A 56,613-nucleotide genomic window follows, 5' to 3' on the forward strand; every position below is an offset into this window, starting at 1 on the left:
TTTTTGACCTTTCTAATATCATGATACAACTGCGCGGCCCGAAAATCAAAAGATCTGCATTTGTCATTTGCGCTATCGGCCAATGGCACCATCTTATAATTGACTATCTTTGACCTTTGCCTATAGTATACGACAACTTTTTTTGTTTGTAAAGGGTTTTTTTGACTTTTTTTGACCAATTTTTTAGCGGCGGAAATGAACCGGCCGGGCTATTTTAAGAAAGCGGGACATAGGATAGTAACGGAGACGGCAGGTTGTCTTATTTTTTCTTAAAGGGGTGCAGGCGTTGAATAAGTGGGGCTTTGCTGTCCAAATCGCAGCCGTATATATTGGAACGGTGATCGGGGCAGGGTTTGCAACAGGGAAAGAAATTACCGTTTTTTTTACACAGTTTGGGCTGTATGGATTGCTTGCCATCTGCCTTTCAGGGTTTTTATTTATTTTCTTTGGCACAAAAATGATGGAAAAAGCGATCGATTTACATGCGGATTCCTATGAAACCTTAAACCGGTATTTATTTGGCAAAAAAGCGGCCGGTTTCGTGAATGTGATGATGATGGCCATGCTATTCGGGGTCTGTGGCGTCATGCTGTCCGGTGCGGGTGCTGTTTTCGAGGAACAGCTCCGTGTTGGCAGGGGGACAGGGATTTTATTGACGGTGCTGCTCGCCTTTTTTGTCATGTGCTTTGGCATCAAGGGGCTGCTTGGCGTCAACACGTTTGTCGTGCCTTTGATGCTTTTGTTTAATTTTCTCCTTTTGTCGCAGTCCGTCCAGTCACCCGGATTTATTCAGGCGCTTATGGCCCGGCCGGAAAGTGTTGATATGCCCCGTGCCCTTCTCCGTGCCCTTTCCTATGCGGCTTTGAATTTGGCGCTCGCGCAGGCGGTGCTTGTCCCGGTTGCGGCGGAAGTGAAAGATAAGGAAGTCGTCCGTGCAGGCGGGATACTGGGCGGGGTGTTTTTAACGCTCATCCTGATTTCCAGCCATTTGTCACTGGTTACGCTGCCAGACGTTGCCAAAGTGGAGATTCCGATGGCGCATATTGTGAAAGCGAGTTTTCCGGGCATTTACTTTATTTATGTTCTGCTGATTTTCGGGGAAATTTTCACTTCTATTATCGGCGATGCCTACGGGCTTGAGCGGCAAATGCAAAAATATATGCCGATGAAAAGCGGTTTGCTGTACGGGTTGATTTTTTCCGCCATTCTGCTGATCAGCAGCTTGCATTACGGCCCGCTATTATCGGTTTTATATCCCCTGTTCGGCTATTTCAGCCTTGTTTTTATGATGGCACTCGGAATAAAGACGATCCGGGGGTGACCGGTAAGGCATTCAAAACAGCTTTGCGCGGTTGTTATGCATTTGTGGCGGGCAAATGCCGAAAAAAAGCCGTCCCCATGCTTAAAAAATCGGCAGGAAGACGACAAGCAGCAAATCAAAGGTAAGGTGCGACAAAATTTGCGCGGGCAGGCTCCGTTTCTTTGCATACAGCAGCCCCCAGAAAATCGAACCGGCAAAAGCGGCAATGATCATGATTTTTAATCCGCAGTAAAAATAAACGGATGCGTTCAATACGGCGGAAATCAAAATGGCATATTTTGCTTCCATCCTTTTCATGAGCCGGGCCTGAACAAACGAACGCCAAAAAATTTCTTCCCCGGGAATGAGGATCAGGACAAGTGCTAAGTAATGCCAGAAAGTTTCGGGCGAAAAGCGCCTGTATGCGCGGGCGACTTCATTGTCAAGCCCGCCCGGCAAAAAACCGAGTACTGTATTGCCAATTCTGAAAATAATATAGAGGAGAAAACCCGAAAAGATGCCATACAACAGCAATTGAAGGTACGGAAGCTTTTCGTGTTTTTCTGATTTTCCAAGAAAAACCGTGTAACTGATCAAAAACAGCATTGCGCCGGAATATAAATACCAAAAAACGGAGGTATCCCGAAACGTAATATATAGCAGAAGGTGGGCGATTAAGATACTTCCGAGAAGCTTTGTATCCACCATGTTTTTTGCCACCGCCAATGCGCTCCTTTCTTAAGTTCGCAAACCGCCGGCAAAAAAACCGGGAAGGGCCAAAAAAAGAGATCCGGCCCCGCAGTCCGGCCTTCGCGGCATTGGGTCAAACAAAAATACATTGAATATTTTAGCAGAGAAATAGGGAAAAAGGGATCCGGGAAAATAATGTTAAAAAATTCACAATCATAGAAACGGCAGTAAAAAACCGGCATGTGCCGGTTTTTTACTGCGCGGTAAGCGTTTGAATTAATGTAAAGCCGAATGGATAACCTGATAGTTTTTATGATTGACCACTGTTTTTTCATCAAGCTCCAGTTCCTGATAGTTTTCCATATAGGTTAAATCCACGATGACCGAGTTCTCGTTCACCTTTTCGACAATTCCTTGAAGCCCGTCTTTAAATTCAATAATGTCACCAATTTGTGCTTTTTTCATTGCGGTCCTCCCGTAAGAAAGTATTGTAACCAGTTTGCACTATTTTTATGAAAAATTCAAGGCGAAAGGAACAGAAAAATACAAATCGGGCCGGTTTTAAAAAATCGCGAAAGCAAACAAGTAGGCGGCAGGAAGAATGTGGTACAATACCGGGTGGGGTGGTCGTATGTCGGAAGAAGAAATCAGACAGGAAATCAACCGGCTTCGCAACAGGGAAATCGAAGAATTATTCGTCAGCCGTGAAGATTTTATGGACTTCCGGAAAGTGCTTATTGCCGAGGAAGACTTTAAACATTTTAAGGGCATTGCCTTGCGCGGCGGGAATGTCCGCTATATTTATTTGGACGAGCCGGAAATCTGACCGGGGCATGCATAATTTTGTGCATTTTTAAGCAAAATGAAGTCAACTCTGATGATTGTTTTATTTGGAAAGGCATGTTATTCTATTACGGGGATTTTGTTTTTCCCGCACTGTGCAATATTTGTCATTTTTTGCTCCGGCCGGGGACATGCGTGTTCCCGGTTTCGGGCGAGGCGTGTTTTTGGCACGGATGGGCCGCGCGGACTTTGAGGGAGCAGCCTGCTGAATAACCGGGGATGAACGGTGTTTGCAGGTACCCGGCATCGCTGCGGTTTTTTTCAACCCCCGTTTGCAAAATTTGTCATTTGTATGAAGATGGTTGATAAATATTGACGAAAAATGTACAGTGCATTATTTTTAGAACTATATTATAGAAAAGGAGTCGTTCTACCCATGGCTGAAAAACAATTTAAAGTAACAGCAGATACAGGAATCCACGCACGTCCTGCTACATTGCTCGTACAAACGGCAAGCAAATTCGATTCAGATATCCAATTGCAGTATAAGGATAAGAAAGTGAACCTGAAATCGATCATGGGGGTTATGTCCCTTGGAATCGGCAAAGGCGCCGACATTACCATTTCTGCAGAAGGCAACGATGCACAAGATGCATTGAACGCTTTAGCTGAATTAATGAAAAAAGAGGGTCTGGGCGAATAATGTCAACCATTTTAAAAGGTATAGCAGCATCCAACGGGATTGCCATCGCAAAAGCATATCGTCTGGTAGAACCGGATTTGTCTTTTGAAAAAAGGCCTGTCCAGAATGTTTCAGATGAAATGAAACGCTTTAATGCTGCTGTGTCTGAATCCAAGTCTGAACTGCAGGCGATCAGGGAGCATGCAATGAAGGCGCTGGGGGCGGACAAAGCAGCGATCTTTGATGCCCATTTGCTCGTTTTGGAAGATCCGGAACTGTTGATGCCGGTCCAGGATAAAATCAGGGATGACCAGGTCAATGCGGAATACGCATTGAAAGAAGTTGCTGATATGTTCGTGACCATGTTCGAACAAATGGATAACGAATATATGCGCGAACGTGCGGCGGATATCCGCGACGTGACAAAACGGATTCTGGCCCATCTGCTGAAGGTGGAAATTCCGAATCCGAGCATGATCTCGGAAGAAGTCATTGTCATTGCTGAAGACTTGACCCCTTCTGATACGGCGCAGTTGAACCGCCAGTATGTAAAAGGGTTTGCAACAAATGTCGGTGGGCGTACGTCCCACTCTGCGATTATGGCGCGTTCTTTGGAAATTCCGGCAGTCGTCGGGACGAAAACGGCGATCCAGGATATCCAAAATGGCGACCTTGTCATCGTGGACGGCAACAGCGGCGATGTCTATGTCAATCCGACACCTGAAATTGTCGATGAATACAAACAAAAGCAGGAACAGTTTGAACGGCAAAAAGCCGAATGGGCGAAGCTGGTCAATGAAAAATCCGTTTCGAAAGACGGCCATACGGTTGAACTGGTTGCCAATATCGGCACCCCGAACGATCTCGACGGCGTGATCCGGAACGGCGGGGAAGGCGTCGGCCTGTACCGTACAGAGTTCCTCTATATGGGCAGGGACGAGCTTCCGTCAGAAGAAGTGCAGTTTGAAGCCTATAAAGCGGTGCTTGAAGGCTTAAAAGGCAAGCCGGTTGTGGTCCGTACGCTTGATATCGGCGGCGACAAAAAACTGCCTTACTTGCCGCTTCCGGAAGAAATGAACCCGTTCCTCGGCTTCCGTGCGATCCGCTTGTGCCTGGACAGACAGGATATTTTCCGCACCCAGCTGCGTGCGTTGCTCCGCGCGAGCGCATACGGCAACCTGAAAATTATGTTCCCGATGATTTCCAATCTGGATGAATTCCGAAAAGCAAAAGCGATTCTTTTGGAAGAAAAAGAAAAGCTTATCCAGGAAGGCGTGCAGGTTGCAGATCATATCGAAGTCGGCATTATGGTTGAAATTCCTTCCACTGCCGTAATGGCTGATTTGTTTGCAAAAGAAGTCGATTTCTTCAGTGTCGGCACAAACGATCTGATCCAGTACACGATGGCTGCAGACCGTATGAACGAACATATTTCGTATTTGTACCAGCCGTATAACCCGGCCATATTGCGCCTTGTGAAACGCGTCATTGATGCGGCGCACAAAGAAGGCAAATGGGCCGGCATGTGCGGCGAAATGGCCGGAGACGAAATCGCCATTCCGATTCTGCTCGGCCTCGGCCTCGATGAATTTTCAATGAGCGCTTCTTCGATTTTAAGGGCCCGTTCTCAAATCAGGAACCTGAATAAGGTGGATATGGAAAAACTTGCAGAAGACGTTTTGAACTTCACAACGAATGAAGAAGTAAAGGAACACGTGAAAAAAGTTCTTTCAAAAGCATAAAAAATTTTTTCGAAAACAGGTTTAGGTGCGAAGGAAGCGGGTATATATAAACCATCCCAGCATTAAGGGTAGTATTGGTATCCAGTATTGTTACAATACCGGATGTATATCGTTTCTTTCTCATTTTTCCCCCTATTTTTGCCGAGTGGCTTTTGCCATTCGGCTTTTTTTGAATTGGGCTTTGGCGGACCGCACATCAAAATGCCGGATATCCATTTTTAACGGAAAAATGGTGGGGAAGCCGGTTTGAAGCTTTATCGTGTATGGATGGGGAAAAATCGTTTATAATGAAGACAGGATTTTGTGAACATAAGATTTCGGGGAGGGATTTTGAATGGATTTAGGGTTGAAAGGAAAAGCCGCCCTTGTTGCCGCTTCCAGCCAGGGGCTCGGGAAAGCGGTGGCCAAACAACTTGTAATGGAAGGCGCAGATGTCCTCATTACAAGCCGGAATGAAGAAAAACTGCAGGCGGCAAAAGAAGAATTATCCGCTTGCGGCACCGGGAAAGTGGCGTATATCCGGGCAGATATTACCCATCCGGAAGATATCCGCGCCATGGTGCAAAAAGCACGGGATACATTCGGCAGGCTGGATATACTGGTCAACAATGCAGGGGGACCGCCGGCCGGAAGTTTTGAAGATATGGCGGATGAAGACTGGCAAAAATCATTCGAACTGAATCTGCTTTCGTACATACGCATCATCAGGGAAGCATTGCCGCTTTTAAAGAAAAACGGCGGCCGGATTATCAACATTGCCTCTTCATCCATTAAGGAGCCGATCCCGGGGCTGATTTTGTCGAATACGTTCCGGACGGGCATTGTGGGACTTTCGAAAACGCTGGCGGAAGAATTTGCCCCGTACCAAATCCTTGTGAATACGGTCGGCCCGGGCAGAATTGCAACGGACCGGATCGTCCATCTTGACAAAGTAACAGCGGAGAAAACCGGAAAATCGATGGAAGAAGTCCAGGCAAAGGAACTGGAGTCGATTCCGCTCGGCAGATACGGCGAACCGGACGAATTCGGGAGGTTTGTTGCGTTTCTGGCTTCAGAAGCCAATTCCTACGTTACCGGAAGCAGCTTCCTGATCGACGGCGGAAAAGTCAAATCGATTTAATTTGCCAGGTTTAAAGCAGATCATGCGGGGTATAAAATAGAGGAAAGATTGTTTTCATCCTTGTACCCCCATGTTTGCTTTTGGCCTGCTGTGATGCAGGCTTTTTTGTTTATTTGCGAAAAAGGGGGACCCAGGATGAAAAAGATCGGATTTATCGGGCTAGGCGTAATGGGCCGGAGCATGGCGCAAAATTTGCGGAATGCAGGATATCCGCTTTTTGTCTATAACCGGACAAAAGAAAAAGCGGAGCCACTTCTCAAAACAGGAGCCGAATGGTGCAGCACGCCGGCGGAAACGGCTGCAAAATCAGATATCGTCATTACGATGGTCGGCTATCCGCACGATGTGGAAGAAGTGTATTTCGGGGAAAACGGGCTGCTTGGCGCGGCGAAAGAAGGAACGATCCTGATCGATATGACCACTTCCACGCCGACCCTTGCCAAAAAGATTGATGAAGCGGCTAAAGCGAAACAAGTGAAGGCGCTTGATGCACCGGTTTCCGGCGGCGATATCGGGGCGCAAAAAGGCAATTTGACGATTATGGTAGGCGGCGACGAATCGGTATTTGAAGAAGTAAAACCGGTTTTTTCCGTACTCGGGGAAAATATCGTACTGCAGGGCGGCCCGGGATCCGGCCAGCATACCAAAATGTGCAACCAGATCGCCATTGCCTCCAATATGATCGGCGTGACAGAGTCGGTTGTGTATGCGAAAAAAGCAGGACTCGATCCGGAAAAAGTGCTCAAATCTATCAGCGCCGGGGCAGCCGGGAGCTGGTCAATGTCCAATCTTGTTCCGCGCATGCTTGCGGGCGATTATTCCCCGGGCTTTTTTATCAAGCATTTTATTAAAGACATGAAAATCGCCCTTCATGAAGCGGAAAAAATGGGGCTCGACCTGCCGGGGCTTGCACTCAGTAAAAAATTATATGAAGAACTGGCCGCAAAGGGTGAAGAAAACAGCGGCACGCAAGCATTGATTAAATATTGGTCCAAGTAAAGTTTGCCCGCCGGCATATGCCGGCGGGCTGTTTTAGTTTTATGCGGGCGGGAAGCCAGTATGGTTTAACGCAGGCTTCTATTCCTTAGGCGAACGCGGCGCCAGCAAAGGAATGAAAATATATTTCATTTTTAGTATGATGCCCATTGCGCTTGAATGCGGCACCAGCGGGAAAAATGAGAATCAGCCGGCGCATCGTTTCAGGATAGGTTTGCAACAAACTTTTCCATGCGCGCAAGCCCTTTTTCGAGCTGATCCATGCTGCATGCGTAGGACATCCGGAACCAGCCTTCGCCGTACTTTGAAAAAGCGCTGCCTGGGACAACCGCGACTTTTTGCTGTTTTGCCAGATCGACCGCAAAATCGAAAGAGGACCGCTTCAACGCTTCCGGCACCTTCGCGAATACGTAAAAAGCCCCGTCCGGTTTCACATACCCGATGCCGATCTCATCCAGCCTCTTGCATACATAGTCTCTCCGTTTTTCATATTCCTTTTTCATGGCGTGTGCGTCATCGATGCCGGCTGTCAGCGCTTCAAGCGCCGCCATCTGGGAAATGGAAGGTGCGCACGACACATTATACTGGTGGACTTTTAAAACATGCTTTGTGAGCCATTCCGGCGCAAACACGAAGCCGATCCGCCAGCCGGTCATCGAGTGGGACTTTGAGACGCCGTTAATGACAATGGTCTGCTCCGGCAAAAACGAAGCGATCGAGGCGTGCTGCAGATTGTACGTTAACTCGCTGTAAATTTCATCGGCAAGAATAAAAATATCACGGCCGCGGATCAGGTCTGCGATTTCCTGCAATTCCGCCTTTTCGAGCGTCACCCCGGTCGGATTGGAAGGGTACGGCAAAATGATGCATTTCGTGTTGGCTGTAATAGCCTGGCGGATGAGATCTGCGGTTAGCTTAAACCGGTTTGCCCTTGTGTCTACATGCACCGGAACGGCTCCGCACAGGCGGATGGCTGGTTCATACCCCGGGTAAACAGGCCCGGGGAGGATAACTTCGGAACCGGGCGTCAATACGGTTCTGAGCGTAATATCGATCGCCTCGCTGGCGCCGATTGTGACTATGACTTCCGTTTCCGGTTTATAAGACAGGTTGTATTTCGTTTTGACAAATTGTGCTGCAGCCTTGCGCAAAGCAAGGTCGCCGGCATTGTGGGTATAGGTTGTCCTGTTTTCTTCAATGGCACGGATCCCTGCTTGCTTGACATGTTCCGGCGTTTTAAAATCGGGCTGGCCGATTGTAAATGAGACCATGTCTTCGATTCCGGCAACCATGTTTGAAAACTTGCGGATGCCGGATATTTCAATCTCCTGTACATGCGGGTTCAGTAAATGTTCCAAAACCGGTTTCCTCCCCTTTAACGGATTGCTTTTCATCAAATATGTATGTCCTGTTCTTCTTAATCTTACCACGCTTGCACATTTGTGAAAAAGCAATCTTTTCCGTTTGCCCTTTTTCAGGTGAAAAATTCCGGTCCATCTGCCGATATAATTCATGTGGGCAAATATTGAAAACCGGGCAGTCTGCAAAAATGCTCCGCGCCGGATTTTCATATGTTTTAGAACGAGGGGGCAAAAAATGATGAGTCTGGAGCACGATATTTTACTGGAAAGCGGCACAAATGAAGTTGAGATTGTAGAATTTTCTGTCGCACAAAATCATTACGGCATCAATGTCATTAAAGTGAAGGAAATTATCATGCCGGCTGCGGTCACCACCATTCCGCACGCCCATCCAAATATTGAAGGGATTATCCAGCTGCGCGGGGAAATACTGCCGGTTGTCAATTTGCGCAAAGTACTTGGGCATCCGCCGGAAACGGGCGAGGATGACAAATTTATCGTGACGGAGTTCAACCAGCAAAAAATTGTCTTTCATGTGGACAATGTTTCAAAAATCCACCGGTTTTCCTGGGATCAAATTGAAAAACCGTCCGGGATGTATGCAGGCACCGATACACAGGTGATCGGCGTAGTAAAGAAAGAAGACACGATGATTTTACTGCTTGATTTTGAAAAAATGATTGCGGAAATCAACCCGGAAGCAACGATCCGGGTGGAAGAAGTCAAAAAGCTTGGAAAGCGGGAGCGGAACAATAAACGGATTGTGATTGCGGAAGATTCCGGCCTGCTCAGGGAATTGCTCCGCGATACGCTGCTTGAAGCCGGGTATGAACAAATTGCGTTTTTTGAAAACGGGAAAGATGCATACGAATATTTATCCGGGATTGCAGAAAGCGGAAAAGAGATAAAGGATGAAGTCCAGCTTGTGATTACGGATATTGAAATGCCGCAAATGGACGGGCACCATTTAACGAAAAAAATAAAAGAAGACCCTGCCTTAAAAGTGCTACCGGTGATCATTTTCTCATCGCTGATCACGGATGCCTTGAGGCATAAAGGGGAAATGGTCGGCGCCGATGCCCAAATCAGCAAGCCTGAAATCAACCAGCTGATCCTTGCGATGGACGAAAAAGTGCTGTAACGCAGAAAAGCCCCCGGCCAATCGCGGAGGGCTTTCCTGTTTGGTTGCGTATCATTATTCATCTCGGGCGGGGTTTTTACCCGGTTTGGGGCTTTTCCATTATTTGGCTTGCACTTGTTGCGGCCATCCTTTAGAAAAAGGAGTCGCCCAGTTTTTTGAAAACCGGTTTGCAATTTTTCCTGCCGGTGCGGGGCTGCACCGGATGCTGCTGTTTTTCCGTGAGCCCGGTATACCGTTCAAGCAGTTGCTTTGCCTGGCTTAAAGGCATGCGGCATTTCGGGTTCCTTGTTTTATGGTCCAGGTAGCCGAGATGGGGGAGGTTTTTAAAATCGTCTTTTGACGGCGGAATATGAAACGTATAATCACCGCACTTTACAAGCACATCAGACTGCTGCTGGCTGTACTTCGGATGCTCGGAAAAGTGGAGCCCGACTTTCAGCGCTTTCCCTTCCCGGATCATTTTTTCGAGCGCTTTTTTCTTTAACAGGTAAAGAAATTTTGGGTTGGTTGCGGTTTTCGCATGGCGATTGACCGTGAATACAGCATAAGAGAGGTTTTCGATTGTAGGTTGTAATGGAGCAGGTTTATGCGAATTCAAATAGAGAACTCCTTTCGTTTTTAATCATGTTACTTTTTAGTCAATTATACTACTTTTCGTTTATTTTGGAAAGAAAGCAACATAAAAATGCCCATTTTTTTACATACTTCTGCGGCCGTTTGTTTTATAATGGTCCAAGAGTTATGCGATCACAAGCTTGGGAGGAAACCAGTTCATGAAGCGATTGGTGCAGTTGAAATGGATTGTTGTTTTAGTATGGGCAATGATCAGCATTTTATTGGCATGGAAAGCGCCGGCAATGGAACCATTAGTCAGGGAAAAAGGCCAGATTAAGGTTCCGGAAGGCTATGCCTCGCAACGGGCGGCTGAAATCAAAAGCCGGCACCAGCAGACAGAAAACCACGGTACAAGCGTCATCATCGTGTTCCATGACCGGGTGAAAATATCCGGCCATGAGATGGGGCGTATCCGGGGCACGCTTGAACGGCTTGAAAAAAATAAAAAACAATATGCGATTATGGGGCTGACAACTCATTTTCACGAGCCGGCCCTTAAAAGTGAGCTTGTCTCCAAAGACGGAAAAACGGTGATGGCCATTGCCAGCGTGGATCCGGGCGGAAAGTCTTTTAAAACAGTGCGCGCGGCTTTGCAGAAAGCGGTAAAAACGCCGGGCGTCGAGGTGATGATGACCGGCAACAGGCTGATCAATGAGGATGTCACGGACAGCTCGCAGGCGGGCTTGAAAAGAACAGAAGCGATTACGATTGTATTCATCCTGGCCGTCCTTGTGCTGGTGTACCGTTCAATCGTCGCGCCGCTCATTCCGCTTTTAACGGTCGGGCTTTCTTATCTTGTCAGCCAGTTTATCGTTGCGATACTCGTCGACAAGCTGGATTTTCCGGTTTCAAATTTTACGCAAATTTTTCTCGTTGCCGTTTTGTTCGGGATTGGCACGGATTATTGTATTTTGCTGCTCAGCCGCTTTAAGGAAGAACTGGCGGATGGCAAAGAAACAGTTGCGGCCATTCTTGCGACTTACCGTTCGGCCGGGAAAACGGTGCTGTTCAGCGGTATTGCCGTTCTGATCGGTTTTGCCTCGATCGGGCTTGCCAGTTTTAAACTGTACCAATCCGCTTCCGCCGTTGCGGTCGGGGTAGCCGTTTTGCTGCTTGCCTTGTTTTCAATTGTGCCGTTTTTTATGGCTGTGTTAAAGAAAGGGCTGTTCTGGCCTGTGCGCGGGGACATTTCCCACCATGAAAGCAAAATTTGGGAACGGGCCGGCCTTTTTGCGCTGGCAAGGCCGTTTCTTTCCCTTGCGATTGTGGCGGTGATCATGGTTCCGCTATTGATCAGCTATAACGGCAAGCTGTCTTTCAATACACTTGATGAACTCGGGGACAACTACGATTCCGTAAAAGCGTTCAACATCATTGCCGAAAGTTTCGGCGCCGGGAAAGCGATGCCGACCGAAGTCGTCCTCGAAAATGACGAGTCTGTCAAATCAAAAGACTATCTCGCTTTAATCGAGAAAATCAGCGCGGATCTGGATAAAGTCCCGCATGTTGCACAAGTTCAAAGCGCGACAAGGCCGGACGGTTCGGTGATGAAAGAAATTTATGTCAAAAACCAAGCCAAAACATTGGGCGAAGGGCTGGAAAAAAGCCATAACGGCATTCAGAAAATCAAATCAGGATTAACGGGAGCATCCGGTTCTCTGGAAAACGCCAAATCAAAGTTTAAAGAAGCAACCGACGGGATCGGGGAGCTGGAGGCCGGTTCCGAAAAAATCTCAGCCGGCATGGGGAATTTGTCAAACTCGCTCAGCCGGATTGAAGAAGGCATCCGGAACGGTTCCGCGGGCGCGGACGAACTGAAAAGCGGGGTAAAAAACGCCCAGCAGCAGGCAAGGGAACTGCAGTCCGGCTTTAACCAGCTGTATGAAAAATACCAGCTCGTCCAGTCCGGCATCCGCCAGTTTATCAGCCAAACGGACCAGTTGCCAGCTGATGTTCCGGAGCAGATTGGCTCCCTGCAAGCGGCTTACCGGGCGTTTTTAAAAGACAATCCGGAAGCGGCGCACGACCCGCAATTCCAAAAAGTGCAGCAGGCGATGAATGAGCTCGGGCTCGGCACCGGCAATGGCAATGATACAATTGCTAGCCTGTACCGCCAGATTGACACCGTCACAGCAACTTTGGAAAGCGTGGACGCAAAACTTTCAGCTATTTCCGCCGGGCTTGGCCGCTTTGCTGACGGGTTTACGCCGATCATCAACGGGCTTGATCAGCTTGAAACCGGTTTGAACCAGACTGCAGCAGGCCAGAACGAAGTGATCCGGAAAATCCCGGCGCTGCAAAAAGGGATTCAGGGGATCACGGACGGCCAGGCACAGCTGAAAACCGGCCTCAGTACGTTCGGAACCCATATGAATGAGCTTTCCGCCGGCCTTGATAAAAGCGCGGCAGGACTCGGGAAAATCGAATCCGGGTTGTACGATGCCGGTTCTTATCTGAATGATTTGGCGGATGAAACAAGTATGGAACAGTCCGGCATTTATATTCCGGATGCCCTGCTTTCAAATGCGGATTATCAGAAAGCGCTGGGCCATTATATTTCGAAAGACGGAAAAATGGTGACTTTTCATCTGATATTAACTGAAAACCCGTATTCCAACAGGGCAATGGCGGATATTGGCCATATCAACCGGGCGTTAAAAGACGCTGTAAAGGGGACAAAATTGGAAAATGCCCATATCGGGATCGGCGGCGTGTCAAGCATCAATCGCGATTTGGATAAGATGTCAAAAGCGGATTACGCGCGTACTGTCACTTTTATGCTGATCGGGGTGGCTGCCGTGCTGATGATTTTCTTACGGTCAATCGTCATGTCGCTCTATCTGCTGGCATCCCTTCTTATCACTTATTTTGCATCCGCCGGTTTGACGGAGGCCATTTTTGTCCATCTGCTTGGCTACCCGGGTATCAGCTGGGCGGTGCCGTTCTTCGGTTTTGTCATTTTAATCGCGCTTGGCACCGACTACTCCATCTTTTTAATGGAAAGGTTCAATGAATACCAGCATTTGCCTGCAAAAGAAGCAATTTTGCTTGCGATGAAAAAGATGGGAACCGTTATTCTTTCCGCAGAAGTCATTCTTTCCGGCACTTTTGCGGCAATGATGCCGTCCGGCGTTTTATCGTTGCTGCAAATTGCCACCCTTACACTTACTGGTCTTCTGTTTTATGCTTTGATCATGCTGCCTTTGTTTGTGCCAGTGCTTGTAAAAATGCTTGGCAAAGCAAATTGGTGGCCCTTTATCGCAAATCAGAAGTAAAAAAGAGGCAACAAGGAGCGACGGGCGGATCGCTTCCGACGGAAAAAAACAAAAACCGGGATTGGCGGGACCCGGCAAATGGATGGCCGGCCAGGCGGAAAGGAACGGGCCCGGATTTCCCGCCCGCACTTTCCGCCCCGTTTTTTTGTATTTCAACTATGCTTTTCGTACATTTCCCTGTAAAATAGAAATATACTTTTTACCTGAATTTTCAGCATCAGCAAGCATTTTCTTGATGAGAAAAAGGATGATATTATGGACAATTCGAAAGCTGAAGGACAAACAAAGAAACTCCAGGAACTGCCAATTGATATTTTTTTCAGCCGGGATTTTCTTTCCAAGCTTTCCGAGACGGTCAGTGTTTTGAAAGTGGAAAATGGGCCGGCGTTTAAAAATTGACCAGTCTTTTGTCCGGGAACTGGAAAACAGCCAAAAAGACGCGGCCATTACAAGAACGATCATCCATCTCGCCCACCAGCTCGGGCTTGAAGTCGTCGCGGAAGGGGTGGAGGAACAAGGGCAGGTGAAGTTTTTGCAATCGGCCTGCTGCCAGAAAGCGCAAGGATATTTCTTCAGCCGGCCTGTCCCCGCCGAAGAAGTGGAAATGCAGCTGTTTGTGTAAAATCCGTCCGGTTAAATTGTCAAAACGTATTTTCTTTTCCCCTGACTAATGGTACATTGTATGGTATGGTATAGTATAGAAAAAAGTACTTCACCAAGACGGCTCTTTCTATCGTTTTCGGTGCCAGCCGGAATCCGGGCCGCATTTTTGGACACGGAAGGAGCGTTCAAAATGAGCGAAAGAATGGACATGATTTTTATCCCGGCTGAGGCTGGATATATTAAAATTTACGTTTTCGGATTTTTGCGTGACAGTGCCTGGGGGCAGGCGTTTGCGGAATATAACGGCCTGACGGTTGTGGTAAAAGGCTATAACCGCAAGAAAACGATCATCCGGGCATTAACGAAGCTGCATGAGTCCTTATTAAAATTAAAAAAAGATTCTTAGGTTCATACGCCATGGAAGCACCTTGGCCGGGGCGCCGGGATAGTTTGCGACGGTATCCGGCAGTTTGCCGAAGCCGTTGAATTTTTTTATATAAAATGAATGGCTGATCATTCATGAAAGGGGAGAAGGTTAATGAAAGAAAAAGTTGTCATCGTAACAGGCGGTTCAAGCGGAATGGGGAAGGCAATGGCGGCTAAATTTGCGCAGTCGGAAGCAAAAGTTGTCATTACAGGAAGAGATGAAGAAAAATTAAGGGCTACAAAAGCGGAATTGCTCCGTTACCATTCCGATATCTTCACGGTGCAAATGGACGTCCGGAAGCCGGAAGATGTAGAGAGAATGGTGGAAGAGACAGACAAAAAATTCGGGCACATTGATTTTCTTGTCAACAATGCCGCAGGAAACTTTATCTGCCCGGCGGAAAAATTATCGGTAAACGGCTGGAATGCGGTCATCAATATTGTTTTAAACGGGACATTCTATTGTTCCCGCGCAGTTGGAAACTACTGGATAGAAAAAAAGATCAAAGGGAGCATCCTCAATATGGTCGCGACTTATGCCTGGGGGGCAGGAGCTGGCGTTGCCCATTCAGCAGCGGCAAAAGCGGGTGTGTTATCCTTAACACGTACGCTTGCGGTGGAATGGGGCAAAAAATACGGCATCCGCGTGAATGCGATCGCGCCCGGCCCGATTGAAAGAACAGGCGGTGCGGGCAAGCTGTGGGAGTCGGAAGAAGCGGCAAAAAGGACATTAGACAGTGTCCCGCTCGGACGGCTCGGAACGCCGGAAGAAATTGCCGAACTTGCTTTTTTCCTGTTCTCGTCCCATGCTGCCTATATCAATGGAGAAGTGATTACAATGGACGGCGGCCAGTGGCTGAATCAGCATCCTTTTTAAACGGCCGCGAAAGGAGCGGATTATGCAGCAACTAAAAAAAGAACATTTTATTACCCATTTTTCAGCGGAAAACAAGCCGGCTTACAAAGTCCGGCTGGACGAAACGTTTGCCGTGGAGACGTTTGATTGCTACGGCGGAAAAATCACCTCGGAAAGCCAGCTCAGGACGGAAGTGGACATTCCATTTATAAACCCGGCGACCGGCCCGATTGAGATCGAAGGCGTGAAAAAAGGCGACATCCTTTGTGTCGGCATTCAAAATATTGAGCTGGATGAAGCCGGTGTCATGGTGCTTTACCCCGGGATGGGGGCACTCGGCGAAGAGGTAAAAGAAACCGATACGCGCATCATCCGCGTAAAGGACGGTAACATCCAGTTTAACAGCCGCCTTCAATTTCCGGCTGCCCCGATGATCGGCGTCATCGGCGTTGCCCCAGAAAAAGGCGCGGTGCTTTGTGAAATACCCGGAGACCATGGCGGCAATATGGATACGAGATGGATCACGGCGGGGTCGAAATTATACCTCCCCGTTTTCCATGACGGCGCCCTGCTTGCGCTCGGCGATCTTCACGCCGCAATGGGGGACGGGGAACTGGATGGTTCAGGCGTGGAAATTGGCGGTAAAGTCACCCTGCAATGCACGAAACTGGCCGGCGCTCCCGCCATCGGCATGCCGGCCGTTGAAACCAGCCAGACATGGTTTTTGATTTCATCGGCAGAAACCCTGGAAGCGGCGGCGAAAAAAGGGATGCGGGCGGCTGCAAACAGGTTCCGGGCTGCATTCGGGCTCGGGTTTAATGATGCCTACAGGCTTTTGAGCGCCACATGCTCCCTTGAAATCAGCCAGATTGTAAATCCGCTTGTGACGGTCAGAATAGCCGTGCCGAAAGCTGTTTTGCCCGATTTGTTCGCGCCGGGCCCGCTGCTTTAAATGCAGGGCACTGGAAAAGTATTCAAGAAACGGTGAGGCACTAAATGGCGGTGTCTCGCCGTTTTTATGTTTTCTTTTGGCCTTTTCAGCGGCTTCTTTTAAAGCAGGGGGTTTTTCTGCGGGACAAATCGAAAAAATGGTACAAGGTCTTCCCCGATTTCGGATAAAATAAGGACAGAAACGGCACAAAATGAAAAAATTTGCCGCCGCTCCCTTTTCTAAGCGAAGGTTTTACTGTAAAATTCGAATGGGACAGGTTATCATTTGTGTGAATAAAAGGGTGAATGCCGTCATTCAAAACCGGCACTCACGTTCGTCGAAAGGAGTCCATTATGTCTCAATTATTAGGTATTATCCAAAGGCTGCAGGCGATGCAGGAAGCAAAAGATACAGGGGAAGTCCAGCAACGGCGTTTTGAAGTGAACGGCAAGGCGCTCTGCCAGGTGAAATTTTTTCCACAAACCGGAACGTTTGAACTGGAAGTATTCGACGGGCAGAAACACGCCAGCAAGTACCAGTTTGACGACCTGGATATTGCCGCCATCGAAATTTTTGATATCGTCCAGGAAGGCTCTGACAGTTAAAAAATTTTTTCGCCCGGCATAAAGCCGGGCGTTTTTCTTTCGTCAATCAAGCCCTGTTTATGATAAAATAGTAGTGATCCATCATGCATCAACGGCAAACGAAATAAGCATCTCCTCTTGAAGGTTTTGTACCTGAAAATACGGAAGAAAAGGAGATTTTTGCAAGATGATTTCATTGCAGAGCCAGGAATTTCTTGAACCGAAAATCATGGATTTTATGATCCCGTCTGAAAAAGTGGCCCATGTGCAGGTTGGGAACAGCCTGGAACATGCTTTGCTCGTGCTGACGAAAAGCGGGTATGCCGCTGTTCCGGTTTTGGACGCCAGCTACCGGCTGCACGGCCTGATCAGTTCCGCGATGATCACCGATTCCATTTTGGGGCTGGAACGGATTGAATTTGAAAAACTGGGCGAGATTAAGGTGGAACAGGTCATGAAGGCGGACATTCCGCGGCTAAATGTGCATGACAATTTTGAAAAAGCGTTGCGCTGGCTTGTTGACCACAATTTTTTATGTGTCGAAGACGATGAAGGATTTTTTGCTGGCATTTTTACAAGGCGCTCGCTTCTGAAGGAATTGAACCATCATATTCATAAATTGAATCATTTTTAGCGGCGGCACCGCGCAAATGGCTGCGCGGTCCGTTTTTCCATAAACCAAAGAAAACGGATTGGGGTTAACATGAATTTTTCGGAGTGCCAGTTACTGTCTGTTTTAGCACAGGAGTTAAATATGCGGAAGGCAGCTGAACGCCTGTTTGTATCGCAGCCCGCCTTGTCGCAAAGGCTGCAGTCGGTTGAAAGGCAGTGGGGGGCGCAATTGTTTCTCCGCACGCAAAAAGGGCTGATCATAACGCCTGAGGGGGAACTGGTCATCCAGCTCGCCAATGAAATGCTCGAAAAGGAAGAAAATGTGCGGGAAGCCATCCGCACGCTCGACTCAAAAGTGCACGGGACATTAAAAATCGCCTGCGCCACGATCGTCGGCCAAAACTGGCTGCCGAAAGTGCTGAAAACATTCGTTGAAAAATATCCGGATGCAAAAATCTCGCTTGTCACGGGCTGGAGCAGTGAAATTTTGCGGTCCATTTACGAAGATGAAGTCCATATCGGCATTGTCCGCGGTTTGAATGAATGGAAAAGCACGAAAATCCATTTGTTTGAAGACCCGCTCTTTCTCGTGGACCAGGAAATTGACACCCTTGAAAAGCTGCCGGCTGCCGACCGGCCGTTTATCCAGTTTAAAAGCGATTCAAATTATTATCAGGAAATGATGGACTGGTGGCACCGCGAGTTTCAAACTTCCCCGAAACAAACAATCGTAGTAGACCAGATCGAAACGTGCAAGCAAATGGTTTTTAATGGTATTGGCTATGCGATTTTGCCTGCAATCACGCTGGACGGGGCGGAAATCCGCCATCTCCACAAAATTCCGCTCGAAGGGGAAGGCGGGGAGCCGCTGAAACGCGACACATGGCTCCTCGGTTATGACGCCGCGTTTCAATTGAAGCAGGTCCGCGCTTTTGTAAAAGTGGTGCGTGAATTTATTGCGGCACAGCCCCATATCCTTTAAAATGAACATATGCGCAAACTATCACATTTATCGGCGAATCAGCTGTCAGGAGGCATACATATGGACATGATGGATGCAAATGAGATCATTTCATTCATAGCAAACAGCAAAAAATCAACACCTGTAAAAGTATATGTGAAGGGAAATGTCGATGGCCTTGATTTCGGTGAGTCAGCCCGCGTTTTCGCAGGCGGCGGCATGGCTGTCATCTTTGGCGAATGGGAAGAGATTTCGGCCGTGCTGGAAGCAAACCGTGGCAAAATCGCGGATTATGTCGTGGAAAATGACCGCCGCAACTCGGCCATTCCGCTTCTCGATTTAAAAGGAATCAACGCCCGTATTGAACCTGGCGTCACGATCCGTGACCGTGTTGAAATCGGCAATAATGCCGTCATTATGATGGGGGCCGTGATCAATATTGGTGCCGTTATTGGAGAAGGCACGATGATCGATATGAACGCCGTTTTAGGCGGCCGGGCAACAGTCGGGAAGAACTGCCATATCGGAGCCGGCGCCGTGCTTGCCGGGGTCATTGAACCGCCTTCTGCAAATCCGGTTGTCATTGAGGATGATGTATTAATCGGAGCGAATGCTGTGATCCTGGAAGGCGTACGCGTCGGAAAAGGGGCGGTTGTGGCAGCCGGTGCGGTCGTCACGCAAGATGTGCCGCCGCATACCGTTGTTGCAGGCATTCCGGCAAAAGTGATCAAAGAAATTGACGAAAAAACAAAATCCAAAACCGAAATCATGAAAGATCTTAGAAATTTGTAAGCCGGAAGGACGGGTGCCAAAAAAACGGTGCCCGGCCTTTTTTGCCATACCGGAAAGGAAGGGCTGGATATGGAAACGAATTTGATTGCCATCAGGCGGGATCTGCATCGGATTCCCGAGCTCGGATATCAGGAGCATAAAACACAGCGGTACATCCTTGATTTTATTTCGCGTTTGCCGAAAGGCCATCTTGAAGTGAAAACATGGAAAACCGGGGTGCTTGTAAAAGTAAAGGGGACCCGCCCCAAAAAAAAGATCGGTTACCGGACGGATATAGACGGCCTGCCGATCAAAGAAGAGACAGGGTTCCCGTTTCAATCGGAACACGAAGGAAACATGCATGCGTGCGGTCACGATTTTCATATGACGATTGCACTCGGGATTTTATCGCATTTTGCAAGCCGGCCCGTTAAGGATGATCTGATCTTTATTTTTCAGCCGGCAGAAGAAGGGCCTGGCGGGGCGAAAGCGATGCTGGAAGAAGTGCTGCACGATGAATGGCGGCCGGACCTTGTGATGGCGCTCCACGTTGCGCCGGAATACCCGGCCGGTACGGTGGCGGTAAAAAAGGGGCTGCTGTTTGCAAATACATCTGAACTGTATATTGACCTGGAAGGAAAGGGCGGGCATGCGGCCTATCCGCAGCATACAAAGGATATGGTGGTGGCGGCGGCCCATCTGGTGACCCAGCTCCAGTCCATTATCTCACGCAATATCGACCCGCTCGACAGCGCAGTGGTGACCATCGGGAAAATCACTGGCGGCACGGTTCAAAATGCAATCGCGGAACATGCGCGCCTTGAAGGGACGATCCGCACGTTATCAAGCGAAGCCATGGAAAAAGTGAAGCACAGGATTGAAGCAATCACAAGCGGGCTTTCGGCTGGTTTTGAGTGCCGGGCGGAAATTGATTACGGCTGCAATTATTACCAGGTGTTCAATCATCCGGAAGAGACCGCCCGCTTTATGGATTTTGTCCGAAGCTACGGCGGAGCGCACCTGCATGAATGCAAGGAAGCTTTGACAGGGGAGGATTTCGGCTATATGCTGAAAGAAATCCCCGGCTTTATGTTCTGGCTCGGGGTCGGGTCGCCATACGGGCTGCATCATGCCAAATTTGCGCCGGATGAACGTGCGCTCAGGACCGCTGCCGATTTGATGGTATCCTATATTTTATCGTTGCAGTAAAAAAGAAGGGGGGCACCCCTTCTTTTTTTTTTTTTTGCGGCACTATTCCTCTTTTTTGGAAAGGCAATGGTCGCATTCCAGCATGTACGATTCTGCTTGTTCTTCAATCGGCTGGCCGCATTCAGGGCATTGTTTCGCAGGCAATGTTTTGAAAAATTCAACTGGGCTCATCATCATTTTTCATCCATCTCCTTTTTCGTGTTTGGAATCATATCGGCTGTTATAAAACCATCGGTGATGCCGCAACGCCGGGCCCGGGCTGTCGCGGCAAAAAGTATGTTTTATAACAACAAATCATTTATCCTTCTGTTATAATACAGTATATACCCTGAAATTTGTTTTGTACAGTACTTTTTGCAAAAAAATAAAAAATTCTTTTCAGGCGGGAGGAAAAAATTCGGGAAGCATTTTCCCCTGCAAAATGCCGGGCCTTTCAAACAGGCATACAAAAAAGCACCCCGATAACGGAGGCGCTGAAAAAGTGTGTTTTAAAGATGCAAAAAAACAGCAGGACACGCTGAATGGTGGTGCCCCGCCGTTTTTTGTTTTCTTTTGGACTTTCTGGCGGCTTCCTAGCAGAATGCCCCTTTTTTAAACTTCCATAATAATCGGCATAATCATCGGCCGGCGTTTCGTTTTTTCGTATAAAAACGGCGCCAGCGTATCCGTAATTTCATTTTTGATTTCGGCCCATTGCGTCGTTTTCCGTTCCATCACTTTATTCAAGTGCTTTGTGATGATCGTTTGCGCTTCGTTAATCAAATCGCCGGATTCACGCATGTACACAAAACCCCTTGAAATGATGTCAGGGCCGGATGCAATTTTAAACTCGTTCATATTGATGGCCACAACGACAATGACGAGCCCTTCTTCAGAAAGGATGCGGCGGTCGCGCAAAACAATATTGCCGATATCGCCAATGCCGCTCCCGTCAATATAGACAGAGCCGGATGGGATTTTGCCAGCAACTTCTGCGGTGTCATGACCGAGCGCCAGCACTTCCCCGTTATCCATGATAAAGCAGTTTTCTTCCGGGACGCCACAGTCGTTGGCAAGCTTGGCATGCATCCTGAGCATCCGGTATTCACCGTGGATTGGCATAAAATACTTCGGTTTGATCAGCCGCAGCATCAGCTTCTGTTCTTCCTGCCCGCCATGGCCTGATGTGTGCACATTGTTCAGCGAGCCGCTGATAACGTCGGCGCCGGCGCGGTACAGCAAATTAATCGTCCGGTTGATGCTCGTCGTATTGCCCGGAATCGGGGAGGAAGAAAAGACGACGGTATCGCCGGGCTGGATCTGGATCTGCCGGTGCGTCCCGTTTGCAATTCTGGACAGCGCCGCCATCGGTTCGCCCTGGGTGCCGGTGCAAAGAATGGTCACCCGGTTGGCCGGCAGGCGGTTCAATTGCTGTGTGTCAATAAACGTATCTTTCGGGGCGCGAATATAGCCCAGCTCATGGCCAATTTCAATCGCCGCTTCCATGCTGCGCCCGAACACGGCAATTTTTCGCCCTGTCAGAACAGCCGCTTCCGTCACCTGCTGAAGGCGGTGAATATTGGAGGCAAACGTGGCAAAAATAATCCGCCCGTCCACTTTTCGGAAAATATCCTGGATGCTTTCCCCAACACGCCGTTCTGACATCGTAAAATGCGGCACTTCGCTGTTCGTGCTGTCGGACAAAAGGCAAAGCACGCCTTCTTTTCCGATTTCGGCCATTTTCGTTAAGTTAGCCGGCTCGCCCACCGGTGTAAAGTCAAACTTGAAGTCGCCAGTGTGCACGATATTACCCGGCGGCGTTTTGACGACAATGCCGTAAGAATCCGGGATGCTGTGTGTCGTCCGGAAAAATGCGACAGATGTTTTCCGGAATTTAATCACATCGTCTTCTTTGATTTCAATCAGCTTTGTCTGCCGGAGAAGGCCGTGCTCTTCCAGCTTGTTCCGAATAAGGCCGAGTGCAAGCTTACCGCCGTAAATCGGGACATTGATCTGGCGCAGCAAATACGGAATGCCGCCGATATGGTCTTCATGCCCGTGCGTAATAAACAGGCCCTTGATTTTGTCCGCGTTTTTCACGAGGTAGGTGTAATCCGGGATGACATAGTCGATTCCGAGCAGTTCATCTTCGGGAAATTTGATGCCTGCATCAATTAAAATCATTTCATCTTGAAATTGTACGCCATAAGTGTTTTTTCCGATTTCGCCCAATCCGCCTAGAGCGAAAACCGCTGTCTGGTCATTTTTAACAAATTTCATACAGTTACTCCGTTAATTTAAAATTATCCTGCTGCTTTTCGTATTCAAGATATTTTCCCTCAAGCAGCTGGATGTATTCAATGTTGATTCGGCGGTCTTTCAACTTTTGGCGTACTTCCCTTTCCGATCCGGCTTCAATATAGAACGTCTTCGTGTTTTCCCGGACAGGAATTTCTTCAGGATTTTCCTGGTAATACACTTTGTAAATCATGATTAATCTCTCCTTGCTCCGTTTTCAATTGTAACTTTTTCTATTATATATAAATCATGGCGCATATCACAACTTTTTCATGGCCTTTTTTCATAAAGAAAAGAATAATCCCTCCTGGAAAAGAGGGATTCAAAAGTTCAGGCGATTAACTTTTTGCGCAGCATATCTTTCCACTGTTTTAAAAGCTTCTTCCTCAGCTTTTTTAACATTGTGGATCAACTCCCTACTTCTATTGTAATATTTATTTGGATATTGTAAAGGCGTGCGGCTCATCTTGTCCTTTATTATATGTAGGGAAAAGGCGGAAGCGTCACGCCAAAATATGACAATTTCCGGCAGGCCGGGAAAAATTGCCGCAAAAAGTGGAATCGTTTGCAACAACGCCCGGGCCCGGCGGAACCGGTTTTCCTGAAAACCTTCTCCAGCAACGTTTCCGCTTTTATAGTACAGATTTAAATACACATTGATACAGTTTTTCCAAACAGAATGATTCGGTATATTAGAAAAATATTGGATAGAAAAAGCGTTTATAATTGACGCTTTTTTATTTTTCATGTACGCTATATATGTTGAATATAGTGTTGTATTAGTCACATCCGCTTTTTTATTGATACAGCGCTTTTTTGGCAGGCCAAAAATGATTGCGGTTACTTGAAAGAATTGTCGGTTTCTGCAGTAAACACACATTTTTTAAAATCGGCGAAATTGTATATCCATATATGCGGATAAAGAAAGGATTGGTGAACGGGATGGCTTCACGCACAAACCTTGATGAAGTAAAGACGCTTCATGATATTGAAGAAAAGTTTGAAACAGTCCAAATCTTAAATGAAGAAGGGAAAATTGTAAACGATTCCCTCATGCCGGATTTAACGGATGAACAGCTTCAGGAAATGATGCGGAGAATGGTGTATACGCGCATTCTTGATCAGCGGTCCATTTCCTTGAACCGCCAAGGCCGCCTCGGGTTTTACGCGCCGACTGCCGGCCAGGAAGCTTCCCAAATTGCTTCCCATTTTGCACTTGAAAAAGAGGACTTCATTCTCCCGGGATACCGCGATGTGCCGCAGCTGATCTGGCATGGCCTTCCGCTTGAACAGGCATTTTTATGGTCGCGTGGACATGTGGACGGGATGAAGGGCATTGAAAAATTGAACATTCTCCCGCCGCAAATCATTATCGGCGCTCAGTATGTGCAGACTGCCGGCGTTGCGCTCGGCATTAAAAAACGCGGCAAAAAGGCCGTTGCCGTGACATATACAGGGGACGGCGGCAGTTCACAAGGGGACTTTTACGAAGGCATCAACTTTGCGGGTGCTTTTAAAGCCCCAGCTGTTTTTATTGTTCAAAACAACCAGTTCGCGATTTCAACGCCGCGTTCCGTGCAAACTGCGGCCAAAACACTGGCGCAAAAAGCGGTGGCTGCAGGCATCCCGGGCATTGTAGTGGACGGCATGGACCCGTTTAGTGTATATGCGGCGGTAAAACGCGCGCGCGAACGGGCGCTCGCCGGAGAAGGTCCTTCTCTGATTGAAACGATCTGCTACCGTTTCGGCCCGCATACGATGAGCGGGGACGACCCGACGCGTTATCGTACGGAAGACCTTGACAATGAATGGGCGAAAAAAGATCCGCTCGTCCGTTTCCGCAAGTTCCTCGAACAGAAAAACCTGTGGAGCGAAGAGCAGGAAAATGAAACGATCGAACAGGCGAAAGAAGATATTAAAGCTGCCATTAAGAAAGCGGACAGCGCACCTAAACAGAAAGTGACGGATCTGATCTCCGTGATGTACGAAGAACTTCCGCAAACTTTAAAGGAACAATACGAATTTTACCAAGCAAAGGAGTCGAAATAAGCCATGGCCCAACTAACGATGATACAGGCAATTACGGATGCGCTCAGGACCGAGTTGAAAAATGATGAAAATGTTTTGGTATTCGGTGAAGATGTCGGCGTAAACGGCGGCGTCTTCCGGGCAACGGAAGGGCTGCAAAAAGAGTTCGGCAAAGACCGCGTCATTGATACGCCGCTCGCCGAATCCGGCATCAACGGGCTTGCCATCGGGCTTGCGCTCCAGGGTTTCCGGCCGGTTCCTGAAATCCAGTTTTTCGGTTTTGTTTTTGAAACCATGGATTCAATCCACGGCCAGATGGCGAGATACCGGTTCCGCACCGGCGGGGATTTGAAAATGCCGATTACAATACGCGCTCCTTTCGGCGGGGGCGTGCATACGCCGGAAATGCATGCGGACAGCCTCGAAGGACTCATGGCGCAAACACCGGGCATCAAAGTTGTGATTCCGTCCACGCCTTATGATGCGAAAGGGCTGCTGATCTCCGCGATCCGGGACAATGACCCGGTCGTTTTCCTCGAACATATGAAACTGTACCGTTCTTTCCGGGAAGAAGTGCCGGAAGAAGAATATACGATTCCGCTCGGAAAAGCAGATGTAAAACGGGAAGGAAAAGATATTTCGATTATCGCTTACGGCGCAATGGTCCATGAATCATTGAAAGCAGCGGATGAACTTGGAAAAGAAGGATACTCCGCAGAAGTGGTTGATCTCCGCACAGTCAGCCCGCTTGATGTGGAAACGATTGTGGCGTCTGTGGAAAAAACAAACCGCGCCATTGTCGTCCAGGAAGCACAGCGCCAGGCCGGCGTTGCGGCAAACGTCGTTGCGGAAATCAACGAACGCGCGATTTTGAGCCTGGAAGCGCCGGTATTGCGTGTAACGGCCCCGGATACCGTTTATCCGTTCTCGCAGGCGGAAGGCGTTTGGATTCCGACCTATAAAGATATTTTGGAAAAAGCAAAAGAGACATTGACATTCTAAACCGGTTTTTGCCGTAAGAGGGTTATGGCGGCGCGCTGAACCGGGATACATTCCAATCGAGTTTTTGCTGCACCTTGAATGGGGCGCATTTTGAAAAAAAGGAGCGTGAACACCTTGTCATTTGAATTCAGGCTGCCGGATATCGGCGAAGGGATCCATGAAGGCGAAATTGTAAAATGGTTTATTAAACCGGGCGATAAAGTTTCGGAAGACGACGTGCTCTGTGAAGTGCAAAATGACAAATCGGTTGTCGAAATTCCGTCCCCTGTGGAAGGGACCGTTGAAGAAATTCTTGTTGACGAAGGAAGCGTCGCAGTTGTCGGTGATGTCCTTGTAAAATTCGATGCGCCCGGATATGAAAATCTTCAATTTAAAGGGGACCATGGGCACGATCAGAAAGAAGAAGCAGCAGAAAGTGCAAAACCGGAACCGGCAAAACAGGAAACAGCTGAAACTGCCAAGCCTGCTGAAAAAGAAGCAGAACACGGATCCGAATCCGCGGATCGCCGCGTGATCGCGATGCCATCCGTACGGAAATATGCCCGTGAAAAAGGCGTCGATATCCGGCTTGTGTCCGGAACCGGAAAAAACGGCCGCGTGCTCCGCGAAGATATCGATGCGTATGTGAACGGGCCGCAGCAGACGGAAACGGAAGCCGGCAAAACCGAAGCACAGGCGCCTGATTCCCAAGATGCTGTGCCTGAAGGGGAATTCCCTGAAACACGCGAACCGATGAGCGGCATCCGCAAAGCGATTGCAAAAGCGATGGTCAACTCGAAACAAACCGCGCCGCATGTTACGCTGATGGATGATGTCGATGTGACGGCACTGGTCGCGCACCGGAAAAAATTCAAAGAGATCGCGGCAGAAAAAGGCATCAAACTGACTTTCCTGCCATATGTCGTAAAAGCGCTCGTCAGCACGCTGCGGGAATACCCGGTTTTAAATAGTTCGATTGATGATGAAACGAATGAAATCATCCATAAGCATTATTACAATATCGGGATTGCCGCTGATACGGAGCGCGGCTTGCTTGTGCCGGTCGTCAAACACGCCGACCGCAAACCGGTATTTGCGGTTTCCAAAGAAATTAATGAACTGGCTGAAAAAGCAAGAGATGGAAAGCTTGCCCCGAACGAAATGAAAGGCGCTTCCATTACGATTTCCAATATCGGTTCCGCCGGTGGGCAATGGTTTACACCGGTTATCAACCGTCCGGAAGTGGCTATTTTAGGAATCGGCCGGATTGCAGAAAAGCCGGTCGTTAAAAACGGTGAAATTGTTGCAGCGCCTGTACTGGCGTTGTCGCTCAGTTTTGACCACCGTATCATCGATGGTGCCACCGCACAAAATGCGTTAAATCATATCAAACGTTTGTTGCATGATCCAGAACTTTTATTAATGGAGGCGTAATCTGATGGTTGTAGGAGATTTTCCAATTGAAACCGACACAATTGTAATCGGCGCAGGGCCTGGCGGATATGTCGCGGCCATCCGGGCAGCCCAGCTCGGCCAAAAAGTGACGATCGTTGAAAAGCAGTTTATCGGCGGGGTTTGCTTAAATGTAGGATGTATTCCTTCAAAAGCGCTCATTTCGGCGGCGCACCGCTATGAATACGCAACGGAATCCGGAGTGCTCGGCATTACCGTTGAAAATGCAAAAATTGATTTTGGGAAAGTGCAGGAATGGAAATCCGGCGTCGTGAAAAAACTGACCGGAGGCGTAGAAAGCCTGTTAAAAGGCAACAAAATTGACATCGTCCGCGGGGAAGCCTATTTTGTCGATGACCATACGCTTCGTGTAATGGACGAAAAATCGGCGCAAACCTATACGTTTAAAAATGCGATTCTCGCAACCGGTTCGCGCCCGATCGAAATCCCGTCCTTCAAATTTTCAGAACGCGTCATTGATTCAACCGGCGCGCTGAGTTTGAAGGAAATTCCGGAAAAACTCGTCATTATCGGCGGCGGCGTCATCGGAATGGAACTCGGGACAGCTTATGCAAAATTCGGGTCGAAAGTCACGATTTTGGAAGGGGCAAAAGACATTATCGGCGGCGCGTTTGAAAAACAAATGACTTCCCTCGTTGTCCGCAAGCTGAAAAAACGGGGCGTCGAAATTATCACGGAAGCGATGGCAAAAGGCGTGGAAGAGAAAGAAAACGGCGTTGTTGTCACGTATGAAGCAAAAGGCCAGGAACAAAAAGTGGAAGGCGATTATGTGCTGGTTACGGTCGGCCGCCGTCCGAACACCGATGAACTCGGCCTTGAACAGTTGAATTTAAAGATGACGGACAGGGGCATTATCGAAGTGGATAAACAGTGCCGGACAAGCGTGCCGAATATTTATGCCATCGGCGACATTGTCCCGGGCCCGCAGCTTGCCCACAAAGCCTCCTATGAAGGGAAGATTGCAGCCGAAGCCATTTCCGGGCAGCCGGCCGAAGTGGATTACCTCGGCATTCCGGTCATTGTTTTTTCTGATCCGGAACTGGCAACGGTTGGCTATACGGAACAGCAGGCAAAAGAAGAAGGCATTGATTATGCAGTCGGCAAATTCCCGTACGGCGCGAACGGGCGGGCACTTGCCCTTGAAGCCGGCGAAGGTTTCGTCAAACTGATTACACGCAAAGAAGACGGGCTGTTGATCGGCGGCCAAATCGTCGGGATCAGCGCTTCTGATATTATTTCGGAAATCGGCCTTGCAATCGAAGCGGGCATGACAGCGGAAGATATCGCGCTGACGATCCATGCCCACCCGACATTAGGGGAAATTACGATGGAAGCGGCCGAAGCGGCACTCGGCACCCCGATCCATATTTTAAAATAATGATTTTAAAGGCTTCACACCGGGAAGGCTGCCCCGGCGTGAAGCCTTTTTCCGTTTAAAAGCGCCGCTTTAAGGCTATAACAGTAACAGCTGCATATGCGGACAGTTTTCCGCTTTGAAAGACAAGGTTATAACGGTGAAACCGCGTGCATATTCTGAATTATAATGAAAGGTGCAGGTGGGACAATGAAATGTACGGTGGCATTTTTATTCCAGATCATGATATGGAGCGGTTTTAAACTGGCAGCGTGGCTGTCCGGACACGATCCGGCTATTTTTACCGCCGCCCTGTTCATTATCTTTTTATTCATTGCCTTTGCCTTGGCAAAATCAATTGTGCATTCGCTCCGGGCTGCATCTGGGGTAACGGTGTTGAGTCTCGCTGCATATGGGCTTGCGGAAATATCTTTTTCAAAACTGATTTTCTAAAACAACCGCAAAATGATCCCACTTTCAATTGTATAACACAATTTAAATTATGTTATACAAAAGTCTTGATTTTTTCTCCAGTATGACATATTATAATATTACAAGCGGTTACAAAACTCGCAAAGGGGAGGAAAATCGGATGGGAATCATCGTTTGCCAATCATGCGATGCCACGATTGACCACGTTGAGGAAGAAAAAGTATCTGTGCTTTACTCAACGTGTGACCATTGTAAACACGAAGAAGAATAATCCTGAAATGTAGCACTTGATTTTTCCAATGCATGCGTCCATTTTCTCTCGGCCGGCTAATTGTCCGGCTTTTTTTGCGTTATGGGACAAAAAAAGCCGGCGGGAAGGCCCCGCCTGCTTTTTCAAACTTATTGAATGGCATGATGCTCTTTAATGACACGGATCGTTTGCAATGTCTCGTCTTCAGGCCCTTGTACGGGAAGGCCGGCTTCGATGTTTTTCCGGATATAGGCAATGTTTTCTGCCGTAATGATTTCCCCTGGGATAAAAATCGGAATGCCCGGCGGATAGACCATAACAAATTCGGCAACGATCCTACCGGCAGAACCGGACAGCGGAACGGATTCCGTCTCGGCATAAAAGGCATCGCGCGGCGAGAGGGCAAGCGATGGAATTTCGGGAAGCATCACTTTCACCCCCGCTTTGCCGGATAAATGCGAGAAGGTTTCGGATAAGCCGTGTAAAGCCTCAACGAGCAAATCCAGTTCCGTTTCCGTATCCCCTGGCGTCACAATGCAAAGAATATTGTACAAATCTGAGAGTTCCACTTCTATATGATAGGTTTCACGCAGCCACTTTTCCGCATCGTGGCCGGTGATCCCCAAATCTTTTACAGAGATGATCAGCTTCGCCGGGTCATAATCATAGGTCGCTTTCGTTTGGAGGATCTCGTTTCCGGCGCAATACAAATGATCGATTTCGTTTATGCGCTCCCGTGTTTTTTGCGCAAGGCGGGTCGTTTCCTTGATGATCGTGCTTCCCTCTGTTGCCAGCCTTTTTCGGGCGACATCGAGCGAAGCCAGTAAAATGTAGGAAGTGGACGTGGTCGTCAGCATGCTGAAAATGCTTTGGACACGCTTTTTCGATACGAGCCCTTCCTTCAGATTTAGGATCGAACTTTGTGTCAGCGAACCGCCAAGCTTGTGGACGCTCGTTGCGGCCATATCCGCGCCGGCCTGCATGGCGGAAACCGGCAGTTCATCGTCAAAATGAATATGGACGCCGTGTGCCTCGTCCACCAGCACCGGGACATGATAGGCATGGGATATTTCCACAATGCTTTTCAAATCAGCGGAAATGCCGTAATAGGTCGGATTAATGACCAGGACGGCTTTTGCATCAGGATGCTGCTTGAGCGCTTTGGAAACGGATGCCGGTGTAATGCCGTGTGAAATGCCAAGCACCTGATCCACTTCCGGGTGGATAAAAACGGGCACGGCGCCGGAAAACACAATCGCAGACATCACCGATTTATGGACATTGCGCGGCACAATCATTTTATCGCCCGGTCCGCAGACGCTCATCACCATGGCCATAATCGCGCCGCTCGTCCCTTGTACGGAAAAAAACGTGGCATCCGCACCGAATGCTTCCGCAGCAAGCTTCTGCGCCTCTTCGATCATGCCGTGGGGCTGGTGAAGATCATCGAGCGGCTCGATATTAATTAAATCCAGCTTTAATACATTGTCGCCGATGAATTTGCGAAAATCAGGATCCATCCCGCGCCCGGTTTTATGGCCGGGAATATGGAATTGGACGGGATTTCGTTCAATATGCCGGAGAAGCCCGGTGTATAACGGCGTGTGATACTGTGACAATCATTCCACCTCTTTATCTCATTGCTTGCTTTTGAAGAAAAACAAGATGAATTATAGCATTCCGGACGCAGTTTTTAAAATAGTTTTTCTTTGACAGGGAAAAAACAAGCCGGATGCGGGCAATGGAAAAAGATAAAGCGCATAAAGCATGGAGAAATGTGGGGAAGCTAGACGGTGAATGTACAGGTGGAAGGGAGCCGGAGCAAACCGTACCTTTAAAATGGATGGCAGCCCTTTGTATTCCGGTGGATTGCGGCATGATTGGCCAGGCGGAAGCGATTCAGGTAAAATAGAACGGGTATACAGAAGAAAAGTCCTACGGTGTGATGTCAAGGGTTAAAAACAAGTGAATTGGAAATTTTGTTGGCTCTATGTCGTAAAAATGGCAATACTGAACTAAGCCTCCAGATAATTGGAATAATCTGGAAGTTTTCAAGTTCAGGCTATCGATGATGGTTACCTGGTTACCTCATCGCGTCACCTTCTTTTTCGGCGCATAAATTTGATCGTTGCGGAGCAGCGCATCGATCAGGCGCACCAGTTTTCTTGCCGTTAAGACGAGGGCGCGTTTGTGTGAGTGCTTATGCACCTCACGATATTTCTTTTGGTAAAAGGCGCGGTACTCAGGTTCGTGTCGCCGGACCAGATTGGCAGCCTCAACCAGGTAATACCGGAGATAACGATTGCCTGTACGCGCAAGCATTTTGTCATCAGCCTCAAAATCACCCGATTGGTGGCGGGGCCAGAACAATCCGGCAAATTTTGCGATCGCGGCTTGGTCGTCAAAGCGCTCAATGTCGCCGATTTCAGCGAGAATCCCAGCACAGCTCACCGGGCCTATTCCCGGAATGGTCTGGAGGGTATTCGGGATTCCATCAAGAACGCGGGCAATCGCCTTATCCAAATCCTTGATTTGGCGTTTAAGATGCCGGATGATCTCAATAGAACTGCCCAGGACCAAGTCAATCGAATCCTCCACACATTTAGAAAGCCGGTAAGAGGACCGGGCAGCTTTTTGGATGGATGCGGCCAAATCCTCGGGATCGCTAAAGCGGCCATGGCCTTTGGTCTGGAGATACATCGCTAAGTCCTCCAGAGGCATTTGGGCAATTTCATCGAGGCTATAGGCCTCAAGCAAAAATTCCGTTATGGCATGGCCGAAGACCGATGTATCCACTTCAAGGTTAAAGGCACTGAATTTGAAAAACAGATGATTCAAAAATACCTGTTGTTCCCGGGTTAAACTTTGAATCAGGTGATAGCGCATCCGTGTTAACCGTTGAAGGGCAAGGTATTGTTCTGACTGAATCACGGATTTCGGCAATCTCCCGAAACGCAAGCGGTCCGCAATTACCCAGGCATCTTTGGGATCGGTCTTGTCCATCTCGGCATAAGCCTTTTTGAAATTTCTCACCAGCTTCGGATTCAGGGTAAACACCTTTGTACGACGCTGTTTCAGCTCGGGATCTTCATGGAAAAACATTGCCGGGTGCCAACTATACACAGATGTGGCCTCCATGGCGATCTGGATGGTGTCATCCGCCTCCGCATGTTGGAGGATGGTGTCTCTTAACTCAGAGGCACCGGGAAGATTGTTTGTCACCGTTTGGGTGGCTAACGTTTCCCCCATTCCATCCATCAGGCAGGCATCGAGGTTTTTGGAGCTCACGTCAATACCGACAAATAAGGGCATATGATTTCCTCCTCTCTGTATTGGGATCGATGGAATCGGACGCTTCGGGATATCCCCAGATGGCTTGCCGATCTGTCAGCCTCGCGTATGAGAACTCATCCGGGCCGTGGGCTGCCTGGAACTGCTCATTTCCAGCACGGAGATCCGGAGGAACGGCCTACGGGTTAGACGTTCAAGCAAGAACCTGGGGATGCAGACTTTTCGAGTAGTCAGGCTACAAGGAGGGGAAGCATTGACCCAAACGATCCTAAGACCATTATCCGGGAACATCGCGAAGCGTCCAAGTCCGAACTTGTATTCCGGGCTCGCCCGGAATACAAAATCTTATATTCACTTGTCAATGAGCAGCAGAATGAACTGGAAATTGACATCCACTTTGGATTTAAACTTATTATACGAGCGAGGTGGTGATTTGGATGGAATATCCATATCCGATTTCAGCTGACTGGTCGACACAGGAAGTCATCGACGCCGTCCAATTTTTCGAAGCGGTGGAAGAAGCATATGAAAAAGGGGTCAACCGGGACGTGCTGCTTGCCAGGTACCGCCGTTTTAAAGAAATCGTCCCCGGGAAGGCGGATGAACGGAATATATGCAATGAATTTGAAGAAGCGAGCGGTTATTCCCCGTACCGGGCCATCAAGAAAATGAAGGAAGAACAGGGCCCGGTCATTAAAATGGATGAAAACAGATCACGCGATTAGCGGCACGGAAAGAAAGCAGCATCACCCGCCGATGCTGCTTTTAAGTTGCCTGCAAATACGACTTGGCACAGGAGAAAAAGCGCGCCGTGTTCCGGCGCGCTTTTTCCCTTCCGCGTTCTGTTTAGGCCATTTTGTAGATGGGTAATACATGTACAAAGACGTCCTCGATCGTTTTGGCCAGTTCATCCGGGGACATGCCGGCTGCTTCTTCCCGCGGGATATCCAGCCCGCAAAGCAATTCGGCTTTTTTTACAACCTGCATCCGTCTGAAAAACTCCTTTAGCGTATGGTGATTCATACGGTCAGTGCGGATGCCGCCCGGTTTTGTATGATCATCCGACCAAATGTAATGGCCAGGCATATTTTCTAAAATCGGATCAATTTTCTTTTCGAGTTTTTTTCCGATGGACGCTTTTTGCGGGCACTCATTCATGATGGCCGTGACGATGAAGAGCCGGTCTTCCCACAGCCCAATTTGAAAATGGGGAAGCATTTTGTAGCCGCGCTTGCCGGGGGAAAAAGCCACCCACGTATCTTTCGGCGGATTGACGGTACGGCGGGCGTGTTTGGCAACATGATAAAATATTTCTTCACCGGTCAAAACCGACAAAACCGGCGAAAAGTATTCCCCCAATGTTTCAAGTTTCGGGCGGACGGTTGATTTCAGCTGTTCCATCCGCTGATCGAGGCCCTCAATCCGGAAAACGTCAAAATCCTGTCCGGTAAAAGCGGTGATGCCCATTTGTTCACCTCCGTTCTGTATGAACCATGGGGATGGATATTCATATTTTATCATCCATAAGGGAGGTTTAACAAATAAAAGCCGGAGGGTAAAAATAGGTATACACACAATTTTGTTACATCAGTGATGATTGAACATAATATATATAAAGATAATATCAGAAAATTCATATCATTACCCCAGGAGGATGTGAAGAAAAATGAAACAGGTAATCCCTTCGGTGAAAAGAAAACCTTATGAAAGAAAACGGATTGCAGTCTTGCGCATGGAACTGGATTACGAACTGGCTACGTTGTATGAAGCGATGGAAATGAAAGATGAAGAGCAAAAAGGACAGTCGATTAAGCGTCTGGAAAAAATCCGTGAAGAACTGCTGAAAATGAAAGCCATGTAATGGAAAACAAAAAGGCAGGATGTCGTAAAAAGCGGACTCCCTGTATCGGACAGATGGGGGTTCGTTTTTGTGCAGCAGAGGTCCATGTTTGCAGGCAAAACCCGCTGCCGGAAAACGATGCCGAATGCGTTCCCAAAACTTGATAATTATCTTCATTTCCTTTACGCTTAAGGGAAATGATTTGGAAAGATGGAGGGTCCGGCTATGGACAGATGGGAAGAAATCAATACATATGCCGTCCGGTGGATCAGGGAAGCGGGCGAGCGGATTCTTGCTTCGCAAAAACCGCTGCAAATTGAAACAAAATCGGACCGCAATGATCTGGTGACCAATATTGATAAGGAAACAGAACAATTTTTAATCGGAAAAATCCGGACAATCTTCCCGGATCACCACATTTTGGGTGAAGAAGGCTTCGGCGAAGACATCCGGAATATGGAAGGCATCGTCTGGATTGTGGATCCGATTGACGGGACGGTCAATTTTGTCCACCAAAAAGTCAATTTCATGATTTCAATTGGGGTCTACGAGAACGGAGAAGGCAAACTAGGCTATATTTATGATGTCGTCCGGAAAGAAATGTATTTTGCAGAAAAGGGCAAGGGGGCTTATTTCAACGGGGAACGGATTCCGCTGCTTGCGCAAAACAGGCTCGAGGATACGATCCTTGCACTGAACCCGTATTGTATGGTGGAAAACAGGGGTATCGACCCGGCCCGTCTGGCGGCGCTGGTCAGGGATGTGCGCGGCACAAGGAGTTACGGGTCGGCAGCGCTTGAGCTTGCTTATGTAGCAATGGGAAGGCTTGATGCTTATATTACGATGCGCTTGTCACCTTGGGATTTTGCCGCCGGGAAAGTGATCGTGGAAGAAGTGGGCGGCGTTGTGACGGACGTTTACGGGCGCCCGCTCGATATGCTCGGAAACAGTTCCGTGTTTGCCGGCAGGCCCGGGCTGCATGAGGAAATTTTGAAGCGGTATTTAAAAGGGCGGGAATAAGAAAAGAGGGGGTCACAGTTTCCCCTCTTCACGCATTTTTTTCTTTGTTTTAAAGCCGAACCCCATAATGGTAATGAGAAGCGCGGTGCAGCCGAGAATCCCGGCAACGCTTTGGGCGCCGATCGCAACGCCGATGCCGCACATCGAAAGGAATGCGGCCAGTGAAAAGAACACAAATACCCATTTGATTTCCCGCATACGGTGAACCTCCCTTTCCCCTTATTTTACCGAAAACGTTTTAATAAAGCCAGCATTGTGTTATAATATTTTAGTTAAAGGTATAGACTAACATAGATTTGCGTTTAGGCAGGAGGAAATGTTTTTGAAAAGAAGAGAAGATTTACGCAACATTGCCATTATCGCGCACGTAGACCATGGGAAGACGACGCTTGTGGACCAGCTGCTGAAGCAGTCCGGTACTTTCCGTGCCAATGAGCATGTTGAAGAACGTGCAATGGACTCCAATGATCTGGAACGGGAAAGAGGCATTACGATTCTTGCCAAAAACACGGCAGTTCATTATAAAGATAAGAAAATCAATATTTTGGATACTCCGGGACATGCCGACTTTGGCGGCGAAGTCGAACGGATTATGAAAATGGTGGACGGGGTCTTGCTTGTGGTGGATGCCTATGAAGGCTGCATGCCGCAGACGCGTTTCGTGCTGAAAAAAGCGCTGGAACAAAACCTGACGCCGATTGTGGTCGTAAACAAAATTGACCGCGATTTTGCACGCCCTGAAGAAGTGGTCGATGAAGTGCTTGAATTATTTATTGAACTGGATGCCAATGATGAACAGCTGGAATTTCCGGTTGTGTATGCTTCCGCCATTAACGGGACGGCAAGCCTCGATCCGGATCCGGCCAAACAGGAAGAAAATATGAAAGTGCTGTTTGATACGATTATCGAACATATTCCGGCACCTATCGACAACCGCGAAGAACCGCTCCAGTTCCAGGTTGCGCTGCTTGATTACAACGATTATGTCGGGCGGATCGGCATCGGCCGCGTTTTCCGCGGGAAAATGCATGTCGGCCAGCAGGTGGCATTGATGAAGCTGGACGGCAGCGTCAAGCAGTTCCGTGTCACCAAAATGTTCGGTTTCTTCGGGCTGAAACGGGAAGAAATCGAGGAAGCATATGCCGGGGATTTGATTGCGGTGTCCGGAATGGAAGACATCAATGTCGGGGAAACGGTCTGCCCGGTTGAACACCAGGAAGCGCTGACGCCGCTCCGCATTGATGAGCCGACTTTGCAAATGACTTTCCTTGTCAATAACAGCCCGTTTGCCGGCCGTGAAGGAAAATTTGTGACAGCGCGGAAAATTGAAGAACGGCTCCGTTCACAGCTGCAGACGGATGTCAGCTTGCGCGTTGAAAACACCGACTCTCCGGATGCATGGGTTGTGTCCGGGCGGGGGGAACTGCATTTATCCATTTTAATTGAAAATATGCGCCGCGAAGGGTTTGAACTGCAGGTTTCAAAGCCGAAAGTGATCATTAAAGAAATCGACGGCGTCAAATGCGAACCGGTGGAACGCGTCCAAATCGATACGCCGGAAGAATATACCGGTTCGATTATTGAGTCGCTCGGTTCTCGGAAAGGCGAAATGCTCGATATGATCAATAACGGCAATGGACAAGTCCGCCTGATTTTCAATGTCCCGGCCCGCGGATTGATCGGCTATACGACCGAATTTATGACGCTCACAAGAGGCTACGGCATTTTAAACCATACGTTTGATTCCTACCAGCCGATGCAGCCAGGACGCGTCGGCGGCCGCAGAAACGGCGTTCTCGTCTCCATGGAAACGGGCAAAGCCACGACATACGGCATGATGCAGGTGGAAGACCGCGGCACGCTGTTTGTTGAGCCGGGCACGGACATTTATGAAGGCATGATCGTCGGGGAAAACTCCCGTGAAAATGATATTGCCGTCAATATTACGAAGGCAAAACACGCGACAAACGTCCGTTCGGCAACAAAAGACCAGACGGCGGTCATCAAAAAGCCGCGCATTATGTCGCTGGAACAGGCGCTCGAATACCTGAACGATGACGAATATTGCGAAGTGACGCCGGAATCGATCCGGCTGCGCAAAAAAATCCTGAATAAGAGCGAGCGCGAAAAAGCGCAGAAACGGGCAAAAGCAGCAGAGAATGCATAAACAAAGAATAGGGCCGGCACGACCCTATTCTTTCATCTATTCAAAGGGGAAAAGGGGAGATAGGATGACAAGCGAGGCGGTTCACCACCAATTGTCATTTTTTGCGGCATTGTACAAAGTGGATGAAAACCCGGAACCGGGGATGTGGCTCTTGTATCTCACCATCGTCGTTCTCTCGGTCATTGTCTACCGGCTCGGATTTGCGAGAAAATTGCCGGCTCTGAAATCTGCTGTCATTTATGTGCTGCTCCTTATGGGATGCACGCTGCTCACGTTTTTTGCAATCTTTTTGCCTGTAGGGGAATCACTCTGTTTAGCGGCTGTTGTGCTTGGCGTTTACAAAATCCGCCTGTACCAGCATAAAAAAACTGAAAAAAAGGGACGTTTTCCAATGTAGCACGCTTCCGGGGGCCGGAAGCTTTTTTTTGCGCCGCAAAAAGCCCCGGACGCGTGCAATGATTCTAACCGGACTTGCCCGTACATATACTTTAGCAGTGCCTGGTCCTTTGTCCAATCCCAGCGATGAACAGGTCACACCGCGCTCACATAAACTAACATAATCCAAGTGAAGCAGGGGGCATCGATTTGAAGAAAATATACGTCTTGGATACCAATGTATTGCTCCAGGATCCATATGCCATCTTTTCTTTTGAAGATAATGAGATTGTCATACCGGCTGTTGTACTGGAAGAAGTGGATTCCAAAAAACGAAATATGGACGAAATCGGCAGAAATGCGCGCCAGGTATCCAAATTAATGGACGGTTTCCGGCAAGCCGGAAAACTGCATGAGAAAATCCCGCTTGAAAACGGCGGCGTGCTCAGAATTGAGCTGAATCACCGCTCATTTCACCAGCTGCAGGATATTTTCGTGGAAAAAACAAATGACAACCGGATCCTCGCGGTTGCGAAAAATTTATCGCTGGAAGAAGAGAGAAAAGAAAATGGCCGCCCGGTAATTCTTGTCAGCAAAGATGCACTCGTCCGGGTGAAGGCGGACGCGCTCGGCCTGTTGGCGGAGGATTTTTTAAACGACCGTGTCGTAAGCCTCGACCATCTTTATACCGGGCAAATGGAAATGTATATCAGCCCCGATTTATTGAAACGGTTTTATGAAAAGCAGGAACTGGCACTGAGTGAAATTGCCAATCATCCGTTCTACCCGAACCAATTTTTGATTTTGAAAGATGCGCTCGGCAGCTCGGCTTCCGCCATCGGCATTGTGGACCAGGCGGGAAAGATGGTGAGGAAACTTTTTAACGTGCAGGATGCTGTCTGGGGAATCAAGCCGAGAAACGCCCAGCAGTGGATGGCGATGGAACTTTTGCTGCGCCCTGATATTCCGCTTGTCACCCTGACCGGGAAAGCGGGAACGGGCAAAATATTGCTTGCCCTTGCTGCAGGCCTGATGCAGACGGAAGATTTGCATGATTATAAAAAGCTTTTGGTCGCGCGCCCGATTGTCCCGTTTGGCAAAGATATCGGCTATTTGCCGGGAGAAAAGCAGGAAAAGCTGCGGCCGTGGATGCAGCCCATCTACGATAATCTTGAGTTTTTGTTTAATACGAAGAAAGCAGGGGAAATTGACGGGATTCTCTCCGGCATGAGTTCGATTGAGGTAGAGGCGCTAACTTATATCCGCGGGCGCAGCATCCCGGGGCAATATATCATTATTGATGAGGCGCAAAATTTATCCAAGCATGAAGTAGGGCTTGCTGAACGAATCCGATTATGGCTTGTATCTGATTTGTCAGCAAGCTCTACCTCAATATCATAGGAGAATGCATCTGCGAAAATGCTTTATTCTGTCCTCTCTGTATGTTGAATCAGCTTTAGAGTGCAAAGTTTTTCCTGCATTTTTTATAAAACCCTTGCATTTAAAGTTCGGCCAAAGCTGTCAGTATCCTTACCAAGTCTAGGACTTTTGCTTATTCAGCAAGCCCGAAGTAAAGACGATTTTAACAAGGGTAGGGGAGCAGAGTAAAATCGTGTTAATGGGAGATCCGGAACAAATTGACCATCCGTATTTGGATGCTTACAATAACGGGCTGACGTACGTCGTTGAGAAGTTTAAAGATGTGCCGCTTGCCGGACATGTGAAGCTGCTAAAGGGCGAGCGCTCAAAACTCGCGCAAATCGCGGCAGACCTGTTGTAAGGGCATGAAAAAACCGGGAGCAGACGCCTCAGGATGTTTTAGCGCTGCCCCCGGCATCCGGGATTATTCAATGCGGATACCGGTTACATATTTGACCGGTTTTTCCCGGTTTGAACCGTCATCCAATAAAATGTGAAGCGGGCCGTCTTCTTTCAGCGCTTCTCCTTTAAAAGAAAAGGCAGCAATGAAATGGCCGGCCATTTCAAGTGGATAAGCGACAGGCCCGTTCTTTGTTTCAAACACGATTTTTTCCGCATCTTCCAGCGGCTCCGCATTTTGGATGAACAGGCCGACCGGAATGCCAAATGTCCCGGTTTTTAGATGGTGCCGTTTAAACTTTGGCTTTGTCCTTACAGCAGCCTGCGGATCAGCCCCTTCTGCCATGGCTTTATCAAAATATTTGCCGGTTTTCTTTAAGTAGGCTTCTTCCTGGCTGGTTTCCTGCTTTTCTTCGTCGAAATATGTATCAAGATCGATTTTCCGGTCATCAAATATCCAAGTGCCGACATCAAGTGTAATCGGAAACTTCACTTTTCCCTTTATTTGCATAATCATCATTGTGGCCCCTTTCTGTCCGTCTATACAGCATTATACCTTTTACGGCTGCCCGTGTCACTTGAAAGCGTATAAAAACAGCCCGGCCGACGGGCAAGCGCCCTCCGCATTTCTTTGTCCAGCCGCGGGCGCTGTCGGCTAATGAATTTCCAGTCCCCTCCCCTACGATAAGTCAGCATCGGTTCGCCTGCGGCTCACCGTGCTTCCTTTATCCCACATTAACGGGCAGTAAGCCCCCCGCCACAAGTATAATGAAAATATGGCACAATTGGCTAAGCGGGGGTCAACTGCCCGTAAATGTCCGATTGGTTCAACTTGCAATCATCAAGGCCTTGGCCTTGATGATTGCAGTTTCACTCAATCTCAGTTCGGGGACTATGAAATTCATACGCCGACGGGCAAGCGCCCTCCGCATTTCGTATAACTTGCAAAATCACGGTTTTAAAGGTACAATTTTTAATTAGATTGATATGTGAACGGGGGGATCAATTTGGCGTCTGAAACAAAGGTGAACCACCGAGAAAAAGCATACAGCCTGCTCAAGGCGGACGCAGAAAAGATATTAAAATTAATTCAGGTTCAAATGGATAACTTAACGATGCCCCAATGCCCTTTATATGAGGAAGTGTTGGATACACAAATGTTTGGTTTATCCCGTGAAATAGATTTTGCGGTCCGGCTCGGCTTAGTGGATGCCGGTGACGGAAAGCGGCTTCTTGATTCGCTTGAACAGGAACTGTCCCTTTTGCATGATGCATATATAAAAAAATGATGTTGAAAACTCAAACGATGTTCCGGTTGTTTGAGTTTTTTATTTTTTGAAAAAGGGCCAGGCAATGGCGGCCGGCGAAAAAGATGTTATAATTTAAAAATAACGGCAGGAGTTTTTTTAAAACGGTAGAATATTTTTTATCAAGAATGTTGCAGTTTTTACGGATTGGAAGGTTTCTATGCTGAAAAAAATCTTAAAATCATTCGACTACTCGGTCATCATTGTCTACCTGCTTCTTTGCTTATTCGGTTTGGTAATGATTTACAGTTCCAGCATGGTGATTGCAGTGCAGCGTTACGGGATGGACAGCGCCTATTTTTACAACAAGCAGAAAATCAATTTGGCCCTTGCTCTCCTTGCGTTTACCGTCACGGCTTTTCTCCCGTATAAACTATACGCGAGCAAAAAATTCCTTGCGTTGCTGATGTGCGGGTCGATGTTCGGGCTTTTGGCGCTGTTTATTTTCGGCCATACATCGAACAACGCGCAAAGCTGGTTCCGGCTCGGTTCCAGTTCCGTGCAGCCATCGGAATTTGTGAAGGTTGCGATTATTATTTACCTGTCCGCCGTGTATGCCAAGAAACAGGCATACATTGACATCTTCAACAAAGGGGTTGTCCCGCCGCTGATCTTCCTTATCGTTGTTTGTTTCCTGGTTGCGATCCAGCCGGATATCGGGACGGCGACCATTATTTTTGGGATTGGCTGCACGATCATCATTGCATCCGGCATGCGCCTGAAAACCATGCTGAAGCTGGCTGGGCTTGGTCTTGCATTTGCCGTCCTGCTGTCGCCGTTTCTTTTTTTGGAAAAGGACAAAATCTTTACGCCGGTTAAGATCGCACGGTTTACAGGCTATTTGAATCCTTTTCAGAACGAAGGCGGGGAAGGCCTTCAGCTCGTAAACTCCTATATTGCGATCGGGTCTGGCGGGCTGAAAGGGCAGGGGCTCGGGGAAAGCATCCAAAAACTCGGTTATCTTCCGGAGCCCCATACCGATTTTATTATGGCCATTATTGCCGAAGAACTCGGGGCTTTTGGCGTCCTGTTTGTAATCGGCGGGCTTTGCTACCTTGTGCTGCGCGGCATATATATCGGCATCCATTCAAAAGACCAGTTCGGAAGCCTGCTTGCCATCGGAATTTCCGGCATGATTGCCATCCAAACATTTATCAATCTGGGCGGCGTCTGCGGCCTGATTCCAATTACGGGGGTGACATTGCCGTTTATCAGCTACGGCGGTTCATCGCTTCTGATTTTGTCCCTTTCACTCGGCATTCTGGTTAATGTGGGCATGTTTACAAAGTATGAGGAAAAGTATAGACACAAACAGGAAAAGCCGCAGGAAGCGGATGATGCAAACCGGAGGCCGTATCAGGTCTATTCAAGGCCGTAACGAAAAAAAACAGGCGCGCGGCAGAGATAAAGCAGAGGCTAAAATAAAAGGCGCAAGGTTTTATGCCTTGCGCCTTTTCTGCTTATCTTGCGTAAGCCCTTTTCTGCCTTGTTTTGCAACAGGACAGCTTTTTTATTTTTCAGGCCGCAACAGGCGGCACTATTGTTTTTTCGGAACTCAGCGGACCCGGGCTTTTTTCAGCGGAAGGCTGTCTTTGCTTTTGGCAAATTGTTTTACTCTCCCGACAACAAGGTTCAAATAACATAACACGCCGAACAGGCAGGAAATGAAAAATGCGTGCAGGAGGGTGAAAGTAAGATTCATCCTCGTAAAAACGACCATGGCGCCTGACACAGCCTGCAGGCAGACAAGCACGAACGAAATGATCCATCCCCAGTAAATGACACGCTGGTTTTGATAATGTCTTACGGCTCTAAAGGTGATATAAGCAATCCAGACAAAGATGAGGAGTGCCGCCGTCCGGTGGCCCATCTGCACCCATTCGTACCGGTTTCCGGGCAGGGAAGGGTCGCTGTTCACACAAAATGGGAAATCCCGGCAAACAAGGCTTGCGTTCATATGGCGAACAAGCGCGCCCGTATAGACGACGATAAAGCTGTAAACGGTCACGCCGATCGTATGCCGTTTCATGCTTTTTTCAAGGACAAGCCTGCCTGCGTCAAATTTCTGGTCCCATTCAAATACCATCAAAGTCAGCATCAGCACGGACGCAAACGAAATGAGAGAGACGCCGAAATGGAGCGCCATCACAAGATCGGATGAACCCCAGACGACTGCCGCCATGCCGAGAAATGCCTGCAAAAGCAGAAAAATGACGGAAATAATGGATAAAAATTTCGTTTCTTTTTTATGGCCGATTGCAAACCATGACCAAATGGCAAGCGCAAAGACAAGAAACGATGCGATGCCCGTACAAAATCTGTGTAGCCACTCGATCAGCGACTCGACAGTGAGCGGATCAGGGAAAATTTTGCCGTTGCAAAGCGGCCATTGGCGGCCGCAGCCAAGGCTTGAACCGGTATTGGTGACAAGTGCCCCGCCAATTAAAACCACCATCATCGATAAAGTTGTCACTACCCCGAGCCATTTTAAAGTTGTGCGCAATTGTTCCACCTTCTTTAATCTCATTTGTAAACATGTATCAGCAGCCGCAAATGCAACATACAGTCCCGCATCATTGCAACCGTTCATATAGTAGAAAATCCGTTCGGCAAGGTGCTTCTAACTATCATCTTATCGTAAAACAGCCTGAAGGAAAAATATTTATTTCCCATGACACAAATTTGCCATAAAAATGTGTCGAAAATATCACACCTTCGCGGCAATTTATGATTAAATATTATGTAGGCAGGTATATTCCGGAATTCCACATATTTGCATGCTGGAAAACTTATAAATGATCTTAGCAGGGCAATACCGTTACATACAGTTTTGATTAATAGCCAAAAAGGAAAAGATGGATTATAGTTGTAGTATACCGTTTTCCTTATTGGCATCGTAAAAACATTTGCAAAGGGAATCCGCAGGCAGCGTGTAAGGGCATTTTTTTTGAAGGGTTTTGAACAATTGGAAGGAGGGGCTATCGTGGCAGATAGTCGGACGATGAATACGACAACAAGGGTGAAAGCTGCAGACGCCTCTGCGTTTAAAGATTTTTTATCTTTGATTAAAATTGGAATTGTAAACTCAAATTTAATTACGGCATTTACCGGAATGTGGCTTGCGCTGGAACTGACAAACAGGCATTTTTTGCAGTCGCTGGACATTATGTTCCTCGCGATGGCGGGAACTGCACTGATTGTCGCCGGGTCGTGCAGCCTGAACAACTGGTATGACCAGGATATTGATGCGATTATGAAAAGCAAAAATTTCAGGCCGACGGTTACGGGCAGATTTTCAAACGCGAAAGTGCTTGCAATCGGCCTCGGATTTGTGGCTTTCGGCACGCTGCTATTGTTTTTGACCACCCCAATGGCGGGTCTGATCGGCCTGTTTGGCGCATTCAGCTATGTTGTGCTGTATACAATGTGGTCAAAACGAACCCTTGTCAGCAATACCGTGATCGGCAGTTTCGCCGGCGCTGTTCCCCCACTGATCGGCTGGGCGGCTGTTGACCCGCATCTCGGGATTGTGCCGTGGATGCTGTTTTTGCTTATGTTTATCTGGCAACCGCCGCATTTTTATGCGATTGCGATGAAAAAATGCGAAGAATACCGGGCAGCGGGCATTCCGATGCTTCCGGTTGTCAAAGGGTTTCAAATCACGAAATGGCATATGCTTATATGGGTGGCGCTGCTTATTCCGGTGCCGTTTTTCCTGAAACCGCTCGGCATTGGTTTTATCATCCTTGCGACATTGTTTAATCTGGGCTGGCTGGCATTAAGCCTGTCCGGTTTTAAAATGAAAAATGATTTAAAATGGGCGAAATGGATGTTTATTTATTCGCTGAACTATTTAACGATCTTGTTTGTAGCAATGGTGATCGCTACGCTTTTCTAAAGGGAGTTCTTTCTTGGAGCCTCTGCCAAAATAAAAATATACCCTTGAGCGAGGCTCTGGAAAATTAATTATCCCGGTTTTTTTGCCTTTTCATCCAGATTTTCAATTCAATAGAAGTAAAACGGTCATTTTCCTTCAAAAAAAGGGCATACGTATCCCGCCTTCACAAAATGGGTTTTTTTCACTACCCTTTGTGGAAAGGAAACGCTCATTTTATTTATTCACATATCCACCTGTGAATAACTTAATTTGCTCTTTGCAGCCGATTGCGTGTCCATCCACAATTGGCCTTTCCTGTCTGATGGTACGCCATATTTGCCATGATGTGCATAGATATCATGCATCGATCTACATGAGCTTCAACTGCCTGTTTCCCACGCTTGTGAACACGACGGAGACTGTATCCGTCTTTTAGAATGCCAAAGATTCTTTCGATGATCGTCCTGGCACTATATAACACTTCAAATGTGCGCCCATGTTGAGGCAACTCGACATCTACTTGAGGCGTTTGATCAAAGTCTATCCTAAATACTCTTCCTTGTGCTGCCCCATTACAACATTCCGCGTGATTCGCTAGCGGGCAGGTGAGACCTTCTTGCTTGGCATTTGGATGAAATACAGGACAAGTGTAAATATATTGCCCCTTTTCCCGATCAGATCCTCTAAGTTCCATTTTATGCCCACTGATACAGATGGGAGTGCCGTACCGGTTGATTTTTTCAATCCCTCGGGCGGTAGTTGGTTTATCTTTACGGTTCCGTGGATTGATCGGTGCCACCAATTTCGCCTGTAATACATCCTTTGTCACTTTTTGATTTTCCGGCGTTTGGTAGATTCCATCTGCCAGGATAAAGCTCAACTGCTCAGCCATCTCGGGGTGCTCTGTCTTAAACGTTTCCAATGTCGGTTCTAATGTTTTCCCATCGGGTGTATTTCCTTTAAATACTTCCCGCGTCAAAGGCAAACCGGATCTCACCCCGCATACCATTGATAATTTATGCGCAATATAGGAGACTGCATTACTTTTACGCATTACCCCTACATTGTCGTCCGTAAGGACTCTGGGGCAATCGCAATTACCCTCACAAGAACACGTCTTCCTTGTTTTATTCAAGGTTGCTTCTGCCTCTATATGCGATGTATCCACGGCGGCTGCTTCCTCATTCGTTTCAACCACGCCTTCCCCTTTATTATATTCAACAACCAATAGCCGGGCTTTTTCCCAAAGACCATTTGTTGTCATGATTTGATCAAAACGAGCAAAGGAACGGTAGCTCGGAATTTTCTCCGTAAATCCACACATGGTGGCAAATAGCGGGTTTGATTTCACTTGCAAATAGACACTCTCCACCATCACTTCAATATACTGTAAAGAGGCCAGTTCAAAAGCACGAAAAAAGGGCATGAAAGGATGCGGTTTTCTCCCTGCGGGAGAGGGACGAAATAATGAAGACGCAGACTTGTCTTCTTCCTCCGTTATTGAAAATAGTGCCGGTTGTATTTCATTAGAAGGATCATGTGCTCTTTCATTTTTTAGGTGCAAATATAAAAGGGTGTAGTATTCTCGTTCAATCGGCTTAAAAATCTCCCATGGGAAACACATGGCTGGAATGACAAATGGTATATCGGCATAGTCTTGCCAATTGTGGGGAATCAAATTTTGTTGTATTGAAAAGTCTCTGGTTTGTGTTAGAATAGAAATAGTCATGAAATCACTCCCTGGATATTTGGTCGTACTTATATCTTAACAAAGGAGTGGCTTTCATGGCTCTTTTTTTTCAAAAAAATCATCCTTTTCCGTTTTACAATATTTACCACAGGAATGAGTAGCTTAATCTATTGAAACCCGCCCAAAACCGACCAAAGTGGAAAAATTTAGACACTTATAATAAATAAATTTACCCCATTAAAATCAAAAACTCACAATTTATTTTTACATTTGTCATAATGTTCCTACAAACGTCTTTTTTCTTTAGTGGAATAAATCAACGACCTTTAATTGTCTGACTGCTTACAGTTTCAGGGGATATAGCATTTTGGCAAGGGCTCTTGCAAAAGAAATCCAATAGATTGCATCCTTGTTCTGACAGAAAGATACAGGAAAGAGGGGATTGGTAGAGCGATGAAACAGCGGCTACAAAAGGGGAGTTTGCTTTTTATTGTCACTTTGTTTATGGCCGCGCTTTCGGGCTGCGGCAAGCCATATTTGTCGGCGCTTGATCCTGCCGGTGAAGTGGCCCGGAAGCAGTATGATTTGATGATGTGGAGCGTTTGGATTATGGTGTTCGTCATGGTTGTCGTATTCGCCGTTTTCCTTGCCGTTCTCATACGGTTCAGGCGGAAAAAAGGGGACGAATCCATTCCAAAACAGGTAGCGGGGAATCATAAGCTTGAAATCTTATGGACCATTATTCCGATTGTTTTATTGATTTTAACTGAATCACGGCATCAAAAGAATCCACATCCCCCTCGGTTGCAACTCCCTGCACGCGAAGATAATAGGTGCCTTCCTGAATCGTAAATTTTCTATCATATGTGACGCGTTCATAATCCCATTGCCCGGCACGTACCATCTTGTGCCGCTCCATTACATCATCCAGCCGCGTCAGATCCACTTTCATATTTTCCAAACCCGTGTCATCAAACCGCAAAAATACCCCTCCCGTCCGCGCAATTAAAATCTTTCAATTTTATCTTATCTGAATACAAACATTTATGCAATGCAAATGTTCATACCGGCAAAAAAACCGGCTGCCCTTCGAGGAGGTGATTGAAAAAATTGGTGCTTTTCTGCTTAAAACTGTAAAATATATAATAAAATGAATTAAAGGAGAAAAAATTTACGGAACATCAAGAGAGGTGAAGTCACCTGCGTACCTTTTTAAAAACAGCCGCGATCCTTGTGATCATATTTCTGATCGGACTTTATGTCCAGCTTCGTCCTGAAAACGGCGTACTGCAAAACCATTCCTCTAACAAGAAAATGGATAACAGTTCTGACATTCATGACCACAGCAAGGATCAAACGTACAGCCGTCCGGATCATGGCATGTCGGTATATATCGGGAAACCTGTGAAAACGTTGACCACACATTTCGGAAAACCACAAAGGGTGGATCCGTCTCCATATGGTTATGATTGGTGGATTTATAAGAAAAAATCGACCGGTTACTTTCAGGCAGGCGTCAAAAACGGCAAGGTTACGACCATTTACGCTGTCGGAACCCGTTTAGACGTAGCCCCGTTTGAGATTGGAGAAAATGTAGAAAAAATTTACAGTTCCATTTTAATGGATACGGATATGACGGTGCAAACAAATGAAGGCACATACCGTTTTGAATTGTCGGAAGAAGATTTGAATATCCGCCCGCTTGTCCGTCTTGGGGATATCTATGCCCAGCTGGCGCTTGATAAGTTCAGCGGCAAATTGCTGTTTATCCGTTTTATGGATAAAAACACACTGACGATGCTGCATCCTTATGAAATGGTGTACCACGGAGAATTGCCCGAATCCGTTCCGGAGGATGATCCGAAATGGGTTGACGTAGAAAAGGCGAACGCCAGGCAAATTTTTGACCTTACAAACATTGTCAGGGCACGATTCGGTTTAAAAAAACTGGCCTGGAATACAGCTCTTTCCGAAGTGGCGTACAATCACAGCAAAGACATGGCTGACGACCATTATTTTTCGCATGTCTCCCCCAAATATGGAGACTTAAAAGAAAGATTAAAGAATGGGCATGTTTCTTATGCTGCGGCTGGGGAAAATATTGCCGCCCACTATACGGATGGTCCGGCTGCGGTGGAGGGATGGCTTAATTCAGAAGGCCACCGGAAAACATTGCTGGAGAAAGATTTCACCCATCTTGGCGTCGGGGTGTACCAGAAATACTATACCCAGGATTTCATGAAGGCACCATAGCCGGATACCGTTCCAGCTCAAGCTGGAGAGGGGTCCGGCTGATGTATGCATATAAGGCAGGCGGGCTGCCCGGGGCTTTTGGAAGGGTATTTCCGGCTTCTCATTTCAAAATGAAAAAAGAACCCGTGCAATGGGCGATCTTTGTCCCGTCATCCCGAAAAGCAGTGCCTTCCAGCACCATCGTTTGCGTGCCGCGATGGATTACCTTTGCCTTCGCTTTTAAGCGGCTTCCCGTCCCAGGGGCAATATAATGAATGGTGAGACTGGATGTAACAGCCTGCTGACCCGCCGGCAACAGGCGATTTGCCATCACGCCCATTGCTGTATCAAGCAGGGTTGCCGTTACACCGCCGTGAACGATGGAAAAGTTATTGTAGAGTAACGGCGTAACTGGAATGGTCACCTCGCATTCTTCCCCGTCGAAGTCCGCTTCCATCAAAAAGAGATCCTTGAAATATGTACGTTCGTTCCCGGCTTGTTTATTGGAAAGTCCGTTTAACATTTGCTGCAATACGATTAAGTCTTCTTCCGTTGCCGCTTGGACCACTTTTTCAAAAGTATGGTGTATTTCTTCTTTCATCTCCTGATACCTCTTTTAACGCGTTTTTTTTAAAAGCATACCCATATCGTATCAAAATTCACGGGAAATGAAAACCTTCACACCTGCTTGCTGCCGGCATATGCTGGATATGAGGAAGGTATGTGAACGTAACAGAAAGCCAACGTTCGAAAAAAATGTCTTCTCGCGGGGTGAGCGGAAATGGGAACGAAAAAATTGCATCCTTCCGTAGAAAAGTTTAAAGCTTTTACAAAAACCCATCCTTTGATTTTAAAAGAAGTCCGGGGCGGAAAAAAGTCTTTACAGGATTTCTTTGAAGAATGGTATATACTGGGCGAAGACGACCCGGTCTGGGAAAAATACGCGGCAGAAGGCAGTGAAACGAAGGAAAAAACGGGCGGGAGAAGCAGCTGGCTGAACCAGCTCGGCGCGATGCTCGAGAACCTGGATCCAGCACAGGTTCAGGGCCACTTGCAGCATTTGACGGAAGCGATTGCCGCCGTCCAAAATGTGATCACGCAGTTTACAGGGGGGCAGACGCCACAATCCCAGGCTCCCCAGCCGAAGGGCCCGTTTTCATTCAGAAAAGACTAGAGAGGAGCTGCACATATGCGGAACGAAGTAATGGAAGTCATCCGGCAGTCGAACGAATGGAAAACTTTTTTAAGGGAGCAGCCGGCGTGGTACCGGAAATTGTCAAGGCATCCCGAGGAACTGGAGCAGTTTCAAATTGCCGCGCTCCATTATTACCAGAAAACGATTCCGCAGCGGGTTGAAAAGTTTGCAAACGGGTTGCAAATGGCACAAATGATGATGCATATGATGCAGTCCATCTATGAACAAGGATGATTTCCGAAAAAATTTGCCTTTTTTGAGTAAATCAGCGCTTTCTTGCGGAAAATAACCGCAAGGAGTGATCGAAATGAAAATGGCTGCAGGATTCCTTGCTGTATGTTTGCTGTTTGCCGGCTGCAGCGGGCATATGCCGCGTAAAGAGCAGCGGGAAGCGGATGCTGCTTCCGTGGCAGAAAACCAGGCATCAGTCCGGTATTTTGTAAAAGACCGGGATCTGTTTGTGGAATGTATGATTCCAAGCGTCACCTTTTCAGGCAGCCGGCATGCCAAACCGGCAAAAATCAAAGTCTATGTGGATGGTGTATGGAAAGGCGAGTACAATACGGCTGCATTTGTTGTAAAAGGGCTTGAAAAAGGGGTACATACAGTGCAGCTGGAAGTAGTGGACAAAAGCACAGGCGCCCGCCTAGGCATTCACAGACAGTTTTATATTTCTGTCAGCTGATCGTATGGATACACACGAAAGCACATGATGGATGAAAAGAGCCTCAAGAAATTCCGTTCGTATATGTTGAAATACTGGGCCGCATTTTTGACCGGAGAGACAAGGCGAAGAACGTGTCGGAAGGTGTAAGAGGTCTGGGGGCAATGGGGTTGAACAAGATTTGTCGTGAAAGGTTAACAGAAACCATAGTACAGAGATGCTTGAGGCATCGAAGCGGTGCTTTTCACCGAAGAAGAAAGGATAAAATTCGTAAGGCAGGTGTCGTTCATTCTCTCACTAAAAATGCAGTCGTATAGTCAATTCATTAGGACTAATGACAAATTGACTATACGACCCCACCATTTTACATTTACCATTTAGCTATTTTGGCAAAGTATTCTAGCGTGCGAATCAGTTGTGCTGTGAAGGACATTTCATTGTCGTACCAAGAAACCGTTTTGACTAATTGAAAATCACCCGAAGATGTCACTTCCGTTTGAGTGGCATCAAAGATAGACCCGTGAGTATCTCCAATAATGTCACTTGAAACAATTTGGTCTTCGTTGTAAGCAAAGCTCTCATTAGCTGCATTCCTCATAGCGGTATTTACCTCATCCACAGTTACTTTCTTATCAAGCATAGTCACAAGTTCAGCCAATGAACCAGTAGGAGTTGCAACACGTTGTGCATGCCCTTGGAGTTTGCCGTTTAGTTCTGGTATTACTAAACCAATTGCTTTCGCTGCACCTGTAGTAGTTGGTACGGTATTAATCGCTGCTGCACGTGCACGGCGGAAATTGCCCTTCCGATGTGGACCATCAAGAATCATCTGATCACTTGTATAACTATGAATAGTGGTCATTGTTCCGACCTTAATTCCAAATTCCTTATTTAGAACATTAGCCATGGGAGCAAGACAGTTTGTCGTACATGAGCCGGGAGAGATAACTGTTTCTTCCCCTGTCAATGTATCATGATTAACATTAAATACTATTGTTTTGACATCAGCTCCACCGGGTGCTGTGATGATGACCTTTTTTGCACCACCATTAGCATGCAGATGCTTTTCAGCCTTTTCACGAGTTGTGAAGAGCCCGGTTGCCTCAAGAACGATCTCGACACCTGAACTAGCCCAGTCAATTTTCTCTGGATCTTTTTCTTGAGTCACTTTGACAAATTTACCGTTAACAAGAAAACCGTCCCTCTTTACTTCAACAGTACCATCAAAACGACCCTGAGTTGAGTCATACTTGAGAAGATGTGCAAGCATTGCAGGGTCAGTCAAATCATTGACCTGAACAATTTCTACTCCTTCCATATTTTGCGCACGCCGAAATGCTAACCGACCGATACGACCGAAGCCGTTAATCCCAACTTTAACAACCATTCTAGTGACCTCCTATAAATAGTTAAAAGCATATGAGACAATTTGAAAAATATTGGTACTTTTTCTAAAAGTAATAAACCAAAACCCTTTATCTTGGTAAAAACTTCATCCCCCAAAGCTCTGGCATGCTCAGTAATGGCCTCTAATTCACTTTAAAAATTACTCAAATAGAAAACGAGCCTCATGCCCTTTATTTACCATAATCCCATTTCCGACCTCCATACTGTTTAACCTCCTTCTTATTTAAAAAGAATAAGGATGAAACAACTAATAAGCCACCTACAACAAGCTGAATAGAAAATTGATCATGCAAACCTATGACCGAAAAAATAGTTGAAAAGAGAGGAACTAAAAATAGAAAACCACTTGCGATAGTTGCCCCTCTCTGATGTAGGCTATAAAACCATAAACCAAATGACCCAACACTTGCAGGAATAATGATCCATATAAACCAAATCCATCCCCAACTGCTGATATGTGTGGGATTATAGCTTTCATGCATAAGCGGAGATAAGATAAGCATGAATAGTCCTCCAAGCAATAGTTGCCAAGCTGTGAAAATCCATGATCCTTTATCAAAAGGAACTTTCTTCGTAATGACTGTATTGACAGCCCAACAGAATGAACCAAGCAATGCAAAGAGTAAGCCAATCCCCGCTCCGCTACTATCTAACCCCAAGCATACGACCACTCCTGCAATACCTAAAATCAATGAAATCATTTTCCAACGATTCAATTTATCGTTTAGCATAAAGTGTGCCATTACAGCTAACCATAAAGGATTTGTAAACAGAATAATGGATGACATGGACGATGAAACTCCAGCTGCCATTGAAAGATTGAGAAATCCCATTGTCCCCGTTGTCTGTAGGAGCCCAATCACAGCAACAAGTAGAAAACCTTTTTTCTTATCTCCCGCACTTTCCGGGATAAGTGTCTTAAACCCACCAGTTATTAGGGACCATAATAACATCAGGATTCCAGCAAGAAGAAATCTCCAACCGCCCAATAAAAACGGTGGTACATGTTCAACGGAAATTAGATATTTTCCTGTTGGAAATGATGAACCCATAAAAATGGTTGTAAGTAGGATAGCAATCAAAAAATTTTGATTTTTAGACTTTGCCATGTTCTTTCCCTCCTTTCATGTACAAAATGAACCAATATGATATAGTAGATGTGATGGGACTATAAGTTATAACGGGTATATTATTTGTCCCTAATAGAAATAATAATACTATTTAGGAGGAATATCAAGTGAAAATTTCATCTGGTTGGGAACAATCTATTTACGTTCTCCTGATTTTGTCGAGATTGCCTGAAAATAAGGCAATTAACTCTCTTGCACTTAGTGAAAGGCTTGGAGTTTCTCACTCTTATCTCAAGAAAATCATTAAAGCATTGGTAAATGAAGGTCTTGTCAAATCTTCGCCTGGTAAAACTGGAGGCTTCTCGCTTGCTACCCCACTCGAAGAAATTGATTTTTATAAAATTTTTGTTGCTGTTGAGGGCCGCGGAAAAGTATTTGCTAGCCAAAATTTATTGGCTAGGTTCTTAAATAAGGACAAATCTGAAATTCAAAAATGTGCTATTTCTAAAGCTATGGACCATATTGAAGATACACTTAAATCAACAATGACGGCTATAACATTGGAATCATTATTAACTCAAATAGAAAAATCCTACGATCTAACTGATTTAGACGACTGGATTAAAGAAAATATTTAGAAAAAAGTGTTTTCTGATGGAGTCCACGAATAAGGACGATGCAAAAAATAGCTCTTATTATGCTATGTGTAAAAGTATTTGCTATGCCTTTTCGAACAACGGCACAAAGCTTCTGTTTGACAGCTTTTCTTTCGTTGCTTCTTTAAATATGCTGCTGGTTGATCGATTCTTCATTGGGGTCTGACGAGTCTTCCTTCGTAGGAGAAGTTCGTTTATCACCAGCTGATCGGGCAAATTCGCAAAGCTTGCGGAAACATGGTAAAATCATCATGTGGAGGTGAGCTTTTTGCTTGCAACATTGGAAAGCGCGGAAATTTTGTCTGAAGCCGAAGCACTGGCAAAAATGGTCATTGCCTCGGATATTGCCGAAAATTACCGGGACTGCTATAACAGGATGTATCATGATCCCGCCACACAGCAGAAAATCCGGAAATTTGCGCGCCTGAAAGAACAGTTTGAGGAAGTCCAGCGCTTTGGCAGGTATCACCCGGATTATAAACGCATCAACAAAGAAACAAGGGAAGCCAAGAGGGAAATGGATCTGGATGAGAACGTCGCAAGATTCAGGCGGGCGGAAAATGCCCTCCAGGATCTGCTCGACCAAATCAGCCTGATGATTGGCAAATCTGTTTCTGAACATATAAAAGTGCCGACCGGAAATCCGTTTTTTGATGCCTCTTGTTCCGGCGGCTGCGGAACCGGCGGCAGCTGCAGCTGTTCCGCATAAATCGTGATAAGGCCGCAATCCGCGGCCTTTCCTTATTGTTCCGTGAAAAAAGGTATGGTACACTCATTAAAAAAAGCACGAAGGGGAAACGCTATGTTATCAGATCGGCAGGGCCTCATCATTTGGCTGTATCAGATGAAGCATACGAAACATTTACGAAGATTCGGCAATGTCCATTATGCGTCGAAAAGGATGAAGTATGCTGTCCTTTATTGTGACCGCAAAGAGATAGAACAAGTAAAAGCGAAAATTGAAAATCTTCCGTTTGTAAGGAAAGTGGATTATTCCATGAAGCCGTTTTTAAAAACGGAATATGAAAACGCAAAACCGGACAAAGCAAAAGAATACGACTATAAAATAGGGCTATAAAGGCGCCCGGGTTTGCATGCCGGCATTCCCTGCGTGTGCATCGCCGCACATCCGCCGTGCAAAAAAGCGTTGCTGCCCGGAAGCCCTGTCCGGCGCGTTTTAAAACAAGCACATCCGGCTGCGCTCTGGCCGAAATATTTATTGCAGCGGCGGAATCAGCCGGTTCATTCTTAATATGCCGATTAAATATTGATAAAAAAGGTTTTTGTCGGAAAAAGACGAAGACGGCCGGACTTCGAGTTCCACAATGTCCACTCCTAAAGCGGCTGCGGTTTCGGCAAACAGGCTGTACCGTTTGTTTGGCTGCACCCTCGGATCCGGAATCCCTTCAAGGCAAACGTATAACGCCTGAAATTCCCCTGGATCGGTCGGTTTTAAAATGAGCACGGGCGAAGTGACAGCTTGATCCGCAACGATGGTATGAAGGGCAAGCATGCCGTGCAGCCGGTGCCGGTTTGCTTTTGCCAGTTCGATCAGTTCAAATAAATCTGTATATCCGTTTCCTAGTTCAATAAATCTTTGTTGCATCTTCATTCCTCGCTTACAAACAAATTTGCTGCTTCTATTCTACTGCACTTCTTTTTATTCGGAAAGTATTTCTGCAAAATAAACCGGGCGAGATGCCGGCCGGCTTTTTGAAACGGCGCGCCCACCCTAGATGCGAAAAATAAAAAACCCTGCAGCCAATACTGCAGGGCCCTTCTATATCCTTATTCCGGACAGAAGGCAAAGGGAGAGGAGAAACCGGAGGAAGAACTTATGGGGAAACGTAAGTCTTCTCCGCGGTTGGCAGCAACATCTTTTGATGCTGCTGGTATCATTATGGCCAACTTTTCCTGAATTATACTTTTGCTTTAAATTTTGGTGAAAAACTTTTCCACCCGGCCGGAAAATATGGTAGGATAAGATGGAAATCTGATGATACGTGGTGACCAGCATGAGAGTCATTTCAGGCAGCCAAAAGGGCACTGTTTTAAAAGCCGTTCCGGGAATGGGAACGAGGCCTACGACAGATAAAGTAAAAGAAGCGATTTTTAATATGATCGGCCCGTATTTTGAAAAAGGCCTGGGCCTCGATTTATATGCAGGGAGCGGCGGGCTCGGGATCGAAGCCTTGAGCAGGGGTATGGAGAAAGTGATTTTCGTTGATAAGGAGATCCAGGCGCTGCAAACCGTCCGGGCCAACCTGGAAAAATGCGAATTTTTAGGCCGGAGTGAAGTATACCGGAACGATGCCGGCCGTGCATTGAAAGTGCTGGCGAAACGGGGGCTTGCCTTTGATACGGTATTTCTCGACCCGCCTTACAAAAAGCAAAAACTAACCGCGATGCTGAAATTTATCTCGGCAAACGGCCTTCTCCGTGAAAACGGTTACGCTGTTTGCGAGCACGACGCCGGGCTGACCTTGCCTGAAAAAGCGGGCAATCTTTTTACATATAAAACAGCACAGTACGGCATTACCGGCATCACGAT

Annotated in this window: 60 protein-coding genes and 5 pseudogenes (1 of these 65 cut by a window edge); 45 read left to right on the forward strand and 20 right to left on the reverse strand. The window is 47.2% G+C overall.

The genetic code is table 11. The annotated features are described in order from the left end of the window. Positions 1-286: 286 nt before the first annotated feature. A complete protein-coding gene (locus NST20_RS04935) occupies positions 287-1,321 on the forward strand; it encodes a membrane protein (protein ID WP_029141704.1) in 1,035 nt (344 codons plus the stop codon). Positions 1,322-1,402: 81 nt separating this feature from the next. On the opposite strand, the gene NST20_RS04940 is transcribed toward NST20_RS04935, so the two are convergent. Then, positions 1,403-2,020: a type II CAAX endopeptidase family protein gene (locus NST20_RS04940; protein WP_342400194.1), complete on the reverse strand. Its 618-nt coding sequence runs from the start codon at positions 2,018-2,020 to the stop codon at positions 1,403-1,405. 246 nt (positions 2,021-2,266) lie between these two features. Next, positions 2,267-2,455 (reverse strand): DUF2187 family protein, encoded by a 189-nt coding sequence (locus NST20_RS04945; RefSeq protein ID WP_014095631.1) that lies wholly within the window; start codon positions 2,453-2,455, stop codon positions 2,267-2,269. A gap of 166 nt (positions 2,456-2,621) precedes the next feature. Between NST20_RS04945 and NST20_RS04950 the strand changes: the two genes are divergently transcribed. From NST20_RS04950 to NST20_RS04970, 5 genes are all read left to right on the forward strand, one after another. Next, complete coding sequence (locus NST20_RS04950) at positions 2,622-2,816, forward strand: hypothetical protein (protein ID WP_026104678.1); 195 nt, start codon at positions 2,622-2,624, stop codon at positions 2,814-2,816. Positions 2,817-3,209: 393 nt separating this feature from the next. After that, on the forward strand, positions 3,210-3,476 hold the full coding sequence (locus tag NST20_RS04955) for a phosphocarrier protein HPr (RefSeq protein WP_013858895.1): 267 nt from the start codon (positions 3,210-3,212) through the stop codon (positions 3,474-3,476). Then, entirely contained in the window at positions 3,476-5,197 is a 1,722-nt protein-coding gene (gene ptsP / locus NST20_RS04960; RefSeq protein WP_342400195.1) for a phosphoenolpyruvate--protein phosphotransferase, read from the forward strand. The genes NST20_RS04955 and ptsP overlap by 1 nt, the downstream gene beginning before the upstream one ends. Positions 5,198-5,531: 334 nt before the next feature. Then, the gene (locus NST20_RS04965) at positions 5,532-6,317 is read left to right on the forward strand and encodes an SDR family oxidoreductase (RefSeq protein WP_017552489.1); all 786 of its coding nucleotides are present in this window, start codon (positions 5,532-5,534) and stop codon (positions 6,315-6,317) included. 135 nt (positions 6,318-6,452) lie between these two features. Then, a complete protein-coding gene (locus NST20_RS04970; protein WP_342400196.1) occupies positions 6,453-7,316 on the forward strand; it encodes an NAD(P)-dependent oxidoreductase in 864 nt (287 codons plus the stop codon). 200 nt (positions 7,317-7,516) lie between these two features. On the opposite strand, the gene NST20_RS04975 is transcribed toward NST20_RS04970, so the two are convergent. Beyond that, on the reverse strand, positions 7,517-8,671 hold the full coding sequence (locus NST20_RS04975) for an aminotransferase A (protein ID WP_014095626.1): 1,155 nt from the start codon (positions 8,669-8,671) through the stop codon (positions 7,517-7,519). A gap of 238 nt (positions 8,672-8,909) precedes the next feature. On the opposite strand from NST20_RS04975, the gene NST20_RS04980 reads away from it, so the two are divergent. After that, complete coding sequence (locus NST20_RS04980) at positions 8,910-9,815, forward strand: chemotaxis protein (protein ID WP_118498782.1); 906 nt, start codon at positions 8,910-8,912, stop codon at positions 9,813-9,815. Between the two features lie 130 nt (positions 9,816-9,945). On the opposite strand, the gene NST20_RS04985 is transcribed toward NST20_RS04980, so the two are convergent. Continuing rightward, on the reverse strand, positions 9,946-10,413 hold the full coding sequence (locus NST20_RS04985; protein ID WP_342400197.1) for a YkyB family protein: 468 nt from the start codon (positions 10,411-10,413) through the stop codon (positions 9,946-9,948). A gap of 175 nt (positions 10,414-10,588) precedes the next feature. On the opposite strand from NST20_RS04985, the gene NST20_RS04990 reads away from it, so the two are divergent. The 11 genes and pseudogenes from NST20_RS04990 (at position 10,589) to NST20_RS05040 (ending at position 20,658) form a co-directional block, all read left to right on the forward strand. Next, on the forward strand, positions 10,589-13,705 hold the full coding sequence (locus NST20_RS04990) for an MMPL family transporter (protein ID WP_342400198.1): 3,117 nt from the start codon (positions 10,589-10,591) through the stop codon (positions 13,703-13,705). 255 nt (positions 13,706-13,960) lie between these two features. Next, positions 13,961-14,104, forward strand: a complete 144-nt coding sequence (locus NST20_RS04995) for a hypothetical protein (protein ID WP_342400199.1) — start codon at positions 13,961-13,963, stop codon at positions 14,102-14,104. Next, a pseudogene (locus tag NST20_RS05000) lies at positions 14,094-14,327 on the forward strand (EAL domain-containing protein); the annotation flags it as partial. The gene NST20_RS04995 and the pseudogene NST20_RS05000, both read left to right, overlap by 11 nt. Before the next feature lie 171 nt (positions 14,328-14,498). Continuing rightward, positions 14,499-14,714, forward strand: a complete 216-nt coding sequence (locus NST20_RS05005) for a hypothetical protein (protein WP_013858905.1) — start codon at positions 14,499-14,501, stop codon at positions 14,712-14,714. 132 nt (positions 14,715-14,846) lie between these two features. Next, positions 14,847-15,611: a 2,4-dienoyl-CoA reductase gene (fadH, locus tag NST20_RS05010; protein ID WP_342400200.1), complete on the forward strand. Its 765-nt coding sequence runs from the start codon at positions 14,847-14,849 to the stop codon at positions 15,609-15,611. Positions 15,612-15,633: 22 nt separating this feature from the next. Continuing rightward, positions 15,634-16,542 carry an acetamidase/formamidase family protein gene (locus NST20_RS05015; protein ID WP_342400201.1) on the forward strand — a complete coding sequence of 303 codons (909 nt, stop codon included), beginning with the start codon at positions 15,634-15,636 and terminating at the stop codon, positions 16,540-16,542. Positions 16,543-16,874: 332 nt separating this feature from the next. Then, entirely contained in the window at positions 16,875-17,126 is a 252-nt protein-coding gene (locus tag NST20_RS05020; protein WP_013858910.1) for a YkuJ family protein, read from the forward strand. Between the two features lie 166 nt (positions 17,127-17,292). Beyond that, positions 17,293-17,739: a cyclic-di-AMP-binding protein CbpB gene (gene cbpB / locus NST20_RS05025; RefSeq protein WP_013858911.1), complete on the forward strand. Its 447-nt coding sequence runs from the start codon at positions 17,293-17,295 to the stop codon at positions 17,737-17,739. Between the two features lie 69 nt (positions 17,740-17,808). Further along, the gene (locus NST20_RS05030) at positions 17,809-18,699 is read left to right on the forward strand and encodes a LysR family transcriptional regulator (protein ID WP_080565270.1); all 891 of its coding nucleotides are present in this window, start codon (positions 17,809-17,811) and stop codon (positions 18,697-18,699) included. A 60-nt stretch (positions 18,700-18,759) separates the two neighbouring features. Further along, positions 18,760-19,470 carry a 2,3,4,5-tetrahydropyridine-2,6-dicarboxylate N-acetyltransferase gene (gene dapD, locus NST20_RS05035; protein ID WP_013858913.1) on the forward strand — a complete coding sequence of 237 codons (711 nt, stop codon included), beginning with the start codon at positions 18,760-18,762 and terminating at the stop codon, positions 19,468-19,470. 69 nt (positions 19,471-19,539) lie between these two features. Further along, entirely contained in the window at positions 19,540-20,658 is a 1,119-nt protein-coding gene (locus NST20_RS05040; protein WP_342400202.1) for an N-acetyldiaminopimelate deacetylase, read from the forward strand. 42 nt (positions 20,659-20,700) lie between these two features. Here NST20_RS05040 and yhfH read toward each other — a convergent pair whose 3' ends face one another. The 4 genes from yhfH to NST20_RS05060 all read right to left on the reverse strand — a co-directional run bounded on the left by yhfH (position 20,701) and on the right by NST20_RS05060 (position 23,683). Continuing rightward, positions 20,701-20,835: a protein YhfH gene (gene yhfH, locus NST20_RS05045; protein WP_013858915.1), complete on the reverse strand. Its 135-nt coding sequence runs from the start codon at positions 20,833-20,835 to the stop codon at positions 20,701-20,703. Between the two features lie 414 nt (positions 20,836-21,249). Next, positions 21,250-22,917, reverse strand: a complete 1,668-nt coding sequence (gene rnjA, locus NST20_RS05050; protein ID WP_342400203.1) for a ribonuclease J1 — start codon at positions 22,915-22,917, stop codon at positions 21,250-21,252. 4 nt (positions 22,918-22,921) lie between these two features. Continuing rightward, entirely contained in the window at positions 22,922-23,128 is a 207-nt protein-coding gene (locus NST20_RS05055) for a DNA-directed RNA polymerase subunit epsilon (RefSeq protein ID WP_019721914.1), read from the reverse strand. A 129-nt stretch (positions 23,129-23,257) separates the two neighbouring features. After that, entirely contained in the window at positions 23,258-23,683 is a 426-nt protein-coding gene (locus tag NST20_RS05060; RefSeq protein WP_342400204.1) for a hypothetical protein, read from the reverse strand. 194 nt (positions 23,684-23,877) lie between these two features. Between NST20_RS05060 and pdhA the strand changes: the two genes are divergently transcribed. From pdhA to NST20_RS05090, 6 genes are all read left to right on the forward strand, one after another. Then, the gene (pdhA, locus tag NST20_RS05065; protein WP_014095614.1) at positions 23,878-24,984 is read left to right on the forward strand and encodes a pyruvate dehydrogenase (acetyl-transferring) E1 component subunit alpha; all 1,107 of its coding nucleotides are present in this window, start codon (positions 23,878-23,880) and stop codon (positions 24,982-24,984) included. Positions 24,985-24,987: 3 nt separating this feature from the next. Next, positions 24,988-25,965, forward strand: coding sequence for an alpha-ketoacid dehydrogenase subunit beta (locus NST20_RS05070; protein ID WP_342400205.1), 978 nt, complete (start codon positions 24,988-24,990; stop codon positions 25,963-25,965). Between the two features lie 114 nt (positions 25,966-26,079). Then, entirely contained in the window at positions 26,080-27,378 is a 1,299-nt protein-coding gene (locus NST20_RS05075; RefSeq protein WP_041818904.1) for a dihydrolipoamide acetyltransferase family protein, read from the forward strand. A gap of 4 nt (positions 27,379-27,382) precedes the next feature. Next, the gene (lpdA, locus tag NST20_RS05080; RefSeq protein ID WP_327076283.1) at positions 27,383-28,795 is read left to right on the forward strand and encodes a dihydrolipoyl dehydrogenase; all 1,413 of its coding nucleotides are present in this window, start codon (positions 27,383-27,385) and stop codon (positions 28,793-28,795) included. A gap of 186 nt (positions 28,796-28,981) precedes the next feature. Continuing rightward, on the forward strand, positions 28,982-29,224 hold the full coding sequence (locus NST20_RS05085; protein ID WP_013858922.1) for a hypothetical protein: 243 nt from the start codon (positions 28,982-28,984) through the stop codon (positions 29,222-29,224). Between the two features lie 139 nt (positions 29,225-29,363). Next, positions 29,364-29,474: a GapA-binding peptide SR1P gene (locus NST20_RS05090; RefSeq protein WP_017554351.1), complete on the forward strand. Its 111-nt coding sequence runs from the start codon at positions 29,364-29,366 to the stop codon at positions 29,472-29,474. A gap of 128 nt (positions 29,475-29,602) precedes the next feature. Here the strand turns inward: NST20_RS05090 and NST20_RS05095 are convergent, their stop codons facing one another. Next, positions 29,603-31,072 (reverse strand): aminotransferase class I/II-fold pyridoxal phosphate-dependent enzyme, encoded by a 1,470-nt coding sequence (locus tag NST20_RS05095; protein WP_342400206.1) that lies wholly within the window; start codon positions 31,070-31,072, stop codon positions 29,603-29,605. Positions 31,073-31,194: 122 nt separating this feature from the next. Between NST20_RS05095 and NST20_RS05100 the strand changes: the two genes are divergently transcribed. Beyond that, entirely contained in the window at positions 31,195-31,365 is a 171-nt protein-coding gene (locus NST20_RS05100) for a hypothetical protein (RefSeq protein ID WP_201028565.1), read from the forward strand. Positions 31,366-31,541: 176 nt separating this feature from the next. Here the strand turns inward: NST20_RS05100 and NST20_RS05105 are convergent, their stop codons facing one another. Beyond that, positions 31,542-32,765 (reverse strand): IS110 family transposase, encoded by a 1,224-nt coding sequence (locus NST20_RS05105; protein WP_237349286.1) that lies wholly within the window; start codon positions 32,763-32,765, stop codon positions 31,542-31,544. 232 nt (positions 32,766-32,997) lie between these two features. On the opposite strand from NST20_RS05105, the gene NST20_RS05110 reads away from it, so the two are divergent. Then, positions 32,998-33,210: a hypothetical protein gene (locus NST20_RS05110; protein WP_342400207.1), complete on the forward strand. Its 213-nt coding sequence runs from the start codon at positions 32,998-33,000 to the stop codon at positions 33,208-33,210. Continuing rightward, positions 33,182-33,469: a UPF0223 family protein gene (locus NST20_RS05115; RefSeq protein ID WP_133537226.1), complete on the forward strand. Its 288-nt coding sequence runs from the start codon at positions 33,182-33,184 to the stop codon at positions 33,467-33,469. Before NST20_RS05110 ends, NST20_RS05115 begins: the two co-directional genes overlap by 29 nt. Before the next feature lie 121 nt (positions 33,470-33,590). Here NST20_RS05115 and NST20_RS05120 read toward each other — a convergent pair whose 3' ends face one another. Further along, a complete protein-coding gene (locus tag NST20_RS05120) occupies positions 33,591-34,211 on the reverse strand; it encodes a DUF1054 domain-containing protein (RefSeq protein WP_013858927.1) in 621 nt (206 codons plus the stop codon). A gap of 199 nt (positions 34,212-34,410) precedes the next feature. On the opposite strand from NST20_RS05120, the gene NST20_RS05125 reads away from it, so the two are divergent. Together NST20_RS05125 and NST20_RS05130 are read left to right on the forward strand one after the other, a co-directional pair. Continuing rightward, positions 34,411-34,605 (forward strand): hypothetical protein, encoded by a 195-nt coding sequence (locus NST20_RS05125; protein WP_019721921.1) that lies wholly within the window; start codon positions 34,411-34,413, stop codon positions 34,603-34,605. Positions 34,606-34,809: 204 nt separating this feature from the next. Continuing rightward, entirely contained in the window at positions 34,810-35,604 is a 795-nt protein-coding gene (locus NST20_RS05130; RefSeq protein ID WP_327076285.1) for an inositol monophosphatase, read from the forward strand. Positions 35,605-35,616: 12 nt separating this feature from the next. On the opposite strand, the gene NST20_RS05135 is transcribed toward NST20_RS05130, so the two are convergent. Continuing rightward, a complete protein-coding gene (locus NST20_RS05135) occupies positions 35,617-35,802 on the reverse strand; it encodes a YlaF family protein (RefSeq protein ID WP_017554426.1) in 186 nt (61 codons plus the stop codon). Between the two features lie 124 nt (positions 35,803-35,926). Here NST20_RS05135 and typA point away from each other — a divergent pair, with 124 nt between their 5' ends. From typA to NST20_RS05155, 4 genes and pseudogenes are all read left to right on the forward strand, one after another. Beyond that, positions 35,927-37,771: a translational GTPase TypA gene (gene typA / locus NST20_RS05140; protein ID WP_342400208.1), complete on the forward strand. Its 1,845-nt coding sequence runs from the start codon at positions 35,927-35,929 to the stop codon at positions 37,769-37,771. Between the two features lie 64 nt (positions 37,772-37,835). Further along, positions 37,836-38,168, forward strand: a complete 333-nt coding sequence (locus NST20_RS05145; protein WP_029141726.1) for a YlaH-like family protein — start codon at positions 37,836-37,838, stop codon at positions 38,166-38,168. A gap of 188 nt (positions 38,169-38,356) precedes the next feature. Then, positions 38,357-39,478, forward strand: a pseudogene (locus NST20_RS05150) (PIN domain-containing protein); the annotation flags it as partial. Between the two features lie 226 nt (positions 39,479-39,704). After that, a pseudogene (locus tag NST20_RS05155) lies at positions 39,705-39,926 on the forward strand (PhoH family protein); the annotation flags it as partial. 63 nt (positions 39,927-39,989) lie between these two features. On the opposite strand, the gene NST20_RS05160 reads toward NST20_RS05155, so the two are convergent. Continuing rightward, positions 39,990-40,481, reverse strand: a complete 492-nt coding sequence (locus NST20_RS05160) for a peptidyl-prolyl cis-trans isomerase (protein WP_342400209.1) — start codon at positions 40,479-40,481, stop codon at positions 39,990-39,992. A gap of 490 nt (positions 40,482-40,971) precedes the next feature. On the opposite strand from NST20_RS05160, the gene NST20_RS05165 reads away from it, so the two are divergent. Both NST20_RS05165 and NST20_RS05170 read left to right on the forward strand, forming a co-directional pair. Beyond that, a complete protein-coding gene (locus tag NST20_RS05165; RefSeq protein ID WP_013858935.1) occupies positions 40,972-41,253 on the forward strand; it encodes a YlaN family protein in 282 nt (93 codons plus the stop codon). Positions 41,254-41,431: 178 nt separating this feature from the next. After that, entirely contained in the window at positions 41,432-42,649 is a 1,218-nt protein-coding gene (locus NST20_RS05170) for an FtsW/RodA/SpoVE family cell cycle protein (RefSeq protein WP_013858936.1), read from the forward strand. Positions 42,650-42,826: 177 nt separating this feature from the next. On the opposite strand, the gene NST20_RS05175 is transcribed toward NST20_RS05170, so the two are convergent. Then, positions 42,827-43,774, reverse strand: coding sequence for a heme A synthase (locus NST20_RS05175; protein WP_061566750.1), 948 nt, complete (start codon positions 43,772-43,774; stop codon positions 42,827-42,829). Between the two features lie 480 nt (positions 43,775-44,254). Here NST20_RS05175 and cyoE point away from each other — a divergent pair, with 480 nt between their 5' ends. Then, on the forward strand, positions 44,255-45,169 hold the full coding sequence (gene cyoE, locus NST20_RS05180; protein ID WP_061574861.1) for a heme o synthase: 915 nt from the start codon (positions 44,255-44,257) through the stop codon (positions 45,167-45,169). Between the two features lie 244 nt (positions 45,170-45,413). Here the strand turns inward: cyoE and NST20_RS05185 are convergent, their stop codons facing one another. Beyond that, on the reverse strand, positions 45,414-46,877 hold the full coding sequence (locus NST20_RS05185) for a transposase (protein WP_342399478.1): 1,464 nt from the start codon (positions 46,875-46,877) through the stop codon (positions 45,414-45,416). A gap of 414 nt (positions 46,878-47,291) precedes the next feature. On the opposite strand from NST20_RS05185, the pseudogene NST20_RS05190 reads away from it, so the two are divergent. Further along, a pseudogene (locus NST20_RS05190) lies at positions 47,292-47,603 on the forward strand (cytochrome c oxidase subunit II transmembrane domain-containing protein); the annotation flags it as partial. Here the strand turns inward: NST20_RS05190 and NST20_RS05195 are convergent. Next, a pseudogene (locus NST20_RS05195) lies at positions 47,596-47,820 on the reverse strand (YugN family protein); the annotation flags it as partial. The pseudogenes NST20_RS05190 and NST20_RS05195 sit on opposite strands and share 8 nt — an antisense overlap. Before the next feature lie 251 nt (positions 47,821-48,071). Between NST20_RS05195 and NST20_RS05200 the strand changes: the two are divergent. Next, positions 48,072-49,091, forward strand: coding sequence for a CAP domain-containing protein (locus NST20_RS05200; RefSeq protein ID WP_017552183.1), 1,020 nt, complete (start codon positions 48,072-48,074; stop codon positions 49,089-49,091). 100 nt (positions 49,092-49,191) lie between these two features. Here the strand turns inward: NST20_RS05200 and NST20_RS05205 are convergent, their stop codons facing one another. After that, a complete protein-coding gene (locus tag NST20_RS05205; protein WP_342400210.1) occupies positions 49,192-49,671 on the reverse strand; it encodes a PaaI family thioesterase in 480 nt (159 codons plus the stop codon). 180 nt (positions 49,672-49,851) lie between these two features. Between NST20_RS05205 and NST20_RS05210 the strand changes: the two genes are divergently transcribed. The 3 genes from NST20_RS05210 to NST20_RS05220 all read left to right on the forward strand — a co-directional run bounded on the left by NST20_RS05210 (position 49,852) and on the right by NST20_RS05220 (position 50,950). Next, complete coding sequence (locus NST20_RS05210; protein WP_014095586.1) at positions 49,852-50,244, forward strand: YlbD family protein; 393 nt, start codon at positions 49,852-49,854, stop codon at positions 50,242-50,244. A 15-nt stretch (positions 50,245-50,259) separates the two neighbouring features. Further along, on the forward strand, positions 50,260-50,499 hold the full coding sequence (locus tag NST20_RS05215; protein WP_328229499.1) for a YlbE-like family protein: 240 nt from the start codon (positions 50,260-50,262) through the stop codon (positions 50,497-50,499). A 73-nt stretch (positions 50,500-50,572) separates the two neighbouring features. After that, the gene (locus NST20_RS05220; protein WP_326241790.1) at positions 50,573-50,950 is read left to right on the forward strand and encodes a hypothetical protein; all 378 of its coding nucleotides are present in this window, start codon (positions 50,573-50,575) and stop codon (positions 50,948-50,950) included. A gap of 349 nt (positions 50,951-51,299) precedes the next feature. Here NST20_RS05220 and gap read toward each other — a convergent pair whose 3' ends face one another. Further along, complete coding sequence (gene gap / locus NST20_RS05225; protein WP_342400211.1) at positions 51,300-52,316, reverse strand: type I glyceraldehyde-3-phosphate dehydrogenase; 1,017 nt, start codon at positions 52,314-52,316, stop codon at positions 51,300-51,302. 190 nt (positions 52,317-52,506) lie between these two features. Next, on the reverse strand, positions 52,507-53,445 hold the full coding sequence (locus tag NST20_RS05230) for a DMT family transporter (protein ID WP_342400212.1): 939 nt from the start codon (positions 53,443-53,445) through the stop codon (positions 52,507-52,509). Between the two features lie 128 nt (positions 53,446-53,573). Between NST20_RS05230 and NST20_RS05235 the strand changes: the two genes are divergently transcribed. The 3 genes from NST20_RS05235 to NST20_RS05245 all read left to right on the forward strand — a co-directional run bounded on the left by NST20_RS05235 (position 53,574) and on the right by NST20_RS05245 (position 55,140). Beyond that, positions 53,574-54,044: an Rrf2 family transcriptional regulator gene (locus NST20_RS05235; protein WP_342400213.1), complete on the forward strand. Its 471-nt coding sequence runs from the start codon at positions 53,574-53,576 to the stop codon at positions 54,042-54,044. 286 nt (positions 54,045-54,330) lie between these two features. After that, positions 54,331-54,771, forward strand: coding sequence for a YlbF family regulator (locus NST20_RS05240; RefSeq protein WP_014095583.1), 441 nt, complete (start codon positions 54,331-54,333; stop codon positions 54,769-54,771). A 93-nt stretch (positions 54,772-54,864) separates the two neighbouring features. Next, positions 54,865-55,140 (forward strand): DUF2129 domain-containing protein, encoded by a 276-nt coding sequence (locus tag NST20_RS05245; RefSeq protein WP_014095582.1) that lies wholly within the window; start codon positions 54,865-54,867, stop codon positions 55,138-55,140. Positions 55,141-55,278: 138 nt separating this feature from the next. On the opposite strand, the gene NST20_RS05250 is transcribed toward NST20_RS05245, so the two are convergent. Beyond that, complete coding sequence (locus NST20_RS05250) at positions 55,279-55,668, reverse strand: methylthioribose kinase (RefSeq protein WP_326241785.1); 390 nt, start codon at positions 55,666-55,668, stop codon at positions 55,279-55,281. Between the two features lie 409 nt (positions 55,669-56,077). Here NST20_RS05250 and rsmD point away from each other — a divergent pair, with 409 nt between their 5' ends. Beyond that, positions 56,078-56,613, forward strand: partial view of a 16S rRNA (guanine(966)-N(2))-methyltransferase RsmD gene (gene rsmD, locus NST20_RS05255; RefSeq protein ID WP_342400214.1) — the 5' portion only. Its footprint extends 61 nt past the window's final position; 536 of the gene's 597 nt are visible here — the first part of the coding sequence; it begins with the start codon at positions 56,078-56,080; the stop codon falls past the right edge of the window.

Source organism: Weizmannia sp. FSL W8-0676, from assembly GCF_038593015.1.
In the GTDB taxonomy this organism is placed as follows: Bacteria; Bacillota; Bacilli; order Bacillales; family Bacillaceae_C; genus Weizmannia; species Weizmannia coagulans.

Coding starts and splice junctions, on each gene's coding strand:
- NST20_RS05040 (WP_342400202.1), top strand. CDS start 19,540: ATGGAAACGAATTTGATTGCCATCAGGCGGGATCTGCATCGGATTCCC.
- gap (WP_342400211.1), bottom strand. CDS start 52,316: ATGGTTGTTAAAGTTGGGATTAACGGCTTCGGTCGTATCGGTCGGTTA.
- NST20_RS05220 (WP_326241790.1), top strand. CDS start 50,573: ATGAAAATGGCTGCAGGATTCCTTGCTGTATGTTTGCTGTTTGCCGGC.
- NST20_RS04945 (WP_014095631.1), bottom strand. CDS start 2,455: ATGAAAAAAGCACAAATTGGTGACATTATTGAATTTAAAGACGGGCTT.
- NST20_RS05030 (WP_080565270.1), top strand. CDS start 17,809: ATGAATTTTTCGGAGTGCCAGTTACTGTCTGTTTTAGCACAGGAGTTA.
- NST20_RS05055 (WP_019721914.1), bottom strand. CDS start 23,128: ATGATTTACAAAGTGTATTACCAGGAAAATCCTGAAGAAATTCCTGTC.
- NST20_RS05115 (WP_133537226.1), top strand. CDS start 33,182: ATGGAATATCCATATCCGATTTCAGCTGACTGGTCGACACAGGAAGTC.
- NST20_RS05215 (WP_328229499.1), top strand. CDS start 50,260: ATGCGGAACGAAGTAATGGAAGTCATCCGGCAGTCGAACGAATGGAAA.
- NST20_RS05205 (WP_342400210.1), bottom strand. CDS start 49,671: ATGAAAGAAGAAATACACCATACTTTTGAAAAAGTGGTCCAAGCGGCA.
- NST20_RS05135 (WP_017554426.1), bottom strand. CDS start 35,802: ATGCGGGAAATCAAATGGGTATTTGTGTTCTTTTCACTGGCCGCATTC.
- NST20_RS05090 (WP_017554351.1), top strand. CDS start 29,364: ATGGGAATCATCGTTTGCCAATCATGCGATGCCACGATTGACCACGTT.
- NST20_RS05105 (WP_237349286.1), bottom strand. CDS start 32,765: ATGCCCTTATTTGTCGGTATTGACGTGAGCTCCAAAAACCTCGATGCC.
- NST20_RS05060 (WP_342400204.1), bottom strand. CDS start 23,683: ATGAAAAATAAAAAAGCGTCAATTATAAACGCTTTTTCTATCCAATAT.
- NST20_RS05005 (WP_013858905.1), top strand. CDS start 14,499: ATGAGCGAAAGAATGGACATGATTTTTATCCCGGCTGAGGCTGGATAT.
- yhfH (WP_013858915.1), bottom strand. CDS start 20,835: ATGATGATGAGCCCAGTTGAATTTTTCAAAACATTGCCTGCGAAACAA.
- NST20_RS05070 (WP_342400205.1), top strand. CDS start 24,988: ATGGCCCAACTAACGATGATACAGGCAATTACGGATGCGCTCAGGACC.
- cbpB (WP_013858911.1), top strand. CDS start 17,293: ATGATTTCATTGCAGAGCCAGGAATTTCTTGAACCGAAAATCATGGAT.
- pdhA (WP_014095614.1), top strand. CDS start 23,878: ATGGCTTCACGCACAAACCTTGATGAAGTAAAGACGCTTCATGATATT.
- NST20_RS04965 (WP_017552489.1), top strand. CDS start 5,532: ATGGATTTAGGGTTGAAAGGAAAAGCCGCCCTTGTTGCCGCTTCCAGC.
- NST20_RS05210 (WP_014095586.1), top strand. CDS start 49,852: ATGGGAACGAAAAAATTGCATCCTTCCGTAGAAAAGTTTAAAGCTTTT.
- NST20_RS04990 (WP_342400198.1), top strand. CDS start 10,589: ATGAAGCGATTGGTGCAGTTGAAATGGATTGTTGTTTTAGTATGGGCA.
- NST20_RS05245 (WP_014095582.1), top strand. CDS start 54,865: ATGTTATCAGATCGGCAGGGCCTCATCATTTGGCTGTATCAGATGAAG.
- NST20_RS05100 (WP_201028565.1), top strand. CDS start 31,195: ATGGAAAAAGATAAAGCGCATAAAGCATGGAGAAATGTGGGGAAGCTA.
- NST20_RS05145 (WP_029141726.1), top strand. CDS start 37,836: ATGACAAGCGAGGCGGTTCACCACCAATTGTCATTTTTTGCGGCATTG.
- NST20_RS05120 (WP_013858927.1), bottom strand. CDS start 34,211: ATGGGCATCACCGCTTTTACCGGACAGGATTTTGACGTTTTCCGGATT.
- NST20_RS05085 (WP_013858922.1), top strand. CDS start 28,982: ATGAAATGTACGGTGGCATTTTTATTCCAGATCATGATATGGAGCGGT.
- NST20_RS05160 (WP_342400209.1), bottom strand. CDS start 40,481: ATGATTATGCAAATAAAGGGAAAAGTGAAGTTTCCGATTACACTTGAT.
- NST20_RS05185 (WP_342399478.1), bottom strand. CDS start 46,877: ATGACTATTTCTATTCTAACACAAACCAGAGACTTTTCAATACAACAA.
- NST20_RS04995 (WP_342400199.1), top strand. CDS start 13,961: ATGGACAATTCGAAAGCTGAAGGACAAACAAAGAAACTCCAGGAACTG.
- NST20_RS05250 (WP_326241785.1), bottom strand. CDS start 55,668: ATGCAACAAAGATTTATTGAACTAGGAAACGGATATACAGATTTATTT.
- NST20_RS05170 (WP_013858936.1), top strand. CDS start 41,432: ATGCTGAAAAAAATCTTAAAATCATTCGACTACTCGGTCATCATTGTC.
- lpdA (WP_327076283.1), top strand. CDS start 27,383: ATGGTTGTAGGAGATTTTCCAATTGAAACCGACACAATTGTAATCGGC.
- NST20_RS05125 (WP_019721921.1), top strand. CDS start 34,411: ATGAAACAGGTAATCCCTTCGGTGAAAAGAAAACCTTATGAAAGAAAA.
- NST20_RS04955 (WP_013858895.1), top strand. CDS start 3,210: ATGGCTGAAAAACAATTTAAAGTAACAGCAGATACAGGAATCCACGCA.
- fadH (WP_342400200.1), top strand. CDS start 14,847: ATGAAAGAAAAAGTTGTCATCGTAACAGGCGGTTCAAGCGGAATGGGG.
- NST20_RS05230 (WP_342400212.1), bottom strand. CDS start 53,445: ATGGCAAAGTCTAAAAATCAAAATTTTTTGATTGCTATCCTACTTACA.
- ptsP (WP_342400195.1), top strand. CDS start 3,476: ATGTCAACCATTTTAAAAGGTATAGCAGCATCCAACGGGATTGCCATC.
- NST20_RS05020 (WP_013858910.1), top strand. CDS start 16,875: ATGTCTCAATTATTAGGTATTATCCAAAGGCTGCAGGCGATGCAGGAA.
- NST20_RS04970 (WP_342400196.1), top strand. CDS start 6,453: ATGAAAAAGATCGGATTTATCGGGCTAGGCGTAATGGGCCGGAGCATG.
- NST20_RS04950 (WP_026104678.1), top strand. CDS start 2,622: ATGTCGGAAGAAGAAATCAGACAGGAAATCAACCGGCTTCGCAACAGG.
- rnjA (WP_342400203.1), bottom strand. CDS start 22,917: ATGAAATTTGTTAAAAATGACCAGACAGCGGTTTTCGCTCTAGGCGGA.
- dapD (WP_013858913.1), top strand. CDS start 18,760: ATGGACATGATGGATGCAAATGAGATCATTTCATTCATAGCAAACAGC.
- NST20_RS05015 (WP_342400201.1), top strand. CDS start 15,634: ATGCAGCAACTAAAAAAAGAACATTTTATTACCCATTTTTCAGCGGAA.
- NST20_RS04980 (WP_118498782.1), top strand. CDS start 8,910: ATGATGAGTCTGGAGCACGATATTTTACTGGAAAGCGGCACAAATGAA.
- NST20_RS05130 (WP_327076285.1), top strand. CDS start 34,810: ATGGACAGATGGGAAGAAATCAATACATATGCCGTCCGGTGGATCAGG.